Origin of the sequence: Consotaella aegiceratis (assembly GCF_036541425.1) — a bacterium.
GTDB classification, from domain to species: domain Bacteria; phylum Pseudomonadota; class Alphaproteobacteria; order Rhizobiales; family Rhizobiaceae; genus Consotaella; species Consotaella aegiceratis.
Window position 1 is genome coordinate 1 of sequence record NZ_JAZHFT010000033.1, and the last position, 47,894, is coordinate 47,894.

Here is a 47,894-nt window from a genome sequence, read left to right on the forward strand (position 1 = left end):
GCGCGACAGACCGCCCTCCAGCACCGCCGAAACCACCCGAGCTCGCAAATCCATCGAATAGGGTCGCGCCATCCGTGCTGGCCTCCAACTCCAGCCCGTATGGTGAATCACATTTCCAGCCCCCAGGAAATCCCAGCCCGATTCCGCCTATAGCCATCCCGCTCTAGAAGTTTTTCGGGTTGCTGACGCCGGGAAGCGACGGATAGGTCAGGTTGGGCGACGGCGTGATCGCGCTTTCCGGCGTATTGTCGAAATCGAGCGACTGACCGGCGTCCGGCGCCTGCTCGGGCCTGGGCGGTACGGGATTGCCGATCTCGTCCGCCTGCCGGGCGGCCTCGATGGCGCGTCGTATCGCGTCATCCTGCACCGTCTGCCGGCGGTCGGCCTCCTCCTTTGCGCGGCGTTCGTCGGCAGCGCGCTGACGCTCCAGGTTCCGACGCTCGGCTTCGGCGGCAGCCGCCTCGGCCCGCAGCCGGCCCCGCTCGGCCTCGCGCCAACGGTAGAAGCGCACCTCGCGCCGCAGCCGCAGCTTCTCCTGAAGCGATTCCTGCATGGCCTCGACGCGGGCCTGTTCACGTTCCAGCGCCCGCACCGACAGGAAACCGGCCAGCGGCCGCACATCGGTGACGAATTCGGGCTCCGACAGCGAGCCGGTCAGGTTGTAGGCGACGATCGGATCGGCCCCCTCGATCGCCTCGTCGCCCGGATCGAGGGCCAGTTGCAGATTGCCGGCCAGCGCGCCGTCGGACAGATCCAGCGACCCGTCGAGCGTCAGGCTCTCGGTCTCGTGGGCGATCTCGATCGGCGCAAGACGTGCGACGCCTCCCGTCACCGCAAACTTCGACTGGACGTCGCCGAGATAGAACCGCGCGCCCCCGCTCAACGACTGCACCAGATCGCCGACCGTCGCCTGATCGACCGTAAAGCCCTCCTGGTCGGCGGCGACGAGAACGGGCGGCAACATGTCTTCGGCAATGCCGGCGATGGCCGCGTCCTTCAGGCTGATTTCGCCGGCCCCGGTCATGCTGGAGACGAGCGCGGCATAGGATTGCCCGGTGCCGTCGAGCGCGACCGTGGCATCGAGCTGGCCGGTGAGACGGCCGGACGACAACAGGCGGCTCAGGTCGACTCCGGAGAGCTGGCCGTTGAGCGAGAAGCCGCCGACGCCGTTGGCATTGCGCAGCGTCGCGGTGCCGCCGACCGTGCCGCCGTCGAGAGACGCAGCGAAATCGGTCAGCTGCAGCTCCGACTCCGAGCTCGTGAGCCGGGCCGTCAGGTCGTCCAGCGTGACGCCGTTGCCGAAGGACGCGGCGTCGGCCGAGACATCGACCGCCACGTCGCTCGAAAGCAGCAACGGCATGCGGAATTCCGTGGGCGACCACGTCGCGCTCGCCTCGTCGGCCAGCGGCGGCCCGCCATAGACGAGTTGCGCCAGCCACGGCAACGACAGTTCGGACAGATGCAGCTGCCCCGTCACAGGCGCGCCCTCGGCCCGGCGCAATTCCGCCTTCAGCGCCGTTCCGGCGACCGTGCCAGCCAGATTGTCGAACGTCCAGTCGCCCTTGTACCAGGACAGGTCGCCGGCAAGATCGACCGGCAGCGTATCGACCGACTGGCCGAAGAACCCGCCGGTGGCGAGAAGCCAGGGCGCGAGGTCGCGGCTCTGGGCGAGCATCGCGACGTCGAGACCGGTGACGCCGCCGATCGCCAGATCCAGCGTGCCGTTGGCGGTGATCTCGCTGTCGGGCGCCCGCAGCGCCGCGCTGACCACGGCCGGCCCGGTCTCCTCACCCGACAGCGAAACCTCGAGAGAAAGCGGGGCGGGAACCTCCACCGGAAGCGTTTCGAAACCAAGCTGATCCAGAAGAACGCCCGGATCGTCGTTGACGAGGCGCAACTGCACTCCGAACCGGCCGTTCTGAACGGCGGCGTCGAATCCGTTTTCGAGCGCGACCGACGCCTTGATTTCGGTGCCGGCCGCCGCACCATCGATGTCGAGCCGCAAGGCAGGCCGGTCGGTATCGGTGCTTTCCACCGTTCCGATCCGGCCGTTGAGGTTGAGCGGGCCGAAAGACGGTGCCCGATCGCGCAGCACCGCCAAGGCCGGACTATCGGGCAGGCGATCCTGCAGGAATTGCAGCAGACCGGACGGCTGGTCCGTGTGGAGCGCCACCTCCAGGTTTCCCTCCGGGTCCTCCTGAAGGTGGGTGAGCCGGCCCGAAGCGGACAGGTCGGCACCGGCCAGCCCGGCGATCTGCAGCTTGCCGATATCGAGGTCGCTGCCGTCATAGGACAGCGCGGCGTCGATCGAACGGGCGGCGGCGTTCTGGTAAGTGACCGGCCCCGCCGTCAAGGCAATGTCGTAGCGCTCGGCGTCGATCAGGGAATTGCTCTTGCCGGTGAAGATCCTCGACAGCGCCAGGAAGGCGTCGAGATCGAGCGCCTGTCCGGACAGGTGCGTGGCCAGCGCCCTCGCCTGGCCGCTGCCCGATCGCTCCAGCCGCCCGGTCAGCACGTTGCCGCCGATGTCGACCTCCAGATTGTCGAGAATCTGAGTGTCCTGCGAAAGATCGACCTTTGCGGAAAAGCCGGCGCGCGTCAGCGGCCGGACCGCCGGATCGACGGAGCCTGACAGCCAGTTCGAAAAGCCGGACGGCTGGCGCGACGCGACCAGCAGATTGCCGCGGAAGCGGAAGTCGTCGTCGAGGTCGACCTGTCCCGACGCCTCCAGACGGGTGCGCCCCGGAAGCTCTGCGGAAAGGCTCTTGAGCGACCACCCGGCATCAGTCGGCGACGCCGTGAAGGCCACCGCGCGAATCGTCGTATCACCGGCGACCACGACCGGCAGCGACATCCGGATCGTTCCGGGCATCGCCGGATGCGGAACCGACGCAAGGACGCGGCGCACGGCCTCGACCCGGTCTCCGAAGCCGAGCGCTCCGGGATTCTCGTCGCCATCGGCCGCCAGCGTGTCGACGTCGACTTGCTCGCCTTCCAGGTCCAACGCAAAGCCGGGCTCAATCCCCAGAGCCAGCCGGCCGGAGCCGGTCAGCGTATACGGCGCCTCGGCGGTGCCGGCCTCGACGCGCATCTCGGAGAGCGTGATCTGGTCGAGCGTGGCCTCGATCTTGCTGTCCGCCTGGATCGGCGGCAGGGCCGCGATCATCAGCGGCGCCTGGTCAGGCGGCGTCTCCCCCGCCGGCGACGGGCTGGCGAACGGTTCGTCGTCGGTCGTCTCGATCTGCGGCGGCAGCGGGCTGAACACCCTCAGCGTGCCGGCGAGCTGCGGTTGTCCGTCGACCAGATCGGCAGACCCCTCGACGATGAAGCCGGTGTTCAGGTCCGGCGAGTCGATCCGCGCCTTGACGGGCAGACCCGCCTCTGGCTGAGGCGCTCCGGTGGAGAGCGAGACATCGAGCGGGTGGCCGTTCATCTGCAGCGTGCCGGTGCCCGTCATCGGACCGCTCAGCGAGCGTGCCGACAATTTGGCATCGACCGCGGTCAAGGTATCGGTCTTGCCGGTTCGCGCATTGGCGACGACGACCGTACCGTTGCTGATCTCCACGTTTTCCAGAACCACCGTCGCGCCGGTCGGAATATTGGGCTCGCCGAAGATCCAGCTGACCCGGCCCTCACGCGAGACCGCCAGCGACACGCGGGGCTCTTCCAGCCGCATGGAAAAGATGCGGATCTCGCCGGAGAGATAAGGGGCCAGCTCCGCGTCCATGCGAAACCGCTCCACCGTCATCAGCACATGGCCTGCGTCATCGGTGACCTGGACGTCGCCGAAGGTCACGGACGGGAACGGCAACAGGCGCGCGGACGCATCTCCGGCGACGACAACATGTCGCCCGAGGATGCGACTCGCCTCGCGCTCGAAGTCCGACCGGTAGGCCGTCCAATCGACGAAGAACGGGGCAATCAGTGCGCCCAGCAGCACGAGAACCAACAGGCTGCCGATGGCGACAAAGGCTCTGACCAGGGCTTCTTTCCTCCTTCGCGAAAACCGCTGGGACGGAACGGGCGCTCGTCACGAACCGCAAGGCTCAGGGCCGCCCCCTCGCCGATCGGAGCATCGGTTTGAAACTCGGCTCGGCCATCGGGGCCGCGAGGGCTCCGTCAGACGAGATAGGTCAGAAGCGGCGCCCTTTGTCGAGTGCCCAGCACCTCAAGAGGTGGAGAATATCTTGCCTGGGTTCAGAATGTCGCGGGGATCGAGCGCCTGCTTGATGGAGCGCATCACGTCGACGGCGTCGCCCAGTTCGGCCTTCAGATAGCGCCGCTTGCCCTGGCCGATGCCGTGCTCGCCGGTGCAGGTGCCGTCGAAGGCGAGCGCACGCTCGGCGAGCCGCGCCAGAAAGGCTTCCGCCGCCTCTATTTCGGCATGTCGATCCATGTCGAGCAACAGCAGCACATGGAAATTGCCGTCGCCGACATGACCGACGATCGGGCCGATCAGACCGCTGGCCGCCAGATCCTCCTGGGTCTGGGCGATGCAGTCCGAAAGCGCCGAGACCGGCACGCAGACGTCGGTGGCGAGCCCCTTGGCGCCCGGCCGCAGAGTGTGCGCATCCCAATAATGATGGTGGCGCGCCTTCCAGAGCCGGGCGCGATCCTCGGCGCGGGTGGCCTGTTCCAGCGCGCCGGCGCCGAATTCCCCGGCGATCTCGGCGAAGGCCTCGGCCTGCTCCTTGACCGACAAGGCCGAACCATGGAGCTCCAGAAACAGGCATGGCGAGGGCGTCAGACCCAGCTTCGAGGCCTGATTGGCCGCCTTGACGGCCAGATCGTCCAGAAGCTCGATCCGGGCGACCGGGATGCCGCTTTGGATGGTCGCGATGACGGCGTCGCACGCGCTCTTCACATCCGGGAACGGGCAGACGCCAGACAGGATGGTTTCCGGAATGCCGGCAAGCCGCAGATTAAGGCGGGTTATGATGCCGAGGGTGCCTTCCGAGCCGATCAGCAAGCGGGTCAGATCGTAGCCCGCGGAGGTTTTCTTGGCGCGCCGGGCCGTGCGCACCAGCCGCCCGTCGGCCATTACCGCGGTCAGTCCGATGACGTTGTCGCGCATCGTGCCGTAGCGCACCGCATTGGTGCCCGAGGCGCGCGTCGCCGCCATGCCGCCGAGCGTGGCGTCGGCGCCCGGATCGATCGGGAAGAACAGGCCGGTGTCGCGCAGATGGCTGTTCAACGTCTCGCGCGTGATCCCCGCCTCCACCGTACAGTCGAGGTCTTCGGCATTGACGGCGAGCACGCGGTTCATCCGCGACAGGTCGAGCGAGATGCCGCCCTGCGGCGCATTGACGTGCCCTTCGAGCGAAGACCCGGCGCCGAACGGCACGATGGGGCAGTCCAGTTCGCCGCAAACCTGGACGACCGACTGAACCTCCTCCTCGGACTCCGCGAAGGCGACGGCGTCAGGCAATTGCGACGCCAGATAGGTGGTGGTGTGCGAATGGGCGCGCCTGACGTCCTCGCCGGTGACGAGCCGCTCGCCGAAGCGCTGCTTCAGGACGTCGGCGGCCGCGGCGACGCCCTCGCGTCGCGGCGGCTTCTCAAGACTATCGGCCAGGGCCATGCCGTATACTCCTCTCCCCGAAAGACGACCGCTGCGACGAAACCACGTCAACCATAATGGTTGCGCACGGCGGCGCGAGCAATTTCCTCGCGGCCGATCACGCCGACGATATCTTCCGGCCGCGGCACGCCGCGCTGATCCCGCACCACGATGGCATAGCTGCGGTTACGGCGGCTCATGCGCGTCATCACCGTGTTGAGGATCGAATTGGCGCCGGCGATGATGAATTCGTTGGAACCGATGTCGCCGAGCGTCTGCCCGGCATACCGATCGGCCTGGTAGGGAATGGTCAGGAAGCGCACGAAACCGGTGATGCGGGTGCCGTCGGTCAGCACCACGCGGGTGTGCTCGGGGTCGACCTCCTTGAGCGCGTCCACCACCCTCATGTCGTTCGGCATGATCTTGAAGTCGCGCGCCATGACGCTCGCCACCGGCTGGACCAGGAACATGTTGGTGGTGCGATCGGTCGGGATCGGCCGGCCGCGCGAGCGCAGCTTAATCGTGTAGATGTCGGCCACCGTCAGCGAACGCCGCACGCCGATCGAGATCGCCACGGCAACCACCAGCGGCAGAATGATCTGATAATCGCGCGTCATTTCGAAGATCATCACGATCGCCGTCATCGCCGCACTCGTGGCGCCGCCGACCATGGCGCCCATGCCGATGATGGCGAACGTCTCAGGCGCCAGATCGAAGCCGGGCAGCAACTGGTTGCCCAGGATGCCGACGGCCCCGCCCAGAGTGGCGCCCATGAACAGGCTCGGCGAAAAGATGCCGCCCGATGCGCCCGCGCCGAGACTGATGCAGGTCGCCAGAAGCTTGCCGGCGAACAGGACGAGCAGCAGGATCGCGCTGGTGTTGCCGCCGTCGAGGATGTCCTGGATCGTCGAATAGCCGACGCTGTAGACGTGATAGTGGCCGCTGGTCAGGAAGAAGACGTAGCCCGTCACGCCGACGATCGTCATTCCGATGATGTTCTGGACGTAGGGGTTGAGCTTCGAATCCTCGAACACGTCCTCGGACTTGGCGAGCAGCTTGACGAAGGCCCAGGCCGCGATGCCCATCACGACGCCGAGAAAGGCGGCAAGCAGCAGTTCGGCGCCGTTGACGGCGCCTTGCGGCAACCCGCCGAGCGGCACCAGAAAGGCCGACTCGATCCCCATGGCGAGGCGGTAGACATAAGTCGAGGTCGCCGTCGCCACGACCACCGGCAGGAAGGTGCGGGTGGAGACTTCGGGCAGCAGCACCTCGGAGGCGAACAGCACGCCGCCCAGCGGCGTGTTGAAGGTGGCCGCGATGCCGGCGCCGGCGCCGGCCGACAGGAGCGTGATCTTCTGATGCTGGACGAGTCCGATCAGCCGGGCAAAGGTCGATCCGAAGGACGAACCGATCTGGATGATCGGCCCTTCGCGACCGACAGAGGCGCCGGTGCCGATCGAGATCGCCGAGGCGAAGGCTTTCACTACGGCAACGATGCCGCGCACGTTGCCGCTCTGGTGATAGATCGCATACATCACCTCGGGAACGCCGTGCCCCTTGGCTTCCGGAGCGAACTGGCGCACCAGAAAGACGACGATCAGGCCGCCGATGATCGGCACCAGGATGATCGCCGGCCCCCATGGGCTGGGCGGGCCATAGCTGTTGGGGTCGAGAAACGGGCTGACGATGCCGTAGAAGGAGAAGTTGTAGATCAGCGCGATCAGATATTTGAAGAAGATGGCGCCGAGACCGGCGATGATGCCGACGATCAGCGCCAGCACCAGCATCACCGGCATGCCGACCTCGCGCTCGGGCGGCGCTTCCGCCTCCGTTGCGGTGGGCGCAGCGGAAACGGCGGGAGCGGTCTGAGACATCGGTGGCGGCTGTTCTTCTTGAGTTGGGAGGGCCCTTTCTATGGCAGTCCGACAGCGAATTGGAAGACGTTTCATCGTAAAAACTGCCATGCAATAAACGAGCGGCTTCTGCGATGGTCCGCTGTCGCGCTTGCGCAACGGCGCCGGCAGGCCATTTGCCTCGCCGACGATAGGTCTAAAACGTCCGTCCGCGACGGCACTTTCCCGCCCTGCAGGCGCGGGGTCCTCCGCGCCTTGGCGTCACGGCGCGTCTAGGGCAGAGAGACAGCGGAACGGCAACACAGGAGATCCTGGCCAATGGCTCCATCTGTCCAGGTCGACAGCACCACCGTCACTCCGTCCGCCGGTCAGGCCGGCCCAGCGACCGCGTGGGAAGGATCGATGCGCTATCCCGATCCCGCCATCGAGATTCTCGACGATTCATTTCGCAAATACCGGATCTTCAATGCCGGCGTGGAACGGCTCGCCACCGGTTTGCGGTGGGCCGAAGGTCCGATCTGGATCGGCGACGGACGGTGCCTGATCGTCAGCGACATTCCCAACAATCGTCTCATCCGCTGGGACGAGACCACCGGGCAGGCGAGCGTGTTTCGCGCTCCGTCGGACTTCGCCAACGGCAATACACGCGACCGCCAGGGACGGCTTCTGACCTGCGAGGGCGGCATGCGTCGCGTCAGCCGAACCGAGTATTCCGGCGCGGTCACCATTCTCGCCGACCGCTACCGGGGCAAGCCCCTCAATTCGCCCAACGACATCGTCTGCGCCTCCGACGGCGCGATCTGGTTCACCGACCCGCCGTTTCAGATCGGCAACGACTACGAGGGGCGCAAAGCGGAACAGGAACTGCCCGAAGCGCTCTATCGGATCTCGCCGGAAGGCGAACTCCGCCAGGTTCTCGACGATGTCGACGGGCCGAACGGCTTGTGTTTCAGCGCCGACGAGAAAACGCTCTATCTCGTTGCCAGTCGCGCCAGCCCGCACCGGCTCGTCTGGGCCTACACGGTCGGGACGGACGGCTGCCTGTCGGACAAGCGCAAGCATATCGAGGCCGTCGACGGCGGCGCGCTCGACGGCATCAAATGCGACGTCGAGGGCAATCTATGGTGCGGCTGGGGCAGCTCCGACGCATCGAAGGGCACGCCCGAAGCGTTCGACGGCGTCATGGTCTTCAACCCGCAGGGCCAGCCGATCGGTCATATCCGCCTGCCTGAACGATGTGCCAACCTCTGCTTCGGCGGCCCCATGGGCAACAGGCTGTTCATGGCTGCCAGCCACTCGCTCTACAGCCTCTACGTCAATACAAGCGGCGCCGGTCTTCTCTAGGGCCTGGAACGGGCGGACACAGTAGCGTTACCGGCCGGCCGTCTGTGCCGAGCTTCGCCACGCCGCAAGAACGCCGGGCCTTTCACCGGTCAAGGGATCCTGATCAGGCAGGGCCAGCGCGGCGATGTCCCTGGCCGCCTCGGCGACCGGACGGGATCCGGCGCGGGTGATGGCGCCGCTCTGGCCGGGCGGATAGGCGCCGACCATGGCGAAGCCCGACGAGCTGGACAGGCGCTTGTGCCCGACGCCGGCCGGCAGGATCGCCGCGTCACCGGGTTCGACCTCGACGACAAGGCCGGCATCGCCGCCGAGGCCCAGTTCGGCGCTACCGCCGACGCAGACCAGAAGCTCGTGCCCGGTCGTGTGATAGTGCCAATAGGTGAAGACGGTGTAGGTCCAGGTGCCCGACCAGCCGTTTCGCCGAACGAATGCCTCGACATCGCTCGGCGCCTGTGGCATCGCCACCGCGCGCCTAACGACAATCAGAGGCAAGGGACTGTTCGGAATGTCGGCCGTCGCCTCCAACACATGCAGCTGACACGCCATGGTCCCTCTCCTCGTTCGAACTCCCGCCGCGCGGGCGCCCTATGGTCGATCTGGCCCTCCCGCCATGATAAGATGAAGGGCTCGTGTGCAAGCTCCGTTTCCGCAATAGAACAATGACAAAGAACGCGTCGCAACCGAAGCCTCACGGCCCTTTCGCCCCTCGCACGATCCTGAAGCGCGACATCTTCAGCGAAATCGTCGTCGGGGCATTCGAGGACGAGCCGCAGACCACGGTCACCCATCGGCGCGTCGCAGCCGCCGCCACCTGGGCCAAGCCGCTCGCCTGGCACCTTGCGCGTCGGGAGATCGCCGCGCTCAAGGCGCTGGCCGGCGTGCCCAATACGCCGCAGTTGCTCGGCGTCGACCGGTCCGGGCTCTATCGGTCGTGGATAGCCGGCACGCCGCTCCACATCGCCAAGCCGAAGGGAGACGAGGCCTATTTCCGCGACGCCAAGCGGCTGCTTCGAGCGCTCCACCGGCGGGGCGTCACCCACAACGATCTGGCCAAGCCGCAGAACTGGCTGATCACGCCGGATGGCCACGCCGCCCTCATCGACATGCAGCTCGCCACGATCTTCAAACGGCGCACGGCGCTGTTTCGGCTTATGGCCCGCGAGGATCTGCGGCACCTGCTCAAGCAGAAGCGCAGCTTCTGCAAGGCCGCGCTGACACCGCGCGAGCGGCAGCTGCTGGCGGTGAAGAGCGTTCCGGCCCGGCTTTGGCTGAAGACCGGAAAGCCGGTCTACAACCTCGTCACACGCGGCCTGTTTCGCTGGTCCGACGGAGAAGGAACGCACGACCGGATCGACACGGACGGCCCGCAGATCGCCCGCCACCTGGATGCCGACGCGGATGTCGTCGCCTATCAGTTCTCGCTGTTTCCCTATCCGCGCAAGCAGGGCGTCGGCATCTATGCCTTCGTGGAACCGCGCCCCGGGGCCGACGCCGATGCGATCGAGGCCCGGATCGCGGCGTTGCCCGACCCGCGGCCGGACCTCGTGCAATGCGTCACCACCCTGCCCCGCACCGCGGACGGGACGGTCCGCAACGATCTGCTGCGCCTCGTCGCCATCAATCAGGTCGACCGTGTCGGCGAGCTCGTCGGGCCCGATGCCGCGCTGGCAGAACTCATGCACCAGATCGCTGCCGGGCGGCGCAACTGGTCGGATCGCCGCCTGCGACGCTGACGGCCCGAGCCGTCAGGCTCCCTCGATCTTATGGCCGGGTACCAGCCGCTGCCCGTAGCTGGCCGAGACGAGCGCCGTGCAGGCGTCGATGACGGTCGGCGGTACGTCCTGCGGGATTTGAAAACCGAAGCCCGGATAGATCATGATGCGATGGAGATCGCCGACCATCGCCTGCACCGTTCGCTCCGGCTCCGCCTCGCGGGCCAGATAGGCGGTCATCGCGATGTCCTCGCACTGCATGGTCAGCCGGGCTTCCGGCCAGACCTTGCGCCCCGTGGCGAACGCGCGTCGGGTCATGTAGGGCTTGGCGACGACCAGCAGCCGCTCGAGGACCAACCCGCCGGCCTCCGCCGTGCGCCTGGCAAGGGCAAAATTCTCGCCGGTGTTCTGCGCCCGGTCCTCGATCAGGATCGCCTCCCCCGGAACGCCCTGCTCGCGTGCGATCGCGGCGAAGACCTCGGCCTCCGGCCGGTTCCACCCCGTGTCGAGCAGACCGCCGCGATGCGCCAATCCGCCGGACATGATGACGCGGGGTGCGAAGCCCTGGGTCCATAAATCCGCAGCCCGGACCGCCACATGCGGATCGAAGCTGCCCAGCGCCAGGATCGCGTCGGCAGCAACCGGCGGATGGACCAGGCGCATGTAGTCCCAGATCACCGCCAGCGGCTCCAGGATATGGGCGTCGTTCCAAGCCATGCGATTGCCGTGCCTCCTGCGATTCTGCGGCTGCGTCGACGGGTGTCCCCAGGCATTGATCCAGCGCAAGGCGCGCCTTGGCCGATCTATAGATTAGAAAGGTCTAATTTAACTCCCAAGGAGACTCCGATGAGCACCACGCCCTACCCCGAGATCACCAAGGCCATCTCTGCCCAGATGCGCGCCCTGCGCAAGGATATCCCCGAGACCATGCAGGGCTTTTCCGCTCTGGCCGGCGCCGCCGGCGCCGACGGGGCGCTCGAGAAGAAGACCAAGGAGTTCGTGGCGATGGGTATCGCCATCGCGCTGCGCTGCGACGGCTGCATCGGCTTCCACACCGAGGCGCTGATCAAGCTCGGAGCCACCCGCAAGGAGTTCGAGGAGGTTCTCGGCACGGCCATCTACATGGGGGGCGGTCCTTCGCTGATGTACGCAGCCCAGGCGATGGACGCCTGGGAGCAGTTCGGCGGCGAAAAGGGCTCGGAGGGCTGAGGCCGAAAGGCCCGGCCTCGCGCGTGAGCGGCATTCAGCCATCGCCATTCGGCGGGCCGGATGCCGCCTCCAGCAGCTCCATCAAGGCGCCGGCGGCGCGCGTCAGATAGCGCTCCCGGTGCCGCAACACGGTGAACAGGCGTTCCGGCAGACGAGCGTCCACCGCCACCAGCAGGCCGGACCGCACGCCCGGCCGCACTGCACGTTCCGACAGCACGCTGGCGGCCTGGCAGTCGGCCACGGCCGCCAGTACCGCCTCGTTAGACGGAAATTCCAGGATCACGGACAGATCGTCGAGCGCGGTGCCTCGCGCTTCCAGCCAGTGCTGGAATTCGGCGCGAGTGCCGGAGCCCTCTTCCCGCATGATCCATTTGGAGGACGCGAGCTCCGACGCATCGACCTGGCCGCACCCGGCCCAGGGATGGCCTCGCCCGACCACCAGCACGAGCCGGTCGCGGTCGACCACCTGTCCCGTCAACTGCGGATCGTCGACCGCCCCTTCGACGATCGCCAGATCGACCTGGCCCTCGGCGAGCATTTCGGCCGCATGGGCCGTGTTGGTCACGGTCAGATCGATGGCAAGCCGCGGATGCACCTCGTGCAGATGCACGAGCCGCGCCGGCAGCCAATAGCTCGCCACGGTCTGGCTCGCGGCGATGCGCAGCCGGCCCGCCACCATGCCGCCAAGTTCGGACAGCGCCAGCGATGCGGCATCCACCTTCGCCAGGATGGCTCTCGCCTGCGGGATGAGGACCTGACCCGCTTCGGTCAACTCGATGCGCCGGCCGACGCGATGGAACAGCTTGACGTCATGACGCGCCTCCAGCGCCGCAATCGACGCGCTCACCGCAGACTGCGTGAGATTGAGCGCGTGGGCGGCGCGGGTCACATGCTGCTCGTCGGCGACGGCCAGAAAAATGCGGAGTTGGTCGAGCGTCACGAAGCGATCCGAAAGATGGCGTAGTCAAAACGTTTAATCGAAATTATCGAACGAAATAAGAAAAATTATTCGATGGATTGATGATTTTAGGCATGGGAAGCCTTGCAGCACCTCAGAAGTGCAGGACTTCCCCACCATGACGTCACAGGATACCCGACAAGCCGACCTTTCCGAACTCGGAGAGGCGGCGCCGCCTGCCTTGCAGCCGACCGCCGGAATCATGCGGCTTCTGCCCGGTCTGGCGCTGGCGGCCGGCATCGCGGCCCTTGCTCTCGGGCTCCGCTCGATCATCGGCATCGCCGCTCTCAGCCCCCTCATCCTGTCGATCGTGCTCGGCATGATCGTTGCCAACACGGTGGGCACGCCGACCGCCACCCGACCGGGCCTGACCTTTTCGCTCAGACGCATCCTGCGCTTTGCGATCATCCTGCTCGGACTGCAATTGACGATGCACCAGATCGCCGAGGTCGGCGCCACCGGTCTCGCGATCGTCGCCGTGACGCTGGTTTCGACCTTCCTTTTCACCAAGGCGATGGGACGGGTTCTCGGCGTGGAGCGCAAGCTGGCCGAACTGATCGCGGCGGGCACCTCGGTGTGCGGCGCCTCCGCGGTCATCGCCACCAACACGGTGACGGGCGGGTCGGACGAAGACGTCGCCTATGCGGTCGCCTGCGTGACCGTTTTCGGATCGCTGGCCATGCTGGTGGCGCCCGTCGTCGCCGAGTTCCTGGCTCTTGATCCGGTCGGCTACGGCCTATGGACGGGCGCGACGATCCACGAGGTCGCCCAGGTCGTCGCGGCGGCCTTCCAGGGCGGCGACGCGGCCGGCCATTTCGGCACGATCGTCAAGCTCAGCCGTGTCCTGATGCTGGCGCCGTTGATCCTCACCCTCGGCTTTCTGTCCCTGGGGCGGCGGGAGCGCGAAGGCCGGTCGGCGAAGGGGGCGCCGATTCCCTGGTTCGTCTTCGGCTTCCTGGCGCTGGTAGCGGTCAATTCGGTCGTCGACATTTCGAGCCCGGTGCACGACACGGTGGCGTTCGTCGCGTCTTTCCTGCTCTCTATGGCACTCGCGGCCATGGGTCTCGACACTCATATCGGGCGTCTGAAGCAGGAGGGCCTGCGTCCGGCCCTCCTCGGGCTTCTCGCCTGGCTCTTCATCGCCGGCTTCGGACTCGGCGCCGTCGAGCTGACGGGTCTCTAGGCGGAACGATCAGGGCTCCGAGAAGCCGCGCGGCGCCACTTCGAGGTTGAACCCCTTGGGATTGCGCTGGAAGATCAGGCTGCCGCCTGCCGACGATCGTGCCGGAACGTAGTCGAGCAGCGCCTGGCTGGTTTCGAGGATACGATCGCCGCTGCGAATCTGGCCGATGACCTCCACATTGGCCGCGGTTTCGTCACCCTTGTTGTAGATGCGAAACTGCGTCTGATAGCCGGACGGCGTGAATTCGGCCCGCTCCACCAGCGCGTAAAGCCGGGGCTCGCGATCGTCCATCAGGATGGCTTCCGACAGGATCACGCCGACCATCCCGAGGAGCAGCAGCCCCGCGACGCCGCCGACGATCCATTCGACAAGCCGCGCTCCGCCGATTTGCCGCTGCGGCGCGGCGTCGTCGTCCATCTCGTGAGCCGTGGCATGCATGGAAACGAGGTTCGTCATGGCCTTCTTCCTCCCTTACAGGATCAGCCGCGCTGCCGCGGCGCCAACCGCAGCGGGAAAGCCGAGCACGCTGATCATCATCAGAATATGGGGCAACGAGTCATTGGCAAGCTGGCCGAACGTCCACAGAACGTAGAGGCTGACAAGGCAGGCCAGCACATAACCCACCACCGTGAAGCGGACGAAATCGCTGCCCCATGCCGCGTCCGGCGTCGCATCCTCCTGACCGTGGAATCCGACGGTGAAGACGAAGGCATGCATGGCGAGGATCGACATCGCGATCAGAACGAGAGCATGCCACTCCGTCATCTTGTAGGAAATCACCACGACCTCTTCGGTCGGAGCCACGTTGAGGCACAGGAACAGGGCGCCGACCGCCATCAGAAAAAGTTCGCTCGGATAGGCGAGCGCTCCCCGCCCTTTTGGCTCGGCCGGGCTGCCGCCGAGCTGGCTGCGGGCGAGCAACGCGCCGAGGCTCGCCGCCACCGCCTGGATGGCGATCTTGTTGACGATCTCGGAGATCGGCATCTCGTCCGAGATCACACCGAAGACGACCAGGATCAGCGCACTCGATACGATACCGAGGCCGTAGGCCACCACGGCGTCGCGGAGGCAGGCGCTCCACCCCGTCGCCTTTTCGAAGCCGATATGGGCGGCGAGCAGGACCAGCAGCGGCAAATGGAGGATCACGAGCAAGCCCAGCCGCAGCGGACTGATGGTGAAGCCGAGCGACCACATTTCCTGAGTCATCAGCATCGGCAATCCGAAGATCAATCCTCCGCCGAGGGCGCGCAGGACGCCCACCAGGAAGCGTTCGTCCGACACCGCAGTCGCTTTCGGCTGATGATGGCCGATACCCTTGTCCAAACCCTGCATGACCGACCTCCGGGAGCTTGCGTCCCTTTTGCCGGCCGTCGGCAGTCAAGCACGGCCGGCTTCTCGACCTTTATCACGCGCTCGAGTCGTTAGCTCGCGGTAAAGTCGAGATCTTTTTCCGCTTGATGGTTACTTTCATTGCTTGGGATGCCGATGTTTTTCTTAAATCCAGAATAAAATATCCTTATGGTTCGACAGCATTGATATCATCGGCGGACGCCGAGGGCGCGTGGCGGGATGGGCGAAGTGCCTGCGTCGTTCCCCTAGTGTTCTGCACCGAATCCATTAGATAGAGCGTCATGGACGACTCTGATCACCAGGCTCCCCCGCCGGCGCGCGGCGGCTCGATCGCGGCCCGTGCCCTTGCCGCTCGTGGCGCGCGCGTGCCGTCCTATCTGGACGGCCTCAATCCCGAGCAGCGCGCCGCCGTGGAAACGACCGAGGGCCCGGTGCTGGTGCTGGCCGGCGCCGGCACCGGCAAGACGCGGGTGCTGACCACCCGCATCGCGCATATCCTGGCCACTGGACGCGCCTACCCCTCCCAGATCCTCGCCGTCACCTTCACCAACAAGGCGGCGCGTGAGATGAAGACGCGTGTCGGCCTGCTGGTCGGAGAAAGCGTCGAGGGCATGCCCTGGCTCGGCACGTTCCATTCCATCGGCGTGAAAATCCTGCGCCGGCATGCCGAACTCGCCGGCCTGAAGTCGAATTTCACCGTGCTCGACCCGGACGACCAGATCCGGCTGATCAAGCAGCTGATCCAGGCGGAGAATCTCGACGACAAGCGCTGGCCGGCGCGCACCTTCGCCAACATGCTGGACGGCTGGAAGAACAAGGGACTGACGCCCAAGGACATCCCGGAGGGCGATGCGCGCGCCTTCGGCAACGGCAAGGGGCGCGAGCTCTATGCCGCCTATCAGGCTCGGCTGAAGGCGCTGAACGCCTGCGACTTCGGCGACCTGCTCCTGCATCCCATCGCGATCTTCAAGGCCCATCCCGACGTGCTGGCGGAATATCATCGCCGGTTCCGCTACATCCTGGTCGACGAGTACCAGGACACCAACGTCGCGCAGTATCTCTGGCTGCGGCTGTTGGCGCAGCGGCCGCAGAGCCGCAGTGCGCCCGTCGCGTCGGACCATGCGCCGATCTCCCCCCTCGTGGGGGAGATGTCGCCGCAGGCGACAGAGGGGGGGAGCGCCGGTGCCGGATCGCCCCCCTCTGCCCTGCCGGGCATCTCCCCCACGAGGGGGGAGATCGGTCCTTCATCGAACGGCCCTGCCCTCGTCAATCTCTGCTGTGTCGGCGACGACGATCAGTCGATCTACGGCTGGCGCGGCGCCGAGGTGGACAACATCCTACGCTTCGAGCGCGACTTCCCTGGCGCGACCGTGATCCGGCTGGAGCGCAACTACCGCTCCACCGCCCACATCCTGGGCACCGCCTCCCATCTCATTGCCCATAACGAGGATCGGCTCGGCAAGACGCTGTTCACCGAGCGCGCCCATCCGGACGACGACAAGGTCGAGGTCAACGCCGCCTGGGATTCCGAGGAGGAAGCGCGCGCCATCGGCGAGGAGATCGAGCAGCTTCAGCGCCGTGAGCACGCGCTCAACGACATGGCGATCCTGGTGCGCGCGTCGTTCCAGATGCGCGAGTTCGAGGACCGCTTCGTCACGCTCGGCCTCAACTACCGTGTCATCGGCGGTCCGCGCTTCTACGAGCGCATGGAGATCCGAGACGCTCTCGCCTATTTCCGCTGCGTCTGCCAGCCGGCCGACGATCTCGCCTTCGAACGCATCGTCAACACGCCCAAGCGCGGGCTCGGCGACGCCACCGTGCGTCTGCTCCACGACTATGCCCGCCAGCGCTCCATCCCGCTGATCGCCGCCGCGCTGGAAATGGTCGATACGGAGGAGCTGAAACCCAAGCCGCGCAATGCGCTGCGCACGGTGGTCGAGGGCATGCGCCGCTGGTCCTCGCTGCTGCCGTCGACCAAGCACACCGAGCTCGCCGAGCAGATTCTCGAGGAGTCCGGCTACACCGAAATGTGGCAGAACGACCGCTCGGCCGAGGCGCCGGGGCGGCTGGAAAACCTCAAGGAGCTGATCCGCTCCATGGAGGAATACGAGTCGCTCCCCGCCTTCCTGGAGCATGTAGCCCTCGTCATGGAGACCGATCAGAACGAGGACCTCGACGCCGTCTCGATCATGACGCTGCATTCGGCCAAGGGGCTCGAATTCGAGACGGTGTTCCTGCCCGGCTGGGAGGAAGGCCTGTTTCCGCATCAGCGCGCGCTCGACGAAGGCGGCAGGTCCGGCCTCGAGGAAGAACGCCGTCTCGCCTATGTCGGCCTGACGCGCGGCAAGAAGCGGGTGAAGATCTGGTTCGTCTCCAACCGGCGCATCCATGGCCTATGGCAATCGACGATCCCGTCGCGGTTTCTGGACGAGTTGCCGGAGGCCCATGTGGAGGTCATCGAAGCCTCGTCGTCCTATGGCGGCTATGGTGCCGGCGGCTTCGGCGGCTACGGCGCCAGCCGCTGGGACGGGCCGACCGGTTTCAGCGAAGCGGCCTACCGCACGCCCGGCTGGCGCAGAGCGCAGGCCGCACAGGCCGGCGGCAGAGCGCGCCAGGGCGACGGCTGGTCGGGCGGACGGACGCGCGAGTTCAGCTATGACGACGACGGCGTGAAGGCCAAGGCCGACCGCTATGCGCGCGAAGCCGGGTTCGACGCCGGCTCGGGCGCCACCGGCAACGACGCGCCCGGCTTTGCCGGTCGCATGGATAGCGGCGGATCGAGGCGTGGCCACAATCAGCCGCCCCGGCGCGACGCCGGCCTCTATTCGTCCGCCCGCGCCGGAGGCCCCCGCGAAATCGCCGGGGAACTCGTGGCCAAATCGGTCAGCCAGGAGGAAAGCAAATTCTCCGTCGGCGACCGCGTGTTTCATCTGAAATTCGGCAACGGCACGGTGGCCGGCGTCGAAGGCAACAAGCTCACCGTCGATTTCGACAAAGCCGGCCAGAAGCGCGTGCTCGACGGGTTCGTCGAGGCGACGTAGGAAAGCGTATCGGCCATCGGGGTTGCTTCTGTCGCGGGCCCGATGGCGGATGCGAAAGCTTCGCTGGCCCCTTGAGCCTGCCTGCGGTCGTTGAAGTGCGAGGTTTGCCGGAGGTTTGGTCGACGCGCGCAAACGCTGGACTCGAACCACGAGGAGCCGGGTCTCAGCGCACCGATCCGGAGCGGTGTGACCGGCGATGGCAAGAGATCCTATCGCGCGGTTCACAACTTCAGCAAAGGCTCGTGTACGGGTTTTCCAAAGCAGCATCCCTCCCATTCCGCAATGGAATCCTAAGCTTAGATCGTCATCAACACTCTGTCGGACGGAGGTCACGCTCCAGCGAGCGGCGCGAAGATTGCGATCGTTCGATAAGTCTACCTTCCGGACACGATTTGTTAACGCCACACGCCTAGATAGTAAGCATTCGCGATAGATTCGATCGCGCCGGCGTCTCGCGCGCTACGCATGATAGACGCGCTTGGGATCGGGGGGCCCCATGGGAGAGCAGGCCCAGCCTTTGTGGAAAAGCCGCCTTCAGGAGACGCTGCGCTTCAACAACGGCTTGATTCTCTTGCTCGTCGCCGGCTTTCTCGGCGTCTTCGCCGCCCTGCTGCTTGAACTGCGCCGCGACGCCTGGGACCAGGCGATGATTTCCATGGACGAGCACGTGAACTCGGTCAGCCGCGACGTGCTGCGCGATGTCGAAATGTTCGACAATTCGCTCCGCGCCCTGCAGTCGGCAATGATCTTTTCCACCGCGCCCCAGACGCGCACCACGCTGCAGATGCTTTCGGGCCCGCTGTCTCATGCCGGACGGCTGCTGATCTTCGATGCCATGGGGTTCATCGAGGGCTATTCCGATAGGCGCCCCGATGCGGTCTCCTACGCCCCTTACGACTTCTTCCAGAAACACGCCGGCGGATCGAGCCACAGCCTGTTCATCGGAGCGCCGTTCATCGATCCGGCGACCAACCAACCCGTGGTCGGCTTCAGCCGGCAATTGCAGAACGCCAACGGGACCTTCCTCGGCGTCGCCGCCGTTCTGGTCAATCTCGACTACTTCGCCGACAAGTTCGATTCGGTCGGGCTCGGCAAGGCAAGCACCATCGGCCTCTATCGGGTCGACGGGACGGTGCTGGTCGCACCGGGCAGCGGCACCGCCGGCGAGATCGGCGCGACCAAACCGGAAGGCATCGAGACGTTCTTCACCAAATATTCGAGCCTGTTCGTCGGCCAGGACTATGTCGATGGCGTCGAGCGGGCGGTCAAGTTCCGGCGCGTCCGCAATTTTCCGCTGGTGATCAGCGTGGCGCTGGCGATCTCGGAGATCTATCGGAACTGGCGCAAGCTGGCCTGGGCCCTGGGCGCCGTTTTCGCAATCCTGTTGCTGGTGCTCGCCGCCTTCGGCTTTCGACTGACGCATGAACTGAAGCTGCGACGCATCGGCGAAAGGCGCTATCGCGAACTGTCCAATTGCGACGGCCTGACCGGCATCGCCAATCGGCGACGCTTCGAGGAAGCGTTGGAGGAGGAATGGGCGCGGTCCTGCCGAACCGGATCGCCCCTGTCGCTCCTGCTGATGGATCTGGATCGCTTCAAGGGATTCAACGATTCCTACGGCCACCAAGCCGGCGACGACTGCCTGCGCCAGGTGAGCACAGCCGTTTCCGCCGTCGTTCGCGGGAGCGATCTCCTGGCCCGCTATGGCGGCGAGGAACTGGCGGTGCTGCTGCCCAATGCCGATGCGGGAACGAGTGCCGCCATAGGCGAGCGAATTCGCCTCGCGGTGGCGGCACTCGCGATCCCTCACGATGCCAACAGAGACTATGGCCGGGTGACGATCAGCATCGGCCGTGCGACCTTCGATCCCCTGCACACGCCCACGGAAATGCGCGTCGATCATCTCGTCGCCGCCGCCGACGGGGCGCTGTACGAGGCCAAGCGCCAGGGACGCAACTGCGTGATGGCGACCAACCTGTTTGTCGTCTCGTCCGTCGCAAGCCTGACGCCGGTGGGCATCTCGTCCCTGAGGCTGCCGCGAAAGCAAAAGTCGCTCGACGACGCGCCGGAAGCTCTTTGCTGAGAGCCGCCGATCAACTCTCGACACTCGCCGCTCGCCGCGATAGTCCCTCACAATGGCTCTGGCTCACAGCCGTGCCAGTCGATACGCTTTATAGTTGTCCCTGCGAAAATTGACTGGGTCAATAAGATTTCAAGATGACAATTCAGGGTCACGTAAGGCTCATTAGCTCATAGAGCTATATACACTCTCTTACAAAAAGCAACTCAGACTTATTTCCAATAAATATAACAACCTTGCGTTACATATCGACGGAATACTGCGCCAATCATCGTTTGTTAAACAGGTATGGTTATAGCTTTTCTTGGCACATGTCGGAGCGGTACAGCCAGATTCGGGGACAGCGCCCGTATCGAATGATGACGAGCAACATGCAATTTTTCGGGACGCCGATTTGCAGCGAATTCGAGCAAAACTTCGATTGGGCAATGCTCTCATCGCTCTGCTGATCGCCGGCCTGCTGGCGGTTTTCGTCTTTCTTTTGATCCAGTTGCGATACGACGCCTGGGACGAGGCCACCGTTTCCAGCAACAATGTCGTTGCGACGCTCAGCCGGGATATCCGGCGCCAGCTGGAAATGACCGATTACACCCTGCACCGGCTGCAGGAGGCGGCGAGGCAGTCGCCGGCCGCCGTCGAAAGGGCGCTGCAGGACAGCCGGCCGCCGATCTCGGGGCGCGTGCTCGTGCTCGATCAGAGGGGCAATATCGTTCAACGAACGATGGCCTTGGCGTTCCTGCCCTCCTATGGGGATTTCGAATTCTTCGACGAGACGGCGAACACGACGGGCCGGCAGATCGTCGTCGGGCCGCCGATCGACGATCCCCTCACCGGCGAGACCGTATTGACCGTCAGCCGGCGGCTGGACAATGCGGATCGGACATTTGCCGGCGTTGCCGTCGGCCTGCTCCGTCTGTCGCACCTGCTCGGCGAAATGCAGGAGGTCACGTTCGGCGCCGACAGCAGAATCGGCCTCATCCGCGACGACGGGCTGGTGCTGGTGCAGACCACTAGCCAGGGAGTCACCCCGATCGGCCGCCCGGTCACGGACAGCGACGCTTTCCGCCGCTTCCTGGAGGCCCCGTCGAACCAATTCGTCGGATCCGGGATCGTCGACGACGCCGAGCGTGTTTACGCCTATACACGTCTGAACGACTTTCCGTTGGTTCTCACCATCGCGTTGTCTTTCGACGACATCTACGCGGCCTGGCAAAAAAATGCGGTGACGCTCGGCACCGTGTTCATTTTTCTCACCGGCGTGCTCGCCTGGCTCGGCTTCCGTCTGATGCGCGAACTGGCGCTCAGGAACGCCGCGGAGATGCGTTACCGTCACTTGTCGAATTTCGACGGTTTGACCGGTCTGGCCAATCGCCGGCATTTCGACGAGGTGTTGGAGAAGGAATGGCAGCGCGCCCAGCGCAACGGCCAGCCCTTGTCGCTGCTCATGATGGACCTGGACAGGTTCAAGTACTTCAACGATTTCTATGGCCATCAGGCTGGTGACGAGTGCCTCAGGCAAGTGGCGACCGCGACCCAGAACGCCCTCGGCCGCAGCGCCGACGTCGTCGCCCGATACGGCGGCGAGGAACTGACGGTGATTTTGCCGGAAACCGACAGCGAGGGATGCGAGAGGGTCGCGGAAAAGATCCGGTTGGCGATCCGAGCCCTCAACATCCCGCACGAGCACAACCCGGCTTATCACATCGTCACGGTCAGCCTCGGACGCGCCACGTTCAACCCGCTCGACGCGCCGGAGGGCGTGTCGAGCCACCATCTCCTGGCCGCCGCCGACATGGCCCTCTACGAGGCCAAGGGCCGTGGCCGCGACAGCAGTGTCGCCCGACCGATCGCCATCGACCAGATGCATGATGCGAGCGGGATGGACGAGACGCACCGCCTTGCCCGGGTCGAGCAGGCGCGGCGGTCGATAACGGACCAGCCGACCTTCGACATGATCGCCGATCTTGCCGCCCGGATGGTCGGCACGCCGCTCGCCGCCGTCTCGCTGATCGATCACGAACGACAGATCTTCATCGGGACGACCGGGTTCTTCGAAGCCGGATTTCCGACGGACGGCGTTCCGCGCGAACTCTCGTTTTGCAAGCATACCATCCAGCGCCGCAGCATCATGGTGGTGCCGGATGCCAGCCAGGACGAACGCTTCGCCGACAACCCTTTCGTCACCGGCCCCAACCATATCCGCTTCTATGCCGGGGCACCGCTGCTCGCCACCGACGGTCATGCGCTCGGAACCATCGCCGTGGTCGATACGCGTCCGCATGCGCAGTTGCGCGCCATGCATCGCCAACTGCTGGCCGAGCTGGCGGAACTCGTCGTTGCCCGTCTGGAAGATCGGCCGTGCGAGCCAACGACAGATCCGCGATCGCCATCGTCGGAGAGCGCCGACGGGATGGACGTGGCGCGAGCGTTGGAAAAGCTGAAGTCCGGCACTCGCTAGCCGCGCATCTCGCGGCTATAGGAAAGTCATGACCAGATCGATGCAGGCCGGTGTCCGCCGATGACCGAGACCACCGGGCTCTATGGAACACCGCCCGCCTCGCTTGCCGAACCGGCCGCCGATGCGATCCAGTTCTCCCCGCTCATTCCCGGTTCCGACAAGCTGGATGACCGGCCGGAAGCCAGCCTTGCCGCGATGACGATCCTGGCGCCGCCCGGTACGGTCGAGCGCCGCTACGTAGTGGCTCTGGCGTTGCGGGCCGTGTCGTCCGGCGGCACGCTGACCGTCCTGGCTCCGCGCGACCGCGGCGGTTCGCGCCTGAAGAAGGAACTGGAGGCCTTCGGTTGCGGCGTCGGCGAAACCGCCCGGCATCACCATCGCATCTGTACCTGCGAGCGACCGGAGGCGCCGCAGGGGCTCGCCGAGGCCATCGCCGAGGGAGAGCCGCAGCGTGTGGCAGCGCTCGGACTGTGGAGCCAGCCCGGCATTTTCAGCTGGGACCGCCTGGATCCGGGTAGCGCCCTTCTGCTCGACCATCTCGGGCCGCTGGCCGGTCGCGGGGCCGACTTCGGCTGCGGTATCGGAGTTCTGGCGCGGGCCGCGCTCACCTCGTCCAAGGTCGAGGCGATGATGCTGGCCGATGTCGATCGGCGGGCCGTGGAGGCGGCGCGCAGCAACATCGACGATGCGCGCGTCAGCTTTCACTGGGCCGATCTGCGGCATCCGGTTGCCGGCCTGTCGGGGCTCGATTTCGTGCTGATGAACCCGCCCTTCCACGACGCTGGCGCGGAGGATCGCTCGCTCGGCCAGACGATGATCCGCCGGGCTGCCGACGCCTTGCGCAAAGGCGGCACGCTGTGGCTGGTGGCCAACCGCCACCTGCCCTACGAAGCCGAGCTGCGGACGCGCTTTCGCTCGATCCGTTCGGTCGCCGAGACGTCAGGATTCAAGGTCTATGAGGCGACACTGTGACAACGAAAGCCAGCACCCTGCGCCTGGACCGGCTCCTTTCCAACATGGGCTATGGCTCGCGACGCGAGATCGACGGCCTGGCGCGGGCCGGCCTGATCACCCTCGACGGCGAACCCATCCGGCGTGCGGACCAGCGGATCGTAGTGGCGCCCGAGCTCCAGCACCGCATGGTGGTCGACAGCGAGCCGCTCGATCCGCCGCCCGGCATGACGCTGATCCTCCACAAGCCGCTCGGCGTCACCTGCTCGCACAAGGAGGATGGACCTCTGGTCTATGGCCTCTTGCCGGCGCGCTGGCGGCGGCGCGATCCGGCCCTGTCCACGGTTGGGCGCCTGGATAAGGAGACCTCCGGCTTGCTCCTTCTGACGGACGACGGCGCTCTGCTCCACCGCATCATCTCGCCAAAGAACCATGTGACCAAGCGCTATCGCGCATCGTTGGCCCGGCCGCTCAACGGCGACGAGGCGACCGTCTTCGCCGCCGGGACGATGATGCTGGAGGGCGAGGATAAGCCCTTGCAGCCGGCCGTCCTGGAGCCCATTTCCGAGACGGAAGCTTATCTGACGGTCGCCGAGGGCCGCTATCATCAGGTCCGTCGCATGTTCGCGGCCGTCGGCAACCATGTCGTGGCGCTGCATCGCGACAGGATCGGTGGGCTGGCTCTTCCGGATGGCCTGGCGCCGGGTTCCTACTGCGTCGCCGGGCGGGAGGATATCGCCGCCGTGCTGCAGTCGTGATATGGGCCGTCCGACAAGCCGATTCGCGCTGTGTTCCGGATCGCCGACCTTGCCGTCGTTTGGCTGATCCGGCACCACGACCGACCACCTGATCTCTGCTCGAAAGGCAGTTCATGGATACCCAATCCGCCTCCCCCGAGATTTCGGGCGGCAGCTTCGCCAAGGACGGCCTGTTCGACGCCGCAACGGGCCACAGCCGCCGCCGGACCTTCGCCATCATCTCCCACCCCGATGCCGGCAAGACGACGCTCACCGAGAAGCTGCTGTTCGAAAGCGGCGCGATCCGTCTCGCCGGTCAGGTCAAGGAACGCGGCGAACGGCGCCGCACGCGATCCGACTGGATGGAGATCGAGCAGAAGCGTGGCATCTCGATCTCCTCGTCGGTGATGACCTTCGAATACGACGGATTGGTGCTGAACCTGCTCGATACGCCGGGCCACGCCGACTTTTCCGAGGATACCTACCGGACGCTGACGGCGGTCGATTCGGCGATCATGGTGATCGACGCGGCCAAGGGCATCGAGGCGCAGACCCGCAAGCTGTTCGAGGTCTGCCGGCTGCGCGACATCCCGATCATCACCTTCGTCAACAAGATCGACCGCGAGGGCCGCGATCCCCTGGAGATCCTCGACGAGATCATGGAGACGCTGGCGCTGGACGTGGCGCCGGTGACCTGGCCGCTGGGAATGGGCACGGATTTTCGCGGCATCATCGGCCTGAATGAAACCGGCCCCGTAAGTCTCACGCGCAACACTCGGGAACGGCAGGACTTTTCCGATCTCGACCAGTTTGTCGGAGACCCAGAGAACCAGACCCACCCCGTGTTCGGACCCGCGATCGAGGGGCTGGAGATCGCCCGTTCGTCGCTGCCCAGCTTCGATGCCAAGGCCTATCGTGAAGGTCACCTGACGCCGGTCGTCTTCGGCTCGGCGATGCGGGAGGTCGGCGTGCGCGACCTGCTGCGTACGATCTGCACCTTCGCGCCCTCGCCGCTGCCGCAGCCGGCCGAGCCCCGCCCGATCCGGCCGGAGGAAAGCGAAGTATCGGGATTCGTCCTGAAGATTCAGGCCAATATGGATCCCAATCATCGCGATCGAGTGGCCTTCGTGCGGCTGACCTCGGGCGTCTTCAAGCGCGGCATGAAGCTTAAGAACGCGCGCACCGGCAAGGAGATGAAGATCTCCAGTCCGATGTTCTTCTTCGCGCGTGATCGCGAGATCGCCGAGGAAGCGGTGGCCGGCGACATCGTCGGCATCCCGAACCATGGCACGCTGAGCGTCGGCGATACGCTGACCGAGGGTTCGGCCTTTGCCGTCACCGGGATTCCCAGCTTCGCGCCGGAGATGATCCGGCGTGTGCGCCTGCCCGACACGATGAAGACGAAGCAGCTCGCCCGCGCCTTGAACGACCTGGCCGAGGAAGGCGTCACCCAGGTGTTCCGGCCGATGATCGGCTCGGCCTGGCTGGTCGGCGTCGTCGGCGCGCTGCAGCTCGACGTGCTCACCTCCCGGCTGGAGGTCGAATACGGCGTCACGGTCGCGCTCGAAAGCGCCAATCTGGAGACGGCGCGGTGGGTGAACGCGGATACCAAGGCCGATCTGGAGCGCTTCATCGACGCCAACCGGTCGACCATGGCGCTCGATCGCAGCGAAAGCCCGGTCTTCCTGGCGCGCAACGCCTGGGAGCTGTCCTACGCGCAGAAGACCTATCCGGCGGTTCGCTTCTCGTCGACCAAGGAACGCGGCTGAGTTCGCGCAAAGCTTCGCCGGGCGGCGGCGTCATTTTACGCGCCGCTGCCGTCGATCCAGTATGGTTGGCCGGTTAGCGCCGCGCGGTGCGCGCCTTGCGGGCCGCGTAGCGCGCGTCGCGCTTGGCCTTGCGCTCGGCCTCGTCGGCGAGAAGCCGACTCACCATGTCGTCAGAAGCCTTCTTCTTGGCCTCTTCCTCTGCCCGCTGGCGCTCTTCGACTTCCGCCTGACGAGCGCGCTCCTCGGCTTCCAGCTCCGCCATCAGAGCCGCCTCTTCCTGGCGCTGCCGCTCCTTCTCGGCCTCGCGCGCCGCCGCGCGCTCGGCGCGGGCCTCGGCGATCTTGCGGCGCTCTTCCTGGCGCTTCAGCAGGTCCGGATCGCTGGCTTTGGCGCGAGCTCTTTCGAGGAGGGCTTTCTTGGACTCCGAGGCGTTCTTGCGCCGCTCGTTGAAATCGTTACCGTTGAACGAAGGCAATGTTCGTGATCTTCCATTGAACAATAGGTCATGCGATCGCCGACCATCGGTCGCGGCAAAGAGAGCCTTTCGCAGGCTGAGCCGATTTGGATCGCGGCTGTCGGATAAGGCCGCAGCGGCGAATCGTCAAGTCTCGACCGTCGATCGAGGCCGCCGCGACGGACCGTCAACCCTCCCAAAATTCCCGCAAAAACACGACATAGACGGTCACCAGCTCGAGGCGACCCAGCATCATTGCCGTCATCACCAGCCACTTGGCCTCGTCGGGAAGCGCCGCGAAGGTTGTGGATGGCCCCACCAGCGGACCGAGGCCGGGCCCGGCGCCCGCCATCGCCTGGGCGATCGATGACAAGCTCGTGACCAGATCGAGGCCGGTCGTCATCAACAGCAGAGATAAGGCCGCGAAGGTCAGGAGATAGAGGAAGAGGAAGTTGCGCACACTGCTCATCGTCTCCTCGTCCACCCGTCGGTGCTGGTAGCGCACCACCAGCACCCGCCGCGGCGACAAGGTCTGCCGCAGCTGCCGAATGGCTCCCGGAAACAGGAGCTGCCAGCGGAAGATCTTCACCGAGCCGGCGGTGGAACCGGCACACCCCCCGACGAAGTAGAGAAAGAAGAAGAAGCCCACCGCGAAGCTGCCCCAGGCCGAGAAGTCGTCCGTGGCAAAGCCGGTGTCGGTGAGGATCGATGTAATGTTGAAGGCCGAGACCCGCAGCGCGTGCACGGGCTCCATTCCCCGTGCGATGTTCCATCCAGTCATCACCACGATGGCCAGCAAGAGGATCTTGAAGAAGGCCGAGATCTGCTGGTCTTCCAGAACGACCCTGCGTCCGCGCGCCATGAAGTTCGCATAGAAGACCAGCGGCAGCGCACCGCTGATCATTCCCAGCATCAGCACGACCTCGATCAGCGGCGAATCAAAATAGCCGATCGAGGCGTCGTGGGTCGAAAACCCGCCCGTGGCGATCGCAGCCATGGCGTGGTTGATGGCGTCGAAGGGCTGCATCCCGCAGGCGATCAGCGCGAAGGCGCAAGCCGCCGTCAGCCCCAGATAGGCGCCGCCGATCGCCCGAGCCATCTGCGCGACGCGCGGATAGGCCTTGCCCGACACGTCGGATGATTCGAGCAGGAACAGCTGCATGCCGCCGACGCCCAGGAGCGGCAGCACGGCCAGCGCCATCACCACGATGCCGACGCCGCCGATCCAGTTGAGCAGCGACCGCCAGAGCAACAGGCCAGGCGCCATATGGTCGAGCCCCGTCAGGACGGTCGAGCCGGTCGTCGTCAGGCCGGAAACGGTCTCGAACAGCGCGTCCGTGACCGACAGGCCGAGTGACGAGAACATCAGCGGCAAGGAGCCGAAGAAGGTGACCACCAGCCAGGCGGACACCGTGATGAGATAGCCGGTGCGGCGGTCGAGCACCCGCTGCTCTTCGCTCTTGCGGAAGCCGGCCACCAGAAACGCGCCGACACCGCCGACCAGGACGATGCAGGCCAGAAAATTGCCGGCATCCGCGTTGTCGGTGCCGTAATCGACCAGCATCGGCAGGATCATGGTCGCCGCCAGCGCGAGCAGAAACAGGCCGTTGAGGTAGACGACAAAGCCGATACGGTCAGACTTCATGACGGGAGAAAACCGGAGAGAAAAAAGCCGGCGAGGCCTCAGCCATTGGGAACGAGAAGCGTGATCGACAGACCATCGTGGCCGTCGACCTCGATGTCGGCGTTGAGCTTGCGGGCGCTGCCCTGGACGATCCGCCAGCCGAGCGACCGGGAATCGCGCAGCACGGCTTCGGCATCGATCAGGCCCGGCCCGTCGTCGCTGACCCTCAGGACGAAGCCAGGTTCGCGAAGATAGATCTCGATCAGGATCCGTCCGGCATCGTGCCGGCCTTTGAAAGCGTGCTTGGCCGCGTTCGTCACCAGCTCGTTGACGATCAGGCCAATCTCCGTCGCCATGTCGAACGGCACCGTCACCGATTCCAGCTCGCAGTCGATTTTCACGCCGCTCGACCCGAAGGCCTCGCTGAGCTGGTTGGCGAGTTCTTCGATGTGCAGCATCAGATCGATCCGCGTCACATCGTCGGCGCGGTGCAGGAAATTGTGCGCATTGGCGAAGGCGCGAATGCGGCTCGTCAGCGTCTCGAATGCCTCGCGCGCCTCGACCGACTGCATCTGTCGCCCCTGCATCACCGCCAGGGACTGAATGACAGCAAGATTGTTCTTGGTGCGATGGTGCAGTTCGCGCAGCAGAAATTCCTGCTGTGCCAGGGAATCGCGCAATGCGCGGTTCTGCTCGGCCAGTTCGTCAAGCGGATTGCTCTTGGCCGCCCCGACCATGGCGTCGGCCGTCGCGTGGCTGAGCGTCGCGGGATCGAGATCGCCCTCCAGGTTGAGCCGCAGCGTCGCCACCGTGCCGCCGGAGCCGCTCTCCAGCTCGAACTCGTCGACCAGCTTGCGCGAGCCCGACAGACCAAGGCCGAGCCCTCCGCCGGCATGCGGTGTGTTGTAGCCCCCGGCGACGTTGACGGAGGACGGAATGCCGCTGCCGCCGTCCGAGATCTTGGCGATGAGCTGGGTGCGCTTGCCGCGCCGCTCGAAGGAAAACTCGGCAATGCCGCCGCCGGCATACTGCAGGGCGTTGCGCGCGATCTCGGAGACCGCGGTGGCGAAGCGGATCTGGTCGCGGACATTGCAGCCACTGGCCTTGGCGGCCACGCGCGCGGTGCGACGAGTGTGCGCCACATCGGTGTCGCGGTCGATCCGAACCGATGTGACGACGAGCTTCATTCGCGACCCCTCAGAACCACCACGCCGCAATCGTCCGTGCCGCGTCGGCGGCGGCGATAGAGCGTCGCCGCGATGGTCATCGGATTGCGCACGAAAAGCGGCGTGGGATCGGGGGTCCTTTCCGAACCCCTGAGCCCGTCGGTCGACAGCACGAGAAGCGCCCCCGCCGGCCAGTCGTGTTCCGTCACCGTCGGGCGCCGCGAGCTGGAGCCGACGATCCCCGGCGCCGATGGAATACCTCTGCGGTCGGCACCGGCGTGGATCTCGCCCTTGACGTTGCCCAGTCCGGCGGCCCTCAGATGTCCCGGCTCATGCGGCAGCTCGACGATCAGGGCCGCCGCACCGCGCGTGCCCACCATCGCCGCGGAGACGCGCCGCTCTGTCTCTTCGAGCGTGCTCGCCCTCGCCTGACAGAACGCCGCCACGCCGAGTTCGGCGTCGCGCGCCGCCGCCGCGCCGTGACCGAGCACGTCCATCAGCATGACCATGGTGTGATCGCCTTCGTGGCGCAGCGCCCAGGCATCGCCACCGACATCGAAACCAGGCTTGGCCACGGTGAAGCCGGCGTCCTCGATGACCGTCGAGCGAACGGCATTGCCGGACCTCACCGTCGCGACCAGCGTGGTGCCGGCGCTGTCCGAGTAGATATCGAAAGCATCGGCCTGCCGCCGTATGGCGCCCAATCCGCCGCCGATGCCGCCGTCGTCCGGCCCGGCCGTGGAGTAGCCGTCGGCAAGGGCGGCCTCGATGGAGACGAGCCCCGGACCGGAATCGACGGCAATGACATGCAGGCCCAGCGGCTCGTGCGCCTGGCTCGGCACCAGGATGATCTCGCCTTCCCTGGCATGGCGCAGCAGATTGGTCGCCGCCTCCGTCGCGACGATCGCCAGCCGGTCGCACTCGGCATCCGACAGGCCGATCTGCCGGCCTTCCTGCACGGCACGGCGACGGGCGGCTCCGACCTGGCTGGGTTCGACGACGGGAAGAAGGATCATCGCGAATAACTTTCCAAAGTCACGATCGTACCTGTCTTCGCCGACGAGACAATATGAAAGCGATCGACCAGCCGGCGCGCTCCGCTGAGCCCGAGGCCAAGGCCTTTGCCGGTGGTGAAACCGTCCTGCAGCGCCCGCTCCACATCGTCAATCCCCGGACCGCGATCCTCGCAGGTCGCGACCACACTTTTGCCGGCACGGGCCTCCTGGATCCGAAAGGAGATCACACCGCCGCCGCCATAGATCACCGCATTGCGCGCCACCTCCGAAACCGCGGTGACGAACTTGGTCCGCTTGAGCGCGTTGGCGCCGATCCGCCCCATTGCCTTCATGGCGGCGTCACGCGCAAAGACGATATCGCTGGTGCGCGACAGCGTCACGCTTGAGACATCATCCGCCAAGGCCGATCAACGCCTGCCCTGCTTGAGCATGATCATCGCCCGATCGGCATTGAGAGCCGTTTCGACCCCGTCGAGCGTCATGCCCAGTTCGACCAGCGTCATGGCCACCGCCGGCCGCATGCCGACGACGATGGTGCGCGCATTCAGCATCCGAGACATCTCGGCCATCGCGCCGAGCATGCGCCCTGCAAAGGTATCGACGATCTCCAGGCTGGAAATGTCGATGATGACGCCATGCGCGTTGACGCGAGCGATCTCCTCGACGAGTTGGTCCTGCAGCACCAATACGGATTGATCGTCGAGATCGTCGCGAATCGCGACGATCACACAGCCGGTGATGGTAACGATCGGCGACCCGCTCGCGGCAGCAAGCTGTTCCACCGATTTAGCCTCGCACTTTGCCGCTATCGCGGGCCAGTGTCGGCTCGCCCGGCGCCACGCGCAGGCCGATGCGCTCGAACGCATAGGCCAATCCGCTCTGCAGATCGCCGCGCGTCGTGACGTTGGGCAGATCGACGCCGAGATGGACAATGGTCTGGGCGATCTTGGGGCTGATGCCTGAAATCACGCATTCGGCGCCCATCAGCCGGACAGCCGCGGCGGTTTTCAGCAGATGCTGGGCGACCAGAGTGTCGACGGTCGAGACCCCGGTGATGTCGATGATCGCCACTTCGGCCTCGCGCTGCACGATCGCCTCGAGCAGGTTCTCCATCACTGTCTGGGCGCGGAAGGAGTCGAGCGTGCCGATGAGCGGCACCGTGACGATCCGCTCCCAGATCCTGACGACCGGAGCGGAAACCTCGGTCATCTCCGACTGCTGGCGTTCGATGACTTCCTCGCGCTTCTGCACGAAGGTATCGATGGCGTAGAGGGCGAGCTGATTGATGACGCGCGTGGCGTTCCAGGCCTCGTCGATCATATGGCTGGGATCGTCGACCATGGCTTGCTTCAGCCTTTGGAAGATGCCCTGCTTGATCGAGGCGATGAACCAGAACATTTCGGTCGGCGAGACGCCGCGCTGGGTCCGGGCGTCGCTGATGTGCTCCAAGGCCTCGCGCACCGGGTCCCATGCCGGATTGGCGAAATCGAACTCATCGCCCAGCCCGGCGGTCTTCAGCGCCCGGACCACGGCTGCCAGCAGCTCCCGGCTCTGCGCCTCGGTTTCGCGTGGCGACACGAGATCCGTCCGCTTCACTCCCTCCTTGGCCTGATCCCGCAGCCAGGTCGCGAGGATCTGCTCGAAATCGGACTGCATGATCGTCGCAAACGTCACGGATTGCCCATCCATTGCCTTGTCACCCTATGCACGCGTTTGGCGGTATCTATGCTGCCCGTCGGTTTTTCGCCACCGCAAATTATTTGGTCCTCAATCGACACATTGGCATGGTCCGATCACGATGGCGGCACGTTCAGGATCAGTTCAGGTGACAAATCGTTAACTTGGCGCATCTTTAGGTTGCCAAGGAGGATCAGATGCTCAGCAAATCCGTCGGAGCGAAGGCGGCCGCGGTGGCGCTCGCCATGTCGGTTTTTTCGGCCGCCATTCCCAGCACCGTGCCGGTCGTCGGCGTCAGTGAGGCGGCGGCCGATCCCTATCGCCACCACCGCTCTCACCACCGGTATTATCGTCCGCGCCACCACAGCCACAGCCACAGCCACAGCGGCGCGGGCGTCGCCGGCGCCATCATCGGACTGGGCATCGGCGCGGCGATCGCCAGCCAGGCGCAGCCGCGGGTGTACTACCCGGCGCCCAGCTACCGCAGCTATCGGCCCGCGCCGTGGACCGCCGAATGGTATCGGTATTGCTCGGCGAAATACCGCTCTTTCGACCCGCGCTCGGGCACGTTCCAGCCCTATCACGGCCCGCGCCGGCTTTGCCAATGAGCCCGATCGGACCCGGGCGATCGTGACGATCGCCTAGGTCCTGACCGTCAGGCACCGAGCGGTGCGGTCACGCTCTCCAGCCAGGCCGAGGTGGCCTGGTCGAGGAGCGGCGCCAGCTCTTCGCGAACGGTCGCATGATAGGCGTCGAGCCACGCGATCTCCTCGGGCGACAGCAGCTCCGGCAGGATCAGACGCCGGTCGATCGGCGCGAGCGTCAGCGTCTCGAACGACATCATCGGACGGTCTCCCCCCGGGATCTCCGTCGCATCCTTGACGAGGATCAGGTTCTCAGTGCGGATGCCGAACGCCCCCTCGCGATAGTAGCCCGGTTCGTTGGAGATGATCATGTTCGGCTCGATCTCGGCCGTGCCCCGGCGCGAGATGGACTGAGGCCCCTCGTGAACCGCGAGGTAGGAGCCGATGCCATGGCCGGTGCCATGCGCGAAGTCGCAGCCGGCCTTCCATAAGGCGATGCGCACGATCGGATCGAGGTCCATGCCGCGCGTGCCTTTCGGAAAGCGCGCGATGGACAGCGCGATCACGCCTTTCAGGACCAAGGTGAACTTCTCGCGCATGTCGGCGCTCGGCTCTCCGCCGATGACGACGGTGCGAGTGATGTCCGTCGTGCCGTCCTCGTATTGGGCGCCGGAATCGACCAGATAGAGCTCGCCGGCCTGCAGCGGGCGGTCGGTCTGCCGGGTGACGCGGTAGTGCACGATGGCGCCGTTCGGACCGGCTCCCGAGATAGTGTCGAAGGAAACGTCGCGCAGCGGCATCTGGGTGGCCTCGCCGGCCTTGTCCCGCAGGCGTTCCAGCTTCTCCGCCGCGACGATCTCGGTGATGCTGCCCGGCGCCTGTGTGTCGAGCCAGAACAGAAATTCCGTCACGGCAGCGCCGTCGCGCCGATGGGCGGCGCGGGATCCGGCGATCTCGGCCTCGTTCTTAATGGCGCGCGGCAGGCGTGCCGGATCGGCTCCTTCCACCACCGTGCCACCGGCCTCTTCGACGACGGCCCGCAGCCGTTCGGCCGTCAGGGCGGGATCGAGCAACACCTTCCGCCCCCGCGCGAGATCGGCGACGGCCGCCTCGAAGCCGGCGGGATCGTCGAGCGAGCAGAGACCGCTCAGATAAGCTCTCACCTCGTCGTCAAGCTTTGCCGGATCGACGAACAGGCTCGGCTGGCCATTGGCGGGTAGGATGGCAAACGACAGGGGCAACGGAGTGTGCGGTACGTCGCTGCCGCGAATGTTGAAGGTCCAGGCGATCGACGACGGGTCGGTCATGACCGTGGCAGCGGCGCCCTTCTTGGCTAGGTCGGAGCGCAGCGCTTCGAGCTTGTCGGCCGCCGGGCGTCCGGCGAAACGGTCCGGATGGCGCCAGATGCGGCCGCGCGGCGGCGCAGACCGATCGGTCCAGATCGCGTCCAGCGGATTGTCCGCGACCGGAACCAGCCTCCCCTCCGTTTCGGCCAGCGCCTCGGAGAGCCGCTTGGCTTCGGCGATCGTGTGCAGCCAGGGATCGAAGCCGATCCGCAGTCCCTCGGTCTGCTGCCGCAGATAGTCGGACAAGGGCGTGGTGACCGAACTCTCGATCTCGAAGACGTCGCCGTCCACCTGGGTACGGACCTGCACCGTGTAGCGCCCATCGGTGAAGATGACGGCGCTGTCCTTCAAGACCAGGGCGACGCCGGCCGAGCCCGTAAACCCGGTCAGCCAAGCGAGACGGGCGGCCGAGTCGGGAATGTACTCGCCCTGGTGCTCGTCGGCGCGCGGCACGATGAAGCCGTCGATCGCCAACGCCTCGAAGCTCTCGCGAAGACGGGCCACGCGTTCGCCGCTCGCGGCCGAGCCCGCCGGGTCGTCGAAGGTCTGAAACATCCTCTGCTCCTCAAGCTGGCCTCGCCGTGCACCATGGCGCCGAACGCGCCCGACTCGGAAAATCCTCCGGTCGGCCGTCTTGTCGCATTGCAATATCCGAAAACGTCGTATGCAGCGAACCCGCTAACTGAATGCGACAATCCGTTCCACATTGGTGTCAGACAGAAACGGCGCTCCAAGCCGTTCCAATTCGAATTTGACCAGGAGCCATACGATGGCACGCACCGAAACCTTCGACGCCCCGCGCACCGAATCGCGCAGCACCCTCCGCAAGGCGGTCGACCGGGTGATGGCCGCCCGCCAGCGGGAGGCCGACCGGTTCATCCGCAATCACATGAACCGCTGGTCCGACAGCTTCTGACGCCTCCGCGTCCTCCCTTTTCGCCGGACCGCAAGTCGGTTCGGCCCGATCGCCCTTCAAGAATTCAGGAGTACAACCATGACCTCGACGCGTCATGACCGCCAGCATCGCGACGTCAACGGCGGCTCGTTCCGCCAGACCGTGAAGCGTATCCTCGCCGTACGCCAGCGCCACGAAGACGTGTTCGCCGAGCGTATGGGCAGCTTCGTCGGTCCCGAGTTCGGCCGTCCGTTCCAATAAGCCGACACTGCTTCCGGCGTTCAAACGCCGGATTTCTTCCTTGTCCTCCCAAGACGGGTACGCCGGGCCGCAATGGTCCGGTGTTTCTTTTTGGGCGACAATCGCCCGGCGGGATGGGCTCGCGACGACCGCGCCGAATCGAGACCGCATGCCGCAGCCGCCGTTCGACGGAGCCGGGTTGCAAATTCAGCAAAGGCCTCATGCGGTCGAGGCCCTAACTCAATCTCCTCAGATGATCCAAGTATAGATCAACGACGCACGGCGTTGACGGAATTTTGCGATCAGGAGCATCGAACATGTCCAACTCTTTCGAAACCACCAGCGAACAGCGCAAGCCTTCCTTCCTGCACAAGGCCATGACCAAGGTCATGGAGTCTCGCCAGCGGCAGGCCGAGCGCTACATCCAGCAGCGCCCGCTGAGCTTCTGAGAAGCCTCTGAGGCCGGCCAGCGCGACGAACGGTTCGTTGTGCTGGCGACGGTCCGATCCGCGATATCGCATCTCGATCGTTCTGTGCGCCGGTGGCCCAAAGCCGCCGGCGTCCTCGTTGATGCGACACCCGCGTCGCTCTTCGGCACCGGTATTGTTTGTGTCGATCGAAGATCAGCCAAGCCGAATATTGGATTCGGCCTCGCCGTCGCTGACGAAAGTTAAAGAAATTGTGTCGTTTCGCACTTTTGTGCGATGCAATATGCGGGATGGACCTATGCAATGCGACCACTGGTCGCAGGGAAAGGTTACCGACATATTCAGCAGCAAGGGAGGGCTGTATCAGCCAACCAGGAGCCAGCTATGACTGACGCAACCTACACCGACCTCAGCATGCGCAACCGCGCGGGATCGCGCAGCGTGATGCGGACCGTGTTCGGCAAGATGATGGAGGCCCGCCAGCGGCAGGCCGACCGTTACGTCGCCCAGCTTTCGGAGTTCAGCGGCGGCATCACCCATGCCGGGCGGGGATCGTTGTTCGAGGGAACGGCGCCTGAGCGCCGCTGATCCCTCAAATCTTCCACCGATAGAGCGCCGGTCGCACCTTGCGGCCGGCGCTTTTGATTCAGGCGCCTCGAATCGGCGGCGTCAGCGCGACAGGTGAAGCGTCACCCATTCGCCGCGCCACAAGGTGTGACGATGAACCAAGCCCTGCGCGCGGTAGGCCGCCAGCACGGCGCGGCGCTGATGCGCCAGGATCCCCGACAGCACCACATTGCCGTTCGGAGCCAAATGCCGAGCAACCTCGGGCGCCAGCTTCATCAGCGGACCGGCCAGAATGTTGGCGACGATCAGCTCGAACGGTCGACGCTCCGCGATCTCCGGCGACCGCAGGCCGTTGGCGACGGTGGTCCTCACCCGCACCGTCTCGCCGTTGAGCGCGACGTTCTGCCGGGCGACGTCGACGGCGACCGGATCGATGTCGGTCGCCAGGACAGGAATGCGGGCGAGCTTGGCCAAGGCGATGGCGAGCACGCCGGTGCCGGTGCCGAGATCGAGAGCGTTGACGGGGCGGCGCCGGCCGACGAGCCTGGCGATCATCTCGAGGCACCCGGCCGTCGTGCCGTGATGCCCGGTGCCGAAGGCCTGACCCGCCTCGATCTCTATCGCAAGATCGTTGACCGCCACCTTGTCGCGGTCGTGCGCGCCGTGGACGAGAAAGCGCCCTGCCCGCACCGGCTTCAACTCGGCCAGCACCTGCGCCATCCAGTCGACGTCCGGAAGCAGCTCCGTTTCGATCGTGGGCGCGTCTTCGCCCAGAGCCCGCCGGACCTCGGCCAACCGGTCGCCATCTTCGACGTCGAGATAGAGCGCGACCTCGTGGATATCGGCGGCCTCGTCCACCTCGATGATCGCGAGGGGGGCGCCTTCGTCCTCGAAGGCGCGTTCGAGTGTGGCATAGGCATGTTCGGCGACCGGCTTGGACGCCTTCAAGAAATAACGGGCCTGCTTCATCCCTTGACCTCATCGGCGGCGCGGCGGGCGCGCTCGGCACGAACCTCTCGATCGACCGTCGTCGCCTTGGCGATCTTCTCCTGATCGCGATCCTTGCGCCGTGGGCCAAAGCTCAGGATCGTATCGCCCGTCGTGGGGCTACCCGATCCTTCGACGGCGGCAAAGACGAGCGCGCCCGACGGCCGCACCCACAACAGCACGTGGGTGCCCTCGGGGCACGACGACGTGAAGGCATCGAAATCGAACGTCTCGGTAAGGCGAGTCGCCTGAAAGATCCAGCCGTCCACGGCGTGGTCGCGCAACTCGGCGAAGGTCTTGCCGGGCTTGAACAGCGGCAGACCGCCGATCGTGTAATTGACCGAATGGCGGTCGGAGTTGCCGTTCGTCGCGCCAATCTGGAACACGGCGGAGCGCCCCACCTCCGGCGCGAAGTCGGTGCAGATCAGGGTGTTGTAGGCGTCGTTGTCGGTCGCCGCGACGATATAGGAGAAGCGCGACAGGTTGAGCGAATGGTGGGCGCTTTCCGACAGGATTTCGCCGAACCAGGTCTCGACCTCGGCGAGCCGCGCCTCGGAAATCCGCGACCAGTTGGAATCGGCGACGAGTGTCGGGACATTCAGCGCGTTCAACCGGCGCGCCAAGCCGATGGTGAAGCGCGAGGCACCGACGAGCAGCATGCCAGGCCGTTCCGCCGCCCGCAGGCCGAGCACCCGCGCCAGGGGACCGAGCGTGAAACCGTGCAGCACGATGGTCGCCGCCACGACCGCGAAGGTGAAGGCAATCATCCGCCGCCCGTCCTCGACGCCGTACGCCGCGAGCGTGGACCCGAACAGGCCGGAGACGGCCACCGCGACGATGCCGCGCGGTGCGATCCAGCCGACCAGCAGCCGTTCCTGCCAGGACAGCTGGGTGCCGATGGTCGACAGGAACACCGCCAGAGGCCGCACGACGAAGAGCACGGCCAGCACGAAGAACAGCGCCTGCCAGTCGAGCCGCGCGATCTCGTCGCGCGACAGCGCCGCCGTGAGGATGATGAACAATCCGGAGACGAGCAGCGTCGAGATCGTCTCCTTGAACCGCCGCAGATCGGTGATCGAGGACAGCCTGAGATTGGCCATGGTGATGCCCATGATCGTCACCGTCAGGAGGCCGCTGTCGTGCAGGATCAGGTTGGAGGCGGCGTTCATTCCGATCACCGCGACCAGCAAGATCGGCGCCTTGAGATATTCCGGCGCGTGGCCGCGCGAGAACAGCCGGCTCAACACGTAGCCGCCGCCGATCCCGCCGACCACGGCGAAGAGAGCGGCCACCGAGCCGCGCACGATGAGATTCTCGGCTTCGTGCGCGCCGCCGAGCACCAGCAGCGTTTCGAAAGCGGCAACGGCGAAGAGCGCGCCGATCGGATCGTTGATGATGGCTTCCCAGCGCAGGATCGACGCCGGGCGAACCGTCAGATGTGCCTGGCGCAGGAGCGGCATGATCACGGTCGGACCGGTGACCACGAGGATCGCGCCGAGCACGATGGCGGTCGGCCAGCTCAGACCGGCCAGAAAATGCCCGGCGAGCGCCGTCAGCAGCCAGACCAGCGGACCGCCGAGCACGATGACCCGGCGCACCGCCATCGAGGTCTCGCGGATCTCACGGAAGTTCAGCGTCAGGCCGCCCTCGAAGAGGACGATCGCCACCGCCAGCGACACCAGCGGGCGATACAGCCCGTCGAAATCCTCGACCGGATTGAGGAAGCCCGTCACCGGGCCGAAGATCAGCCCGACGGCGAACAGCAACACGATGGCCGGAAGTTGCCAACGCCAGGCCACCCATTGCGCGGCGATGCCGGAAATTCCGATCATCGCCAACTGCAGACTCAGATGTTCCATGCAAACGGATGCCCCGTTGACCAAGCCGCAGAATTAGGCGGCGCCGCAGGAAAGGAAATCCCCTGCACGTGTCGATGATTGGCGCCGGCTAAGACTTCAGGAGGCCAGGCGTTCCAGCTTCTGCTGAGCGACCTTCGGATCCTCGCCGTAGGCGATGGTGCCGGCCAGCCGGCCCTCGCGGTCGAGCAGAAAGACCGAGGCGGTATGGTTCATGGTGTAGTCGCCGTCGTTGCCCGGTACCTTTTCGGCATAGATGCCCCAGCCCTTCACCATCTTTTCGACCTTGTCCGGATCGCCGGTGATGCCGACGATATCGGCGCCGAGGGCACTCAGATAGTTCTTCAGAAAATCGGGAGTGTCGCGCTCGGGATCGACGCTGACGAAGACGACCTGCAGCTCCTTGCCCTCCTGCCGCAACGCCTGCTGATAGCCGGCCATTTCGTAGAGCGTGGTTGGGCAGACGTCCGGGCAATGCGTGTAGCCGAAGAAGATCGCCGTCGGCTTGCCGCGCAGCGCCTGTTCGGTGATCGGCTGGTCATTCTGGTCGACGAGCTGGAACGGCGTCCCGTAGGGCTCCTCGCTCGCCACCGGCGATCCGTTGCCGTAGAACAGCGCGATGGTCGCGATCGCCCCGGCCAGAAATGCCACGACGGCCCACAGTCCATAACGAAGGATGGCGGTGCGTTTCATGGAGAACTCGTGATCGTCGGTTCGATGGGCGCCGATGGTGCGCGATCGGCGCCACCGTATCGCGGGCCGGCCTGTCGTGAGGCGGCTCGTCTGTCTATAGGAAGCCGGGACCGGCTTTGCCACCTCCACCGCCTAACGGGATTGCGAAAAAAGGCCGATCGATGCAGACGAACGACCACGACGATGCCGAAGCGGCCGACGGCACGACGGACCTGCGCGTCCGCCCGTCGGAGCCGCGCATCCATCCGACCGCCGAGTTGAAGGCCTGCCGGCTCGGCCGTTTCACCGAAATCGGAGCCCGGGTGGTGTTGCGGGAGGTGACGGTCGGCGACTTCTCCTATTTCGAGCGCGGGGGCGAAGCGATCTATGCCGAGATCGGCAAGTTCTGCTCGATCGCCGCAAACACTCGCCTGAATGCGCTCGAGCATCCGATGGAGCGTGTCACCACCCACAAGATCAGCTATCGGCCGAACGAATATTTCCGCTATCGGGCCCTCGACGGAGCATTCCGCGAGCGGCGGAGCCATGCGCGCGTGACCATCGGCCACGACGTATGGATCGGCCATGGCGCCGTTGTGCTGCCGGGCGTCACCATCGGCAATGGCGCGGTGGTGGGCGCCAACGCCGTGGTGACGCGCGACGTGGCGCCCTACACGATCGTCGCCGGGGTGCCGGCCCGGCCGATCCGCGAGCGGTTCGCTCCCGCGATCGCCGGGCGCATCGAACGGCTCGCCTGGTGGGACTGGCCGGCCGAAACGCTGTTCGACGCCGTGCCGGACATGCAGGCGCTTGCCATCGAAGCCTTCCTGGAGCGCTGGGAGGCGCGTCAGGCGCGCCATTCGGTGGCGAAGAAATAGACCAGGGCGGCGGCCGGAAGCGCGACGCCGATGACGCAGAGCCCGGTCCAGCCGAAGCTTTGGAGGACCGGGCTGGTGAGCGCCGAGCCGAGGGCGCCGCCGGTAAAGAAGACCGCCATGTAGACCGCATTCAGCCGGTTGCGGATGCTCGCATCCAGCCCGTAGATCTCGCTCTGGCTGACCACCATGTTGGCCTGCACGCCGAGATCGATCAGCACTGCCGCGACGACGAGACAGGCGAGCGACGTCGTCCCGAAGAAGGCGATGACGAAGGCCAGGACGACAGTCGAGATCGCCGCCGCCGTTCCCAGCCGCGAATAGCCCCGATCCGCGAGGCGGCCGGCATAGGCGCCGAGAAGATGCCGAGCACGCCGGCCAGGGCGAACAACGCCACATCGCTCGGACTGAACCCGTAAGGCGCGCGCATGAGGATGATCGGCGCCCCGGTCCAGAACACCGTGAACACGCCGAACAGAGCGGCATGATAGAGCGCCCGGCGCCGCAGGACGGGTTCGCCGACGAACAGCTTGGCTAGCGACGCAATGAGTTCGCGGTAGGATCGCGAATGCTCGGGCCGCCGCTCCGGCAGGACGAAGACGCACGCCACCGTGTTCAGCGCGAGCAGCGCCGCGGACAGGCCAAAGACGCCCCGCCAGCCGACGAATTCGGCCAGGAAGCTGGCGATCGGGCGGGCCAGCAGGATGCCGGTCAGAAGACCGCTCATCACGTTGCCGACGACGCGGCCGCGCGTTTCGTACGGCGCCAGATGGGCCGCCAGCGGCACCAGCAGCAGCAGGCCGACACCGTAGCCGACCTGCGCCAGCGTCACGATCAGGCTTTCGCTGCCGGGATGCATCCGGATGCCCTCGCCGATCAGCGAGACGAGCGGCTGCGCGTAGTACAGATTCGCGGCCAGCGCGCCGCAGGAAAACGCGATCAGCCAGGTCAGCGCCCGGCCGATCCCGTTCGGCGACGCGGCCGCCGCGTCGGAGCGGGTGGTCGATGATGTCATGAAGGACGATGAAACCGATGAAGAAGGACGGCCTACAGAATAGTGCGCCGCAACATAAGCGCCGCCGTCCTTCGGCATTCGTCTCATGAACGCACCGTCATGCGTCGGCAAGAATTTTTACATTTCGTCGCACAGCCGCGCTCGGTCTCGGAGTAATCTTGCCCAAATAGGTCGTCGCGGCGGCGTGGAGGATGTCGCCCCGCGCTGCCAGGAGGAGAACCCCGATGGAAGATCCTGCTCCCACCCGCAGTGGCTGGTCCGCTCTCAATGTCTGGATGCATTGGCTGATCGTGCTGCTGATCGTTGTCCAGATTCTCGACCATGAGGCGATGGAAGAGGCTTGGCATGCCCAGATGCAGGGCACGGCCGCGACCGCCGATGGCTCGTATGCCTGGCTGCACGTCGCCGTCGGCATCCTGATCCTCGCCTTCGCGCTCACCCGGCTGGCCGACCGCTTCATCCGGGGCCGTCCGCCGCATCCGACCGGAGAACCGACCTGGACCCTATGGCTTGCGAAGATCGTGCATTTCCTTCTCTACACGCTGCTGATCCTGATGCCGATCTCCGGCATGGTGGCCTGGTTCGGCGGAGTTGGGCCCGCAGGCTTCGCTCACGGCACGATGTGGACGATCCTGCTGGTGCTGATCGGGCTGCATGTCCTCGGTGCGCTGGCGCAGCATTTCGTCTTCAAGACCAACGTCCTGACGCGGATGTTCAAGCCCGGATAAGAACGATCGGCCGTCAATAGCCGAAGGCGCGGGCGACGATGACGATGCCCGCGCCTATCGCCACCGTGGCCAGCAGAGGCAGCCGAAACGTGCAGATCAGGACGACGAGAATGGCCAGTCGCTCCGGCCATCCGCCGTTCACCAGAACCGGCGTGACCAGCGTCGTCAGCACGGCCGCCGGAACGGCGTTCAGCGTGGCTTCGAGCCGTCGCGGCACCCGGTCCAGCCGCGACAGCAGGAGATGGCCGCTGATGCGTGCCAGATAGGTCAGCACACCGGCGAAGAGGATGAGAAGCCAGATCTCATTCATCGCCGGACTTCCTCCCGAGCGAGCCGGACGCCCCCTGCCCGGTGATGGCGGCATAGGCCAGGCCGGATACGGCGCCCAGTGTGACGTGCCAAGGCGGGCCGATGGTGAGGTAGACGATCGTCGAGACCACGGCGCTGACCCCGGCAACGGCATAGAAGCCGCTGCGATGGCGGAAGCCCATCAGGATCGAGAGGAAATAGACCGGCAGAATGACGTCGAGGGCAAAGGCGCGGGTGTCGTCGATCATTCGGCCGAACACCGCGCCTACGACCGAGGCCAGGCACCAGTTCGCATAAAGGGCGAAGCCGTGGGTGAAGTAGTAGGCGCTGGTCAGCCGCCGGTTGAGGGCGCGCGCTTCGGAGGCCCCGAACGCCGGGTCGGTCAGCAGGAAAAAGGCACCGGCCTTTTCCAGCAGCGAAAAGCTGGCCAGATGGCGCCCGATCGAGGCCGAATAGAGGATCATGCGGGCGTTGAGGGCAAGCAGCGACAGCAGCGCCGTCCAAAGCGGTGCGCCGATGCCCAGAACCTGCAAGGCGGCGAGTTGGCCCGCGCCCGCGTAGACCGCCATGGAATAACCGAGCGTCTGCAGGATCGTCAGACCGCTGTCGGCCGCGATCGTGCCGTAGACGATCCCGAACGGGAAGATCGCCACGATCACGGGCAGGACGTCGCGCGCCGCGTCTCGAATTTCGGATCGGGTGGACAAGGCAAGACCGGAGGGACAGAAAGACCGCTCTTCTTAACGACCGTCCATGGCCGCGTCGACCCGATATTGACTTAGAGCGTGATGAGATGAGCTGCGCTCATCATTCCGCTCTGTTCTCCTGTTTTGGCATGATCTTTTCCGAAAACCGGTTCCCACTTTTCGGGATCATGCCCTAGGCCCGCCCGATCCGCTCGAACCAGGTGTCCTCGTCGATGACCTCGACGCCGAATTCGGTCGCCTTGGCGAGCTTGGAGCCGGCGCCGGGGCCTGCGACGACGAGATCGGTCTTCTTCGACACCGAGCCGGCGACCTTCGCGCCCAGCCCTTCGGCCATCGCCTTGGCCTCGTCGCGCGACATCTTTTCGAGAGAGCCGGTGAAGACGATGGTCAGGCCGGAGACGGGCGAGGACGCGGACGGTTTCGGCCGATCGTTGGTCGTCGTCACCCCCGCATCGAGCAACGCCTCGACGGCCTCGCGATTGTGCGTCTCGGCGAAGAACTGGATCAGCGATTCGGTCGCGGCCGGGCCGATATCGCCATCCTTTGCCAGCGCCAGAAACGCTTCGCCCGGGGCCTGGCCGCGAGCGGCGGCCATCGCGGCGCGCACACCGGCCGCGTCGTCGAACCGCTCGCGCAGCGCCGCGCGCTGGTTGGTCTTCAGTCCCAATGCGTTATGGCGCAACGGATCATAGGCCTCGTCGTCAAGCGACGCCTTGTCGACCGCCATCATCGCGTCGAACGTTTTGCCCCCGATCGAGGGCGTGCTCTGCAGCGCCAACCAGTCCTCGCCGGGCTGTTCCTTCGCCGCCGCATCGACGCCGTCGATGAAGCCGCGCACGTCCGGAAACAGCCGGGCCAGGGCCTTGGCCGAGGTCTCGCCGATCTGCGGGATGCCGAGGGCGAAGATGAAGCGGTCGAGCGGCACCTCGCGGCTCGCCTCGATCGCGGCCAGAAGATTGTCGATGGCCTTGGTGGTCTCGGCCTTCTTGGCGGGCTTCTCCGGCTCGGCCTTGCCCTGGGCCTTGCGCCGCGCCTCCGACACCTCGCGGCGACGCGCCTCGATCGCCTCGCGCAGCGGCTCGAACTCGAGCCTGAAGATGTCGGCCGGCTGGCGCACCAGACCGGCGTCGAACAGCGTCTCGATATAGGTCTCGCCGAAGCCCTCGATGTCGAAGGCGCCGCGCGCGACGAAGTGCTTCAGTCCCTCGCGCCCCTGGGCCGGACAAGTGAGGCCGGCGGAGCAGTGCCGCTTGGAGTCCGGGCGGCCGGTGCGCGGGTTCATCTCGCGCACCGCCTTGGAGCCGCACACCGGGCAATGGTCCGGAAAAACGAAGGACTGCGCGTCCGCCGGCCGCTTCTCCGGCACGATGTCGAGCACCTGCGGAATGACGTCGCCGGCGCGCTGGATCAGCACCGTGTCGCCGATGCGAATGTCCCGTCCCTCGCGGATCGCGTTGCCGCCCGAATCGCGGCCGGCGATATAGTCCTCGTTGTGCAGCGTCGCATTGGAGACGACGACACCGCCGACGGTGACCGGATCGAGCTTGGCGACAGGCGTGAGCGCGCCGGTGCGCCCGACCTGGATCTCGATGTCGCGCAGGATGGTCGTCGCCTTCTCGGCCGGAAACTTGTGGGCGATGGCCCAGCGGGGTGAGCGCGAGACGAAGCCGAGACGGCCCTGAAGGGCCAAATCGTCGACCTTGTAGACGACGCCGTCGATGTCGTAGCCGAGCGAGGCGCGGCTCTCCTCGATGCGGTGATAGTGCTCGATCAGCTCGGGAATCGAATCAAAACGCTGCATCAAGTCGTTGACCGGGAATCCCATTTTCCCGATCGCCTCGACCACTTCGGTCTGCGTCGCACCGGGCAGTTCGCTCGCCTCGCCCCAGGCATAGGCGAAGAAGCGCAGGCGGCGGGAACGGGTGATCGAGGCGTCGAGCTGCCGCAGCGAGCCGGCCGCCGCGTTGCGCGGATTGGCGTAGATCGGCTTGCCCTCCTCCGCCTGGCGCTGGTTCAGCGCGGCAAAGGCGACGTGGCTCATATAGACCTCGCCGCGCACCTCGAAGACTTCCGGCGCCCAGCCCTTCAGCTTGACCGGGATGTCGTCGACGGTGCGGGCATTGCGGGTGACATCCTCGCCCGTGGTGCCATCGCCGCGCGTAGCGGCCGAGACGAGTTCGCCATTCTCGTAGCGCAAGGACAGCGACAGGCCGTCGATCTTGGGCTCGGCGGTGATCGCCAGCGGCGCCGTCTCGGCCAGCTTGAGGAAGCGGCGCACCCGCTTGGCGAAATCCGTTACATCTTCGTCGGAGAAGGCGTTGTCCAGCGACAGCATCGGGATGGCATGGCGGATCTTGCCGAACTTGTCGGAGACCTCGGTGCCGACGCGGTTCGACGGCGAATCGTCGCGGATCAGTTCGGTGAAGCGGGCCTCGATGGCGCTATTGCGCTTGCGCAGCGCATCGTAATCGGCATCGGAAACGCTCGGCGCATCCTCGGCATAATAGCGCCGGTCGTGCTCGGCGATCTCTTCGGCGAGCGCCGCCAGTTCGGCGCGGGCCTCGTCTTCGGACAGCTCTTCGACCGGCTTTTCACGCAACGCCATCATCCTGTCTCCGGTCATGCCGCGCCTGGCGTCAGCAGGCGGCCGGCCGCGGCCCGGGCCTCGTCGGTGATCGTCTCGCCGGCCAGCATGCGGGCGATCTCCTCGCGCTGGTGATCGTCGGCGATGGCGGTGACGCGGGTCACCAGCCGTTCCTCCTCGGCGCCGGCGTCGGACTTGGAAATCAGAAGATGCGTGGTGGCGCGCGCCGCGACCTGTGGCGCGTGGGTGACGGAGAGCACTTGGACACGCTCGGCCAACCGCGCCAGCCGGCGGCCGATCGCATCGGCGACGGCACCGCCCGCGCCGGTGTCGATCTCATCGAACACCAGGGTCGGGGCCGAGCCGCGATCGGCGAGCGCCACTTTGAGCGCCAGCAGGAAGCGCGACAGCTCGCCGCCCGAGGCGACCTTCATCATCGGCCCGGCGCGCGTGCCGGGATTGGTGCGCACCCAGAATTCGGCCGTATCGATACCGGTCGCCGAGGGGGAGTCGAGCTCGCTCTTCAGCTCGACGATGAATTCCGCCCGCTCCAGCTTCAGATCCGGCAGCTCGGCCATCACCGCGCCCTCGAGAAGGCGGGCGACCGTGCGGCGCTTCTCCGACAGCTCGCCGGCAAGCCGGTCGAAAGTCTCGCGACGCTCGGCAACCTGGGCCTCGAGCGCGCCGAGCAGCGCCTCGCCGGCATCGAGGTCGGCGAGTTCGCCGATCATGCGCGCCTGCAAGGTGGGCAATTCGTCGACCGGAACGTTGAACTTGCGGCCGGCGGCCCGCAAGGCGAAGAGCCGCTCCTCGGTCTCCTCCAGCGCCTTGGGATCGAACTCCACCTGCCGCAGCGCGCTTTCGAGCCCCATCTGGGCATCCGACAGCGCATCGAGCGCCACTTCCAGGCGGCCGATGGTCTCGTCGAGAAGGCCGGGCGCCACGTCCTTCTTGCGTTCGAGACGGCGCAGCAGCCCGGCGAGCGCGGGAATCGGAGAGGTTTGGCCTGCCAGCTCCTCGTGCGCGTCGCTGACGTCGGTGGCGATCTTTTCCCAGCGCATCATGGCCTGCCGGCGATCGGCCAGTTCCGCCTCCTCGCCGGCGATCGGAGCGAGCTCCGACAGTTCGTCGACCGCGGAACGCAGGAAATCGGCCTCGCGCACCGCTGCCTCGACGGCGGCGCGCCGGCGGTCCCGCTCGTCTTCGGCTTCCCGCCAGGCCCGGAACGCGCGGCCGACCTCCCGAACTTCCCCCGCCAGCCCGCCGAACGCGTCCAGCAACTGCCGATGGGCGCTGCTGTCCACCAGAGCCCGATCGTCGTGCTGCCCATGAATTTCGACCAGAAGGCTGCCGAGATCGCGCATCAGCGAGACGCTGGAGGGCCGGTCGTTGACGAACACGCGGGTGCGGCCGTCGGCGCTCTGCACCCGGCGGAGAATCAGGTCGCCGTCGTCGTCGAAGCCATTGTTGGACAGCATCACGCGGGCCGGGTGATCGGCCGCCAGATCGAAGACCGCCGTGACCTCGCCCTGCTTGGCGCCGTGGCGGACGAGCCCGCCGTCGCCGCGCCCACCAAGCGCCAACGACAACGCATCGAGCAGGATCGACTTGCCCGCACCGGTCTCGCCGGTCAGGACGGACAGCCCCGCGCCCAGCGCAAGGTCCAGGCGCTCGATAAGAACGATGTCGCGTATGACAAGGTGAGCAAGCATGGGCCGTTGTTGATCAACCGCCGGCGCCAAGGCGACCGGGCTGAGGACAAGATATGCCCCCGCGTCCGCTGTTGTAGATCATAAAAGGACGGAATGAAAAAGCGCCCTCTGCTTCGAGCGCAGGGCTATCGCATTTGGCCGAGGATGGAACGAGCGAAGTCGTTGGACCATCCGGATCGCTTTCGCTTGCGACGGATGGAGATTGAAGGCCTGGCGCGCTTGAGCATGTTGAGGGCGAGCTTTCGCA

General features: G+C 65.9%; 42 protein-coding genes and 1 pseudogene. 17 read left to right on the top strand and 26 right to left on the bottom strand.

Annotation, left to right across the window (positions count from 1 at the left end):
• Positions 1–163: 163 nt before the first annotated feature.
• The 3 genes from SMD10_RS18830 to SMD10_RS18840 form a co-directional block, all read right to left on the bottom strand.
• Positions 164–3,982: an AsmA family protein gene (locus SMD10_RS18830; RefSeq protein WP_331687317.1), complete on the bottom strand. Its 3,819-nt coding sequence runs from the start codon at positions 3,980–3,982 to the stop codon at positions 164–166.
• Between the two features lie 186 nt (positions 3,983–4,168).
• A complete protein-coding gene (locus tag SMD10_RS18835) occupies positions 4,169–5,581 on the bottom strand; it encodes an FAD-binding oxidoreductase (RefSeq protein WP_331687280.1) in 1,413 nt (470 codons plus the stop codon).
• A 47-nt stretch (positions 5,582–5,628) separates the two neighbouring features.
• Complete coding sequence (locus SMD10_RS18840) at positions 5,629–7,434, bottom strand: chloride channel protein (RefSeq protein ID WP_331687281.1); 1,806 nt, start codon at positions 7,432–7,434, stop codon at positions 5,629–5,631.
• 381 nt (positions 7,435–7,815) lie between these two features.
• Between SMD10_RS18840 and SMD10_RS18845 the strand changes: the two genes are divergently transcribed.
• Complete coding sequence (locus tag SMD10_RS18845) at positions 7,816–8,757, top strand: SMP-30/gluconolactonase/LRE family protein (protein WP_331687318.1); 942 nt, start codon at positions 7,816–7,818, stop codon at positions 8,755–8,757.
• A gap of 27 nt (positions 8,758–8,784) precedes the next feature.
• Here SMD10_RS18845 and SMD10_RS18850 read toward each other — a convergent pair whose 3' ends face one another.
• Entirely contained in the window at positions 8,785–9,303 is a 519-nt protein-coding gene (locus SMD10_RS18850) for a hypothetical protein (RefSeq protein WP_331687282.1), read from the bottom strand.
• Between the two features lie 113 nt (positions 9,304–9,416).
• On the opposite strand from SMD10_RS18850, the gene SMD10_RS18855 reads away from it, so the two are divergent.
• Positions 9,417–10,490 carry a serine/threonine protein kinase gene (locus SMD10_RS18855; RefSeq protein WP_331687283.1) on the top strand — a complete coding sequence of 358 codons (1,074 nt, stop codon included), beginning with the start codon at positions 9,417–9,419 and terminating at the stop codon, positions 10,488–10,490.
• Between the two features lie 12 nt (positions 10,491–10,502).
• On the opposite strand, the gene SMD10_RS18860 is transcribed toward SMD10_RS18855, so the two are convergent.
• Positions 10,503–11,186 carry a YdcF family protein gene (locus SMD10_RS18860; RefSeq protein WP_331687284.1) on the bottom strand — a complete coding sequence of 228 codons (684 nt, stop codon included), beginning with the start codon at positions 11,184–11,186 and terminating at the stop codon, positions 10,503–10,505.
• A 129-nt stretch (positions 11,187–11,315) separates the two neighbouring features.
• On the opposite strand from SMD10_RS18860, the gene SMD10_RS18865 reads away from it, so the two are divergent.
• Positions 11,316–11,678, top strand: coding sequence for a carboxymuconolactone decarboxylase family protein (locus SMD10_RS18865; RefSeq protein ID WP_331687285.1), 363 nt, complete (start codon positions 11,316–11,318; stop codon positions 11,676–11,678).
• Between the two features lie 34 nt (positions 11,679–11,712).
• Here the strand turns inward: SMD10_RS18865 and SMD10_RS18870 are convergent, their stop codons facing one another.
• Entirely contained in the window at positions 11,713–12,618 is a 906-nt protein-coding gene (locus SMD10_RS18870; protein ID WP_331687286.1) for a LysR family transcriptional regulator, read from the bottom strand.
• 220 nt (positions 12,619–12,838) lie between these two features.
• Between SMD10_RS18870 and SMD10_RS18875 the strand changes: the two genes are divergently transcribed.
• Positions 12,839–13,819 (top strand): YeiH family protein, encoded by a 981-nt coding sequence (locus SMD10_RS18875; RefSeq protein WP_331687319.1) that lies wholly within the window; start codon positions 12,839–12,841, stop codon positions 13,817–13,819.
• Between the two features lie 9 nt (positions 13,820–13,828).
• Here the strand turns inward: SMD10_RS18875 and SMD10_RS18880 are convergent, their stop codons facing one another.
• Positions 13,829–14,275 carry a hypothetical protein gene (locus SMD10_RS18880; RefSeq protein WP_331687287.1) on the bottom strand — a complete coding sequence of 149 codons (447 nt, stop codon included), beginning with the start codon at positions 14,273–14,275 and terminating at the stop codon, positions 13,829–13,831.
• Between the two features lie 15 nt (positions 14,276–14,290).
• On the bottom strand, positions 14,291–15,151 hold the full coding sequence (locus tag SMD10_RS18885) for a TIGR02587 family membrane protein (RefSeq protein ID WP_331687288.1): 861 nt from the start codon (positions 15,149–15,151) through the stop codon (positions 14,291–14,293).
• Positions 15,152–15,450: 299 nt separating this feature from the next.
• Here SMD10_RS18885 and SMD10_RS18890 point away from each other — a divergent pair, with 299 nt between their 5' ends.
• The 6 genes from SMD10_RS18890 to SMD10_RS18920 all read left to right on the top strand — a co-directional run bounded on the left by SMD10_RS18890 (position 15,451) and on the right by SMD10_RS18920 (position 26,205).
• The gene (locus SMD10_RS18890) at positions 15,451–18,210 is read left to right on the top strand and encodes an ATP-dependent helicase (protein ID WP_432757277.1); all 2,760 of its coding nucleotides are present in this window, start codon (positions 15,451–15,453) and stop codon (positions 18,208–18,210) included.
• A gap of 496 nt (positions 18,211–18,706) precedes the next feature.
• Complete coding sequence (locus tag SMD10_RS18900) at positions 18,707–20,293, top strand: sensor domain-containing diguanylate cyclase (protein ID WP_331687289.1); 1,587 nt, start codon at positions 18,707–18,709, stop codon at positions 20,291–20,293.
• Positions 20,294–20,711: 418 nt separating this feature from the next.
• Complete coding sequence (locus tag SMD10_RS18905) at positions 20,712–22,748, top strand: diguanylate cyclase domain-containing protein (protein ID WP_331687290.1); 2,037 nt, start codon at positions 20,712–20,714, stop codon at positions 22,746–22,748.
• 60 nt (positions 22,749–22,808) lie between these two features.
• Positions 22,809–23,720, top strand: coding sequence for a class I SAM-dependent methyltransferase (locus SMD10_RS18910; protein ID WP_331687291.1), 912 nt, complete (start codon positions 22,809–22,811; stop codon positions 23,718–23,720).
• Positions 23,717–24,457 (top strand): pseudouridine synthase, encoded by a 741-nt coding sequence (locus SMD10_RS18915; RefSeq protein WP_331687292.1) that lies wholly within the window; start codon positions 23,717–23,719, stop codon positions 24,455–24,457. Before SMD10_RS18910 ends, SMD10_RS18915 begins: the two co-directional genes overlap by 4 nt.
• Before the next feature lie 113 nt (positions 24,458–24,570).
• The gene (locus tag SMD10_RS18920) at positions 24,571–26,205 is read left to right on the top strand and encodes a peptide chain release factor 3 (RefSeq protein ID WP_331687293.1); all 1,635 of its coding nucleotides are present in this window, start codon (positions 24,571–24,573) and stop codon (positions 26,203–26,205) included.
• 73 nt (positions 26,206–26,278) lie between these two features.
• Here SMD10_RS18920 and SMD10_RS18925 read toward each other — a convergent pair whose 3' ends face one another.
• From SMD10_RS18925 to SMD10_RS18955, 7 genes are all read right to left on the bottom strand, one after another.
• On the bottom strand, positions 26,279–26,680 hold the full coding sequence (locus tag SMD10_RS18925; protein WP_331687294.1) for a DUF6481 family protein: 402 nt from the start codon (positions 26,678–26,680) through the stop codon (positions 26,279–26,281).
• 166 nt (positions 26,681–26,846) lie between these two features.
• The gene (locus SMD10_RS18930) at positions 26,847–28,304 is read right to left on the bottom strand and encodes a TrkH family potassium uptake protein (protein ID WP_331687295.1); all 1,458 of its coding nucleotides are present in this window, start codon (positions 28,302–28,304) and stop codon (positions 26,847–26,849) included.
• Positions 28,305–28,342: 38 nt separating this feature from the next.
• Positions 28,343–29,470, bottom strand: coding sequence for an ATP-binding protein (locus SMD10_RS18935; protein ID WP_331687296.1), 1,128 nt, complete (start codon positions 29,468–29,470; stop codon positions 28,343–28,345).
• Positions 29,467–30,465, bottom strand: a complete 999-nt coding sequence (locus tag SMD10_RS18940; protein ID WP_331687297.1) for an ATP-binding protein — start codon at positions 30,463–30,465, stop codon at positions 29,467–29,469. Before SMD10_RS18940 ends, SMD10_RS18935 begins: the two co-directional genes overlap by 4 nt.
• Positions 30,462–30,866, bottom strand: coding sequence for an ATP-binding protein (locus SMD10_RS18945; protein WP_331687298.1), 405 nt, complete (start codon positions 30,864–30,866; stop codon positions 30,462–30,464). The genes SMD10_RS18940 and SMD10_RS18945 overlap by 4 nt, the downstream gene beginning before the upstream one ends.
• A 6-nt stretch (positions 30,867–30,872) precedes the next feature.
• Positions 30,873–31,247 (bottom strand): STAS domain-containing protein, encoded by a 375-nt coding sequence (locus SMD10_RS18950; RefSeq protein WP_331687299.1) that lies wholly within the window; start codon positions 31,245–31,247, stop codon positions 30,873–30,875.
• A 4-nt stretch (positions 31,248–31,251) separates the two neighbouring features.
• Positions 31,252–32,139: an STAS domain-containing protein gene (locus SMD10_RS18955; protein ID WP_331687300.1), complete on the bottom strand. Its 888-nt coding sequence runs from the start codon at positions 32,137–32,139 to the stop codon at positions 31,252–31,254.
• Between the two features lie 200 nt (positions 32,140–32,339).
• Between SMD10_RS18955 and SMD10_RS18960 the strand changes: the two genes are divergently transcribed.
• Entirely contained in the window at positions 32,340–32,750 is a 411-nt protein-coding gene (locus tag SMD10_RS18960; protein WP_331687301.1) for a BA14K family protein, read from the top strand.
• Between the two features lie 47 nt (positions 32,751–32,797).
• Here SMD10_RS18960 and SMD10_RS18965 read toward each other — a convergent pair whose 3' ends face one another.
• Positions 32,798–34,627 carry an aminopeptidase P family protein gene (locus SMD10_RS18965; protein ID WP_331687302.1) on the bottom strand — a complete coding sequence of 610 codons (1,830 nt, stop codon included), beginning with the start codon at positions 34,625–34,627 and terminating at the stop codon, positions 32,798–32,800.
• A gap of 214 nt (positions 34,628–34,841) precedes the next feature.
• Here SMD10_RS18965 and SMD10_RS18970 point away from each other — a divergent pair, with 214 nt between their 5' ends.
• The 4 genes from SMD10_RS18970 (at position 34,842) to SMD10_RS18985 (ending at position 36,223) form a co-directional block, all read left to right on the top strand.
• The gene (locus tag SMD10_RS18970) at positions 34,842–34,988 is read left to right on the top strand and encodes a hypothetical protein (protein ID WP_331687303.1); all 147 of its coding nucleotides are present in this window, start codon (positions 34,842–34,844) and stop codon (positions 34,986–34,988) included.
• A 78-nt stretch (positions 34,989–35,066) separates the two neighbouring features.
• Complete coding sequence (locus SMD10_RS18975; RefSeq protein WP_331687304.1) at positions 35,067–35,228, top strand: hypothetical protein; 162 nt, start codon at positions 35,067–35,069, stop codon at positions 35,226–35,228.
• Between the two features lie 296 nt (positions 35,229–35,524).
• Complete coding sequence (locus SMD10_RS18980) at positions 35,525–35,656, top strand: hypothetical protein (RefSeq protein ID WP_331687305.1); 132 nt, start codon at positions 35,525–35,527, stop codon at positions 35,654–35,656.
• A 363-nt stretch (positions 35,657–36,019) separates the two neighbouring features.
• Complete coding sequence (locus SMD10_RS18985; protein ID WP_331687306.1) at positions 36,020–36,223, top strand: hypothetical protein; 204 nt, start codon at positions 36,020–36,022, stop codon at positions 36,221–36,223.
• A gap of 81 nt (positions 36,224–36,304) precedes the next feature.
• On the opposite strand, the gene SMD10_RS18990 is transcribed toward SMD10_RS18985, so the two are convergent.
• From SMD10_RS18990 to SMD10_RS19000, 3 genes are all read right to left on the bottom strand, one after another.
• Positions 36,305–37,171, bottom strand: a complete 867-nt coding sequence (locus SMD10_RS18990; RefSeq protein WP_331687307.1) for a 50S ribosomal protein L11 methyltransferase — start codon at positions 37,169–37,171, stop codon at positions 36,305–36,307.
• Complete coding sequence (locus tag SMD10_RS18995; RefSeq protein WP_331687308.1) at positions 37,168–39,048, bottom strand: cation:proton antiporter; 1,881 nt, start codon at positions 39,046–39,048, stop codon at positions 37,168–37,170. Before SMD10_RS18995 ends, SMD10_RS18990 begins: the two co-directional genes overlap by 4 nt.
• Positions 39,049–39,144: 96 nt before the next feature.
• Positions 39,145–39,738 carry an SCO family protein gene (locus SMD10_RS19000; RefSeq protein WP_331687309.1) on the bottom strand — a complete coding sequence of 198 codons (594 nt, stop codon included), beginning with the start codon at positions 39,736–39,738 and terminating at the stop codon, positions 39,145–39,147.
• 161 nt (positions 39,739–39,899) lie between these two features.
• Here SMD10_RS19000 and SMD10_RS19005 point away from each other — a divergent pair, with 161 nt between their 5' ends.
• Complete coding sequence (locus SMD10_RS19005; RefSeq protein WP_331687310.1) at positions 39,900–40,595, top strand: DapH/DapD/GlmU-related protein; 696 nt, start codon at positions 39,900–39,902, stop codon at positions 40,593–40,595.
• Here SMD10_RS19005 and SMD10_RS19010 read toward each other — a convergent pair.
• Positions 40,565–40,813: an MFS transporter gene (locus tag SMD10_RS19010; RefSeq protein ID WP_331687311.1), complete on the bottom strand. Its 249-nt coding sequence runs from the start codon at positions 40,811–40,813 to the stop codon at positions 40,565–40,567. The genes SMD10_RS19005 and SMD10_RS19010 overlap by 31 nt on opposite strands.
• A complete protein-coding gene (locus SMD10_RS19015; protein ID WP_331687312.1) occupies positions 40,807–41,607 on the bottom strand; it encodes an MFS transporter in 801 nt (266 codons plus the stop codon). Before SMD10_RS19015 ends, SMD10_RS19010 begins: the two co-directional genes overlap by 7 nt.
• Positions 41,608–41,831: 224 nt before the next feature.
• On the opposite strand from SMD10_RS19015, the gene SMD10_RS19020 reads away from it, so the two are divergent.
• Positions 41,832–42,335 (top strand): cytochrome b, encoded by a 504-nt coding sequence (locus SMD10_RS19020; protein WP_331687313.1) that lies wholly within the window; start codon positions 41,832–41,834, stop codon positions 42,333–42,335.
• Between the two features lie 13 nt (positions 42,336–42,348).
• Here SMD10_RS19020 and SMD10_RS19025 read toward each other — a convergent pair whose 3' ends face one another.
• From SMD10_RS19025 to SMD10_RS19045, 5 genes and pseudogenes are all read right to left on the bottom strand, one after another.
• Positions 42,349–42,645 carry an AzlD family protein gene (locus SMD10_RS19025; RefSeq protein ID WP_331687314.1) on the bottom strand — a complete coding sequence of 99 codons (297 nt, stop codon included), beginning with the start codon at positions 42,643–42,645 and terminating at the stop codon, positions 42,349–42,351.
• Positions 42,638–43,351, bottom strand: a complete 714-nt coding sequence (locus tag SMD10_RS19030; RefSeq protein ID WP_331687315.1) for an AzlC family ABC transporter permease — start codon at positions 43,349–43,351, stop codon at positions 42,638–42,640. Before SMD10_RS19030 ends, SMD10_RS19025 begins: the two co-directional genes overlap by 8 nt.
• 172 nt (positions 43,352–43,523) lie before the next feature.
• Positions 43,524–45,959 carry an NAD-dependent DNA ligase LigA gene (gene ligA / locus SMD10_RS19035; RefSeq protein ID WP_331687320.1) on the bottom strand — a complete coding sequence of 812 codons (2,436 nt, stop codon included), beginning with the start codon at positions 45,957–45,959 and terminating at the stop codon, positions 43,524–43,526.
• A gap of 11 nt (positions 45,960–45,970) precedes the next feature.
• Positions 45,971–47,647, bottom strand: a complete 1,677-nt coding sequence (recN, locus tag SMD10_RS19040; RefSeq protein WP_331687316.1) for a DNA repair protein RecN — start codon at positions 47,645–47,647, stop codon at positions 45,971–45,973.
• A 125-nt stretch (positions 47,648–47,772) separates the two neighbouring features.
• Positions 47,773–47,894: pseudogene (locus SMD10_RS19045) on the bottom strand (ISAs1 family transposase); the annotation flags it as partial.

Bases quoted from the DNA above. Each gene is read 5' to 3' on its own strand.
- SMD10_RS18900 (WP_331687289.1), top strand. From the start codon at position 18,707: ATGGGAGAGCAGGCCCAGCCTTTGTGGAAAAGCCGCCTTCAGGAGACG.
- SMD10_RS18890 (WP_432757277.1), top strand. From the start codon at position 15,451: ATGGACGACTCTGATCACCAGGCTCCCCCGCCGGCGCGCGGCGGCTCG.
- recN (WP_331687316.1), bottom strand. From the start codon at position 47,647: ATGCTTGCTCACCTTGTCATACGCGACATCGTTCTTATCGAGCGCCTG.
- SMD10_RS18985 (WP_331687306.1), top strand. From the start codon at position 36,020: ATGACTGACGCAACCTACACCGACCTCAGCATGCGCAACCGCGCGGGA.
- ligA (WP_331687320.1), bottom strand. From the start codon at position 45,959: ATGATGGCGTTGCGTGAAAAGCCGGTCGAAGAGCTGTCCGAAGACGAG.
- SMD10_RS18880 (WP_331687287.1), bottom strand. From the start codon at position 14,275: ATGACGAACCTCGTTTCCATGCATGCCACGGCTCACGAGATGGACGAC.
- SMD10_RS18840 (WP_331687281.1), bottom strand. From the start codon at position 7,434: ATGTCTCAGACCGCTCCCGCCGTTTCCGCTGCGCCCACCGCAACGGAG.
- SMD10_RS18970 (WP_331687303.1), top strand. From the start codon at position 34,842: ATGGCACGCACCGAAACCTTCGACGCCCCGCGCACCGAATCGCGCAGC.
- SMD10_RS18935 (WP_331687296.1), bottom strand. From the start codon at position 29,470: ATGAAGCTCGTCGTCACATCGGTTCGGATCGACCGCGACACCGATGTG.
- SMD10_RS19005 (WP_331687310.1), top strand. From the start codon at position 39,900: ATGCAGACGAACGACCACGACGATGCCGAAGCGGCCGACGGCACGACG.
- SMD10_RS18910 (WP_331687291.1), top strand. From the start codon at position 22,809: ATGACCGAGACCACCGGGCTCTATGGAACACCGCCCGCCTCGCTTGCC.
- SMD10_RS18855 (WP_331687283.1), top strand. From the start codon at position 9,417: ATGACAAAGAACGCGTCGCAACCGAAGCCTCACGGCCCTTTCGCCCCT.
- SMD10_RS18845 (WP_331687318.1), top strand. From the start codon at position 7,816: ATGCGCTATCCCGATCCCGCCATCGAGATTCTCGACGATTCATTTCGC.
- SMD10_RS19025 (WP_331687314.1), bottom strand. From the start codon at position 42,645: ATGAATGAGATCTGGCTTCTCATCCTCTTCGCCGGTGTGCTGACCTAT.
- SMD10_RS18995 (WP_331687308.1), bottom strand. From the start codon at position 39,048: ATGGAACATCTGAGTCTGCAGTTGGCGATGATCGGAATTTCCGGCATC.
- SMD10_RS18960 (WP_331687301.1), top strand. From the start codon at position 32,340: ATGCTCAGCAAATCCGTCGGAGCGAAGGCGGCCGCGGTGGCGCTCGCC.
- SMD10_RS18865 (WP_331687285.1), top strand. From the start codon at position 11,316: ATGAGCACCACGCCCTACCCCGAGATCACCAAGGCCATCTCTGCCCAG.
- SMD10_RS19015 (WP_331687312.1), bottom strand. From the start codon at position 41,607: ATGACATCATCGACCACCCGCTCCGACGCGGCGGCCGCGTCGCCGAAC.
- SMD10_RS18885 (WP_331687288.1), bottom strand. From the start codon at position 15,151: ATGCAGGGTTTGGACAAGGGTATCGGCCATCATCAGCCGAAAGCGACT.
- SMD10_RS18850 (WP_331687282.1), bottom strand. From the start codon at position 9,303: ATGGCGTGTCAGCTGCATGTGTTGGAGGCGACGGCCGACATTCCGAAC.
- SMD10_RS18980 (WP_331687305.1), top strand. From the start codon at position 35,525: ATGTCCAACTCTTTCGAAACCACCAGCGAACAGCGCAAGCCTTCCTTC.
- SMD10_RS19000 (WP_331687309.1), bottom strand. From the start codon at position 39,738: ATGAAACGCACCGCCATCCTTCGTTATGGACTGTGGGCCGTCGTGGCA.
- SMD10_RS18930 (WP_331687295.1), bottom strand. From the start codon at position 28,304: ATGAAGTCTGACCGTATCGGCTTTGTCGTCTACCTCAACGGCCTGTTT.
- SMD10_RS18940 (WP_331687297.1), bottom strand. From the start codon at position 30,465: ATGATCCTTCTTCCCGTCGTCGAACCCAGCCAGGTCGGAGCCGCCCGT.
- SMD10_RS18835 (WP_331687280.1), bottom strand. From the start codon at position 5,581: ATGGCCCTGGCCGATAGTCTTGAGAAGCCGCCGCGACGCGAGGGCGTC.
- SMD10_RS18965 (WP_331687302.1), bottom strand. From the start codon at position 34,627: ATGTTTCAGACCTTCGACGACCCGGCGGGCTCGGCCGCGAGCGGCGAA.
- SMD10_RS19020 (WP_331687313.1), top strand. From the start codon at position 41,832: ATGGAAGATCCTGCTCCCACCCGCAGTGGCTGGTCCGCTCTCAATGTC.
- SMD10_RS18990 (WP_331687307.1), bottom strand. From the start codon at position 37,171: ATGAAGCAGGCCCGTTATTTCTTGAAGGCGTCCAAGCCGGTCGCCGAA.
- SMD10_RS18875 (WP_331687319.1), top strand. From the start codon at position 12,839: ATGCGGCTTCTGCCCGGTCTGGCGCTGGCGGCCGGCATCGCGGCCCTT.
- SMD10_RS18975 (WP_331687304.1), top strand. From the start codon at position 35,067: ATGACCTCGACGCGTCATGACCGCCAGCATCGCGACGTCAACGGCGGC.
- SMD10_RS18860 (WP_331687284.1), bottom strand. From the start codon at position 11,186: ATGGCTTGGAACGACGCCCATATCCTGGAGCCGCTGGCGGTGATCTGG.
- SMD10_RS18920 (WP_331687293.1), top strand. From the start codon at position 24,571: ATGGATACCCAATCCGCCTCCCCCGAGATTTCGGGCGGCAGCTTCGCC.